This window comes from Methylovirgula sp., assembly GCF_037200945.1.
Classification (GTDB): domain Bacteria; phylum Pseudomonadota; class Alphaproteobacteria; order Rhizobiales; family Beijerinckiaceae; genus Methylovirgula.
This window is the reverse complement of record NZ_JBBCGP010000001.1, coordinates 628,494-686,164: the sequence shown is the minus strand read 5'-3', so window position 1 is coordinate 686,164 and position 57,671 is coordinate 628,494. Positions and strand designations below refer to the sequence as shown.

Annotated in this window: 55 protein-coding genes and 3 pseudogenes (1 of these 58 only partly in view); 34 read left to right on the top strand and 24 right to left on the bottom strand. The window is 56.5% G+C overall.

The window, feature by feature from the left end:
• The 4 genes from WDN02_RS03220 to WDN02_RS03205 all read left to right on the top strand — a co-directional run.
• A protein-coding gene (locus tag WDN02_RS03220) for a TonB-dependent receptor (RefSeq protein ID WP_337292130.1) crosses the window boundary here: on the top strand, nt 1-458 show its final stretch. 1,696 nt of this gene lie to the left of the window's left edge; the window shows 458 of its 2,154 coding nt (coding positions 1,697-2,154); its start codon lies off the left edge, out of view; the stop codon is at nt 456-458.
• A gap of 89 nt (nt 459-547) precedes the next feature.
• Nucleotides 548-1,060 (top strand): hypothetical protein, encoded by a 513-nt coding sequence (locus WDN02_RS03215; RefSeq protein ID WP_337292129.1) that lies wholly within the window; start codon nt 548-550, stop codon nt 1,058-1,060.
• A gap of 15 nt (nt 1,061-1,075) precedes the next feature.
• Nucleotides 1,076-1,684: a hypothetical protein gene (locus tag WDN02_RS03210; RefSeq protein ID WP_337292128.1), complete on the top strand. Its 609-nt coding sequence runs from the start codon at nt 1,076-1,078 to the stop codon at nt 1,682-1,684.
• The gene (locus tag WDN02_RS03205) at nt 1,681-2,304 is read left to right on the top strand and encodes a hypothetical protein (RefSeq protein ID WP_337292127.1); all 624 of its coding nucleotides are present in this window, start codon (nt 1,681-1,683) and stop codon (nt 2,302-2,304) included. Before WDN02_RS03210 ends, WDN02_RS03205 begins: the two co-directional genes overlap by 4 nt.
• A 213-nt stretch (nt 2,305-2,517) precedes the next feature.
• Here the strand turns inward: WDN02_RS03205 and WDN02_RS03200 are convergent.
• Both WDN02_RS03200 and WDN02_RS03195 read right to left on the bottom strand, forming a co-directional pair.
• A pseudogene (locus WDN02_RS03200) lies at nt 2,518-3,577 on the bottom strand (IS630 family transposase).
• 33 nt (nt 3,578-3,610) lie between these two features.
• The gene (locus WDN02_RS03195) at nt 3,611-3,826 is read right to left on the bottom strand and encodes a hypothetical protein (RefSeq protein WP_337292126.1); all 216 of its coding nucleotides are present in this window, start codon (nt 3,824-3,826) and stop codon (nt 3,611-3,613) included.
• A gap of 323 nt (nt 3,827-4,149) precedes the next feature.
• Here WDN02_RS03195 and WDN02_RS03190 point away from each other — a divergent pair, with 323 nt between their 5' ends.
• The 3 genes from WDN02_RS03190 to WDN02_RS03180 all read left to right on the top strand — a co-directional run bounded on the left by WDN02_RS03190 (nt 4,150) and on the right by WDN02_RS03180 (nt 7,036).
• A complete protein-coding gene (locus WDN02_RS03190; protein WP_337294850.1) occupies nt 4,150-4,620 on the top strand; it encodes a helix-turn-helix domain-containing protein in 471 nt (156 codons plus the stop codon).
• A gap of 101 nt (nt 4,621-4,721) precedes the next feature.
• Nucleotides 4,722-5,333, top strand: a complete 612-nt coding sequence (locus tag WDN02_RS03185; protein ID WP_337292125.1) for a LysR substrate-binding domain-containing protein — start codon at nt 4,722-4,724, stop codon at nt 5,331-5,333.
• 269 nt (nt 5,334-5,602) lie between these two features.
• On the top strand, nt 5,603-7,036 hold the full coding sequence (locus WDN02_RS03180; RefSeq protein ID WP_337292124.1) for an IS4 family transposase: 1,434 nt from the start codon (nt 5,603-5,605) through the stop codon (nt 7,034-7,036).
• Nucleotides 7,037-7,043: 7 nt separating this feature from the next.
• On the opposite strand, the pseudogene WDN02_RS03175 reads toward WDN02_RS03180, so the two are convergent.
• Nucleotides 7,044-7,319, bottom strand: a pseudogene (locus WDN02_RS03175) (helix-turn-helix domain-containing protein); the annotation flags it as partial.
• A gap of 85 nt (nt 7,320-7,404) precedes the next feature.
• Here WDN02_RS03175 and WDN02_RS03170 point away from each other — a divergent pair.
• The 3 genes from WDN02_RS03170 (at nt 7,405) to WDN02_RS03160 (ending at nt 9,458) form a co-directional block, all read left to right on the top strand.
• Nucleotides 7,405-8,256, top strand: coding sequence for an NAD(P)-binding domain-containing protein (locus WDN02_RS03170; protein ID WP_337292123.1), 852 nt, complete (start codon nt 7,405-7,407; stop codon nt 8,254-8,256).
• Nucleotides 8,257-8,716: 460 nt separating this feature from the next.
• Complete coding sequence (locus tag WDN02_RS03165) at nt 8,717-9,019, top strand: PadR family transcriptional regulator (RefSeq protein ID WP_337292122.1); 303 nt, start codon at nt 8,717-8,719, stop codon at nt 9,017-9,019.
• A 4-nt stretch (nt 9,020-9,023) separates the two neighbouring features.
• The gene (locus WDN02_RS03160; protein WP_337292121.1) at nt 9,024-9,458 is read left to right on the top strand and encodes a hypothetical protein; all 435 of its coding nucleotides are present in this window, start codon (nt 9,024-9,026) and stop codon (nt 9,456-9,458) included.
• A gap of 46 nt (nt 9,459-9,504) precedes the next feature.
• On the opposite strand, the gene WDN02_RS03155 is transcribed toward WDN02_RS03160, so the two are convergent.
• Both WDN02_RS03155 and WDN02_RS03150 read right to left on the bottom strand, forming a co-directional pair.
• Nucleotides 9,505-9,867, bottom strand: coding sequence for a hypothetical protein (locus tag WDN02_RS03155; RefSeq protein WP_337292120.1), 363 nt, complete (start codon nt 9,865-9,867; stop codon nt 9,505-9,507).
• Nucleotides 9,868-10,240: 373 nt separating this feature from the next.
• Nucleotides 10,241-11,953 carry an MFS transporter gene (locus WDN02_RS03150; protein ID WP_337292119.1) on the bottom strand — a complete coding sequence of 571 codons (1,713 nt, stop codon included), beginning with the start codon at nt 11,951-11,953 and terminating at the stop codon, nt 10,241-10,243.
• A gap of 106 nt (nt 11,954-12,059) precedes the next feature.
• On the opposite strand from WDN02_RS03150, the gene WDN02_RS03145 reads away from it, so the two are divergent.
• The gene (locus tag WDN02_RS03145; RefSeq protein ID WP_337292118.1) at nt 12,060-12,638 is read left to right on the top strand and encodes a TetR/AcrR family transcriptional regulator; all 579 of its coding nucleotides are present in this window, start codon (nt 12,060-12,062) and stop codon (nt 12,636-12,638) included.
• A gap of 202 nt (nt 12,639-12,840) precedes the next feature.
• Here WDN02_RS03145 and WDN02_RS03140 read toward each other — a convergent pair whose 3' ends face one another.
• The gene (locus WDN02_RS03140; protein WP_337292117.1) at nt 12,841-13,035 is read right to left on the bottom strand and encodes a general stress protein; all 195 of its coding nucleotides are present in this window, start codon (nt 13,033-13,035) and stop codon (nt 12,841-12,843) included.
• Between the two features lie 191 nt (nt 13,036-13,226).
• Between WDN02_RS03140 and WDN02_RS03135 the strand changes: the two genes are divergently transcribed.
• Nucleotides 13,227-13,454 (top strand): hypothetical protein, encoded by a 228-nt coding sequence (locus WDN02_RS03135; RefSeq protein ID WP_337292116.1) that lies wholly within the window; start codon nt 13,227-13,229, stop codon nt 13,452-13,454.
• Nucleotides 13,455-13,815: 361 nt separating this feature from the next.
• Here the strand turns inward: WDN02_RS03135 and WDN02_RS03130 are convergent, their stop codons facing one another.
• Nucleotides 13,816-14,955: a glutathione-independent formaldehyde dehydrogenase gene (locus WDN02_RS03130; RefSeq protein WP_337292115.1), complete on the bottom strand. Its 1,140-nt coding sequence runs from the start codon at nt 14,953-14,955 to the stop codon at nt 13,816-13,818.
• A 947-nt stretch (nt 14,956-15,902) separates the two neighbouring features.
• On the opposite strand from WDN02_RS03130, the gene WDN02_RS03125 reads away from it, so the two are divergent.
• On the top strand, nt 15,903-16,424 hold the full coding sequence (locus tag WDN02_RS03125) for a DUF892 family protein (RefSeq protein ID WP_337292114.1): 522 nt from the start codon (nt 15,903-15,905) through the stop codon (nt 16,422-16,424).
• 109 nt (nt 16,425-16,533) lie between these two features.
• Here the strand turns inward: WDN02_RS03125 and WDN02_RS03120 are convergent, their stop codons facing one another.
• The 5 genes from WDN02_RS03120 to WDN02_RS03100 form a co-directional block, all read right to left on the bottom strand.
• Nucleotides 16,534-16,743, bottom strand: a complete 210-nt coding sequence (locus WDN02_RS03120; RefSeq protein WP_337294849.1) for a hypothetical protein — start codon at nt 16,741-16,743, stop codon at nt 16,534-16,536.
• A 766-nt stretch (nt 16,744-17,509) separates the two neighbouring features.
• Entirely contained in the window at nt 17,510-17,749 is a 240-nt protein-coding gene (locus tag WDN02_RS03115; RefSeq protein WP_337292113.1) for a hypothetical protein, read from the bottom strand.
• 911 nt (nt 17,750-18,660) lie between these two features.
• Entirely contained in the window at nt 18,661-19,527 is an 867-nt protein-coding gene (locus WDN02_RS03110; RefSeq protein WP_337292112.1) for an oxidoreductase, read from the bottom strand.
• An 88-nt stretch (nt 19,528-19,615) separates the two neighbouring features.
• The gene (locus tag WDN02_RS03105) at nt 19,616-20,104 is read right to left on the bottom strand and encodes a phosphate-starvation-inducible PsiE family protein (RefSeq protein WP_337292111.1); all 489 of its coding nucleotides are present in this window, start codon (nt 20,102-20,104) and stop codon (nt 19,616-19,618) included.
• A gap of 476 nt (nt 20,105-20,580) precedes the next feature.
• The gene (locus tag WDN02_RS03100; RefSeq protein ID WP_337292110.1) at nt 20,581-21,063 is read right to left on the bottom strand and encodes an Hsp20 family protein; all 483 of its coding nucleotides are present in this window, start codon (nt 21,061-21,063) and stop codon (nt 20,581-20,583) included.
• Between the two features lie 399 nt (nt 21,064-21,462).
• Between WDN02_RS03100 and WDN02_RS03095 the strand changes: the two genes are divergently transcribed.
• Nucleotides 21,463-22,668, top strand: coding sequence for a DUF2252 family protein (locus WDN02_RS03095; RefSeq protein WP_337294848.1), 1,206 nt, complete (start codon nt 21,463-21,465; stop codon nt 22,666-22,668).
• Nucleotides 22,669-22,705: 37 nt separating this feature from the next.
• A complete protein-coding gene (locus WDN02_RS03090; protein ID WP_337292109.1) occupies nt 22,706-23,032 on the top strand; it encodes a hypothetical protein in 327 nt (108 codons plus the stop codon).
• A 410-nt stretch (nt 23,033-23,442) separates the two neighbouring features.
• Here the strand turns inward: WDN02_RS03090 and WDN02_RS03085 are convergent.
• Nucleotides 23,443-24,794 (bottom strand): IS3 family transposase gene (locus WDN02_RS03085; RefSeq protein WP_337291674.1). Its coding sequence is split into 2 segments (ribosomal slippage): nt 23,443-24,458 and nt 24,458-24,794, totalling 1,353 coding nucleotides; the frame shifts between segments, so codons are not numbered across the junction.
• 221 nt (nt 24,795-25,015) lie between these two features.
• Nucleotides 25,016-25,225, bottom strand: a complete 210-nt coding sequence (locus WDN02_RS03080; RefSeq protein WP_337292108.1) for a cold-shock protein — start codon at nt 25,223-25,225, stop codon at nt 25,016-25,018.
• A 390-nt stretch (nt 25,226-25,615) separates the two neighbouring features.
• On the opposite strand from WDN02_RS03080, the gene WDN02_RS03075 reads away from it, so the two are divergent.
• On the top strand, nt 25,616-25,843 hold the full coding sequence (locus WDN02_RS03075) for a hypothetical protein (RefSeq protein ID WP_337291914.1): 228 nt from the start codon (nt 25,616-25,618) through the stop codon (nt 25,841-25,843).
• 301 nt (nt 25,844-26,144) lie between these two features.
• Here WDN02_RS03075 and WDN02_RS03070 read toward each other — a convergent pair whose 3' ends face one another.
• Complete coding sequence (locus tag WDN02_RS03070) at nt 26,145-26,315, bottom strand: hypothetical protein (protein WP_337292107.1); 171 nt, start codon at nt 26,313-26,315, stop codon at nt 26,145-26,147.
• 220 nt (nt 26,316-26,535) lie between these two features.
• Here WDN02_RS03070 and WDN02_RS03065 point away from each other — a divergent pair, with 220 nt between their 5' ends.
• A complete protein-coding gene (locus WDN02_RS03065; protein WP_337292106.1) occupies nt 26,536-27,312 on the top strand; it encodes a DUF4239 domain-containing protein in 777 nt (258 codons plus the stop codon).
• 11 nt (nt 27,313-27,323) lie between these two features.
• On the opposite strand, the gene WDN02_RS03060 is transcribed toward WDN02_RS03065, so the two are convergent.
• The gene (locus tag WDN02_RS03060) at nt 27,324-27,527 is read right to left on the bottom strand and encodes a hypothetical protein (RefSeq protein WP_337292105.1); all 204 of its coding nucleotides are present in this window, start codon (nt 27,525-27,527) and stop codon (nt 27,324-27,326) included.
• A 366-nt stretch (nt 27,528-27,893) separates the two neighbouring features.
• Nucleotides 27,894-29,291, bottom strand: coding sequence for an IS701 family transposase (locus WDN02_RS03055; RefSeq protein ID WP_337292104.1), 1,398 nt, complete (start codon nt 29,289-29,291; stop codon nt 27,894-27,896).
• Nucleotides 29,292-29,736: 445 nt separating this feature from the next.
• On the opposite strand from WDN02_RS03055, the gene WDN02_RS03050 reads away from it, so the two are divergent.
• From WDN02_RS03050 to WDN02_RS03040, 3 genes are read left to right on the top strand one after another with little or no spacing between them, the layout of a single operon-like run.
• Nucleotides 29,737-30,201, top strand: coding sequence for a mobile mystery protein A (locus WDN02_RS03050; protein ID WP_337292103.1), 465 nt, complete (start codon nt 29,737-29,739; stop codon nt 30,199-30,201).
• Entirely contained in the window at nt 30,198-30,794 is a 597-nt protein-coding gene (locus WDN02_RS03045; protein ID WP_337292102.1) for a mobile mystery protein B, read from the top strand. The genes WDN02_RS03050 and WDN02_RS03045 overlap by 4 nt, the downstream gene beginning before the upstream one ends.
• A 23-nt stretch (nt 30,795-30,817) precedes the next feature.
• Complete coding sequence (locus WDN02_RS03040) at nt 30,818-31,360, top strand: hypothetical protein (RefSeq protein WP_337292101.1); 543 nt, start codon at nt 30,818-30,820, stop codon at nt 31,358-31,360.
• A 481-nt stretch (nt 31,361-31,841) separates the two neighbouring features.
• On the opposite strand, the gene WDN02_RS03035 is transcribed toward WDN02_RS03040, so the two are convergent.
• The 5 genes from WDN02_RS03035 to WDN02_RS03015 form a co-directional block, all read right to left on the bottom strand.
• Entirely contained in the window at nt 31,842-32,435 is a 594-nt protein-coding gene (locus WDN02_RS03035; protein ID WP_337292100.1) for a hypothetical protein, read from the bottom strand.
• A gap of 292 nt (nt 32,436-32,727) precedes the next feature.
• Nucleotides 32,728-33,519 (bottom strand): hypothetical protein, encoded by a 792-nt coding sequence (locus WDN02_RS03030; RefSeq protein WP_337292099.1) that lies wholly within the window; start codon nt 33,517-33,519, stop codon nt 32,728-32,730.
• Nucleotides 33,520-33,535: 16 nt separating this feature from the next.
• Complete coding sequence (locus WDN02_RS03025) at nt 33,536-33,907, bottom strand: hypothetical protein (protein WP_337292098.1); 372 nt, start codon at nt 33,905-33,907, stop codon at nt 33,536-33,538.
• 380 nt (nt 33,908-34,287) lie between these two features.
• Nucleotides 34,288-34,437 carry a hypothetical protein gene (locus WDN02_RS03020; protein WP_337292097.1) on the bottom strand — a complete coding sequence of 50 codons (150 nt, stop codon included), beginning with the start codon at nt 34,435-34,437 and terminating at the stop codon, nt 34,288-34,290.
• Between the two features lie 896 nt (nt 34,438-35,333).
• Nucleotides 35,334-36,047 carry an FkbM family methyltransferase gene (locus WDN02_RS03015; RefSeq protein ID WP_337292096.1) on the bottom strand — a complete coding sequence of 238 codons (714 nt, stop codon included), beginning with the start codon at nt 36,045-36,047 and terminating at the stop codon, nt 35,334-35,336.
• 428 nt (nt 36,048-36,475) lie between these two features.
• On the opposite strand from WDN02_RS03015, the gene WDN02_RS03010 reads away from it, so the two are divergent.
• The 12 genes and pseudogenes from WDN02_RS03010 (at nt 36,476) to WDN02_RS02955 (ending at nt 54,036) form a co-directional block, all read left to right on the top strand.
• Entirely contained in the window at nt 36,476-37,429 is a 954-nt protein-coding gene (locus WDN02_RS03010) for a glycosyltransferase (RefSeq protein WP_337292095.1), read from the top strand.
• A gap of 409 nt (nt 37,430-37,838) precedes the next feature.
• The gene (locus tag WDN02_RS03005; protein WP_337292094.1) at nt 37,839-39,380 is read left to right on the top strand and encodes a tail fiber domain-containing protein; all 1,542 of its coding nucleotides are present in this window, start codon (nt 37,839-37,841) and stop codon (nt 39,378-39,380) included.
• A 239-nt stretch (nt 39,381-39,619) separates the two neighbouring features.
• The gene (locus tag WDN02_RS03000) at nt 39,620-40,909 is read left to right on the top strand and encodes an acyltransferase (RefSeq protein ID WP_337292093.1); all 1,290 of its coding nucleotides are present in this window, start codon (nt 39,620-39,622) and stop codon (nt 40,907-40,909) included.
• A 411-nt stretch (nt 40,910-41,320) separates the two neighbouring features.
• Nucleotides 41,321-42,847: an IS21 family transposase gene (gene istA, locus WDN02_RS02995; protein WP_337292092.1), complete on the top strand. Its 1,527-nt coding sequence runs from the start codon at nt 41,321-41,323 to the stop codon at nt 42,845-42,847.
• A gap of 10 nt (nt 42,848-42,857) precedes the next feature.
• Nucleotides 42,858-43,079: pseudogene (locus tag WDN02_RS02990) on the top strand (ATP-binding protein); the annotation flags it as partial.
• Nucleotides 43,080-43,189: 110 nt separating this feature from the next.
• On the top strand, nt 43,190-44,719 hold the full coding sequence (gene istA, locus WDN02_RS02985; protein ID WP_337294846.1) for an IS21 family transposase: 1,530 nt from the start codon (nt 43,190-43,192) through the stop codon (nt 44,717-44,719).
• Nucleotides 44,709-45,521, top strand: a complete 813-nt coding sequence (istB, locus tag WDN02_RS02980; RefSeq protein ID WP_337292047.1) for an IS21-like element helper ATPase IstB — start codon at nt 44,709-44,711, stop codon at nt 45,519-45,521. Before istA (WDN02_RS02985) ends, istB begins: the two co-directional genes overlap by 11 nt.
• A 327-nt stretch (nt 45,522-45,848) precedes the next feature.
• On the top strand, nt 45,849-46,256 hold the full coding sequence (locus WDN02_RS02975; protein WP_337292091.1) for a hypothetical protein: 408 nt from the start codon (nt 45,849-45,851) through the stop codon (nt 46,254-46,256).
• Between the two features lie 283 nt (nt 46,257-46,539).
• Entirely contained in the window at nt 46,540-46,911 is a 372-nt protein-coding gene (locus WDN02_RS02970) for a hypothetical protein (protein ID WP_337292090.1), read from the top strand.
• Nucleotides 46,908-47,612 carry a hypothetical protein gene (locus WDN02_RS02965; RefSeq protein ID WP_337292089.1) on the top strand — a complete coding sequence of 235 codons (705 nt, stop codon included), beginning with the start codon at nt 46,908-46,910 and terminating at the stop codon, nt 47,610-47,612. The genes WDN02_RS02970 and WDN02_RS02965 overlap by 4 nt, the downstream gene beginning before the upstream one ends.
• An 11-nt stretch (nt 47,613-47,623) precedes the next feature.
• Nucleotides 47,624-47,938, top strand: a complete 315-nt coding sequence (locus tag WDN02_RS02960; RefSeq protein WP_337292088.1) for a hypothetical protein — start codon at nt 47,624-47,626, stop codon at nt 47,936-47,938.
• 1,805 nt (nt 47,939-49,743) lie between these two features.
• Nucleotides 49,744-54,036: a DUF3060 domain-containing protein gene (locus tag WDN02_RS02955; RefSeq protein ID WP_337292087.1), complete on the top strand. Its 4,293-nt coding sequence runs from the start codon at nt 49,744-49,746 to the stop codon at nt 54,034-54,036.
• On the opposite strand, the gene WDN02_RS02950 is transcribed toward WDN02_RS02955, so the two are convergent.
• Together WDN02_RS02950 and WDN02_RS02945 are read right to left on the bottom strand one after the other, a co-directional pair.
• A protein-coding gene (locus WDN02_RS02950; RefSeq protein WP_337291674.1) for an IS3 family transposase occupies nt 54,033-55,384 on the bottom strand; the annotation gives its coding sequence in 2 pieces (ribosomal slippage) (nt 54,033-55,048 and nt 55,048-55,384; 1,353 coding nt in all). The two genes, WDN02_RS02955 and WDN02_RS02950, sit on opposite strands and share 4 nt — an antisense overlap.
• Nucleotides 55,385-55,446: 62 nt before the next feature.
• Nucleotides 55,447-55,968, bottom strand: coding sequence for an AAA family ATPase (locus WDN02_RS02945; protein WP_337292086.1), 522 nt, complete (start codon nt 55,966-55,968; stop codon nt 55,447-55,449).
• Between the two features lie 122 nt (nt 55,969-56,090).
• Between WDN02_RS02945 and WDN02_RS02940 the strand changes: the two genes are divergently transcribed.
• On the top strand, nt 56,091-56,414 hold the full coding sequence (locus WDN02_RS02940; protein ID WP_337292085.1) for a hypothetical protein: 324 nt from the start codon (nt 56,091-56,093) through the stop codon (nt 56,412-56,414).
• A 33-nt stretch (nt 56,415-56,447) separates the two neighbouring features.
• On the top strand, nt 56,448-57,536 hold the full coding sequence (locus WDN02_RS02935) for a HigA family addiction module antitoxin (protein WP_337292084.1): 1,089 nt from the start codon (nt 56,448-56,450) through the stop codon (nt 57,534-57,536).
• Nucleotides 57,537-57,671: the final 135 nt, after the last annotated feature.

Here is a 57,671-nt window from a genome sequence, read left to right as displayed (position 1 = left end):
ACGGAGTTGAGATCGAGGAACGTTGGCAAGCTACCTCGTCGATCAATTTGTTCACCAATATCACGGCATTGCGAGGGACGGTCACGAGCACAGGCGTCCCGCTGCCTTATATCGCACCGCTCAGGGGCCGGTCTGGCATTCAATATGCCCCGCCGGACTCAGGTTATTCGATCGAGGGTGTGATGGACTGGGCTGCCGGCAAGACCAGGATCGATCCGAGTCAGGAAGTGCCGACGGCGGGCTATGCGGTCGCGAACCTCTACGCAACATTACAGCTTGATAAGCTGCTGACGCCAAAACTCGGCGATACCCGGCTCTCTCTCGGTGTCGAGAATATCCTCAACGCTGCTTACGCCGATGCCGCGACCTTCGCGAATGCCTCTTTCGACAAGAGCCTGACCAATCCGCTACAGGAGCCGGGGCGTAACTTCACCATCAAGATCACGCACACGTTCTGATGCTCGGAATTGGTTGAAATTACTGCCGCGGGACGGCACGGATAGAATCCTGTGCAGTCCCTGTTCAATAACTCACGGAATATAATCCTATGTCATCTGCGCCAACAATTACGGTCGCGGGCGAGGAAGAACCGATTTCGATCGGCTTCGACGCCGTGGCCGCCTACCATGGGCAGGCCGCGCTCGCGATGCTCGCAATTACCTTTCAAGGGCTGCGGGCGACCTTGCCAATTTTGTCCCCCGACCGGCCGGCGCAGCGCACGGCTCTTTCCGTTATCAGCGGCCATCCAGGACCGGGCGTGCGGGATGCCTTCGAGTTTGTGACACGCGTCGTAACGCGCGACGCCTATGTAATCGATCGCTCCCTACCGCTCGCTCGCTTCAACCCTACCGCGGACATCTCCTATAGCTTCGTGATTTCGCTGGGCGACCGCAAGGTTCGCGCCGCTTTGAACCCGGGTGTCCTGCCGCCGCAGTTTTTCGAGTTTCTCGCCATGAAAGACAAGACCGCGGACGATCTCGCGGACTTCAGCCGGCTCAGATCCGCCATCGCGAAACACGCTCTCGCGCAGGATCCCGCAAGCTTGTTCTCTCTCGATTGAGGTAGGCGTACCCTCGTGGCACAGCTTTTATATCTTTCAACCGGCGCACAAGAGGCCGTGGAGAGGATCAGACCGTGGATATCGGAATCTAGTCCTATCAAGATTGGCGAAATCTATGGCGACGATCTTTATAACCTCGCCGGCTATGATGGGTTGTTGATCGGATCACATGTCGATCAGCGTCGGCTTGCCGCCCATAGCGATCGACTTGCGACCTATCTCGAAAACGGCGGCACCATTGTCGCCAATGGTCATATTGCTTATCCGTTTCTGCCGCGGATGACGCCGTTCCGTCCGATTCCTAATTATCGAGTCGAAGATCTTATCGTGCGCCGCCACATTGCTCATCCAATCTGGGAGGGCGTCACGGTAGAGGATCTTTCGCGAAGACGCGGCGTCACCGGATTTTACGCACGCGGCTGGCATACGCCCCCGGACGGCGCTGAGGTTGTTCACACGCTCGGCGATGATACGCGCCCGATAGATTTCATCTATCGGGTCGGAGCCGGTCGAGTTTTGTTTCACGGCGGCAACGACTTCTGGTCTTTCGACGACGGCACCACTTCGGCGAGGCGTATAATGCCGCAGTTACTGGCATGGGTGTTGTCGAAAGGTGGCGCATGAATCTCGCGATTCTAGATGGCGGAACGCATTACCACCGCGAAGCAATTTATGGCGACCGCTACCGCTCTCGATTCGATCGCGCCATTTACGCGCCCGATCTCGTGCTCGCTGATCTCGAAGATGTAGGACTTCTGATCGTCCCGGATCGGATCGATCCGGTTCTCCTACGGCGGCATAGGGCGCTGTTAGACGACTTTCTCAGGCGTGGGCGCACATTGGTGGTGCTGGGCGGAAATGAGGCCGAGACATGGGTGCCGGGTGTCGATTGGGCGTTTCGGCCGCTGAACTATTGGTGGTGGCTGGATAAGGATGCCGTACCCGTCCAGCAACTGGTCACGCCCGAGCACGAGCTTTTTCGTCATCTGCCGTTCGCGGATACGATATGGCACTTTCACGGTATACTTTTGCCGCCTACTGGTGCCAAAGCGCTAATCACGGTGCCGGGCGATCCTGGAAATGGTGATCTGGGAGGCGCGCTTATTTATGAGGACTGCGTGACCACGCCGGGACGGCTCATCATTTCAACGCTTGACCCTTTTTATCACCACGGTAGCCATTTCATGCCCGCGGCGACTCGCTTTCTCGACGGGTTTTTGAACTGGGCCCGCCACATAAGCTGAGAACATCGGTCGTGCCTCTGAAGTTTTGGCCGTTTAGTCTTAAGTCGGCTCTTATCGCGCCTTTATCGGGCGCGCCGGACCTAGTCAAAAATACCGCCTAGCTGGGTCTGGTCGGCAAATCGACTTCACCTTCCATCACCTTGTCGAGATTGAGCAGTGCGCTTACCAGGGCGAGCCGCGCCCTGCGGACGTTGACGCCTATTACCAACGGCCCTAGGTTTTGACCGTTGCCCATGACCGGGTGGTTATCGAGGCCACCCGTTCGTGATCGTTGGCAAAGAAGTTCCAGGCGTCGCAGCACGTAGATACGCTCTCGTCGTAGGTTTCGTACACCGTATTCGAAAGCTTGTTGCCGCGCAGATATTCCCAGACATTTTCAATCGGGTTCAATTCGGGCGAATAGGCTGGAAGCTTCATCAGCGTCATATTTGCCGGAACATTCAAATCTTTTGCGATGTGAAATCCGGCCCCGTCGAGAACCAGGACCGCGTGGGCGTCGTCCGCAACTTTGCGACCAATAAGATCGAGGTGGACCGAGACAGACCGAGCGTTGAGAAAGGCACCACGCCCACCGCCTCTCGCTTCGCCGGACACGCCGCACCCAGGATATAGGCCCAGATCCTGCGCTGATCGCGTGGTGCAGGCGGACGGCTGCCGCGCTTTGCCCAGACCCGCGTCAGTGTGCCTTGTTGTCCGACCCGCGCTTCGTCCTGCATCCAGATCTCGATCGGCTTACCGCGCGCGTGTTCGGGTAAAGCCGCGGCTACATTGGCTGCGAACTCTTTTTAAAAACCTCCTGCGCGGCCGGGTCCGCCTTGGGGTTGAATGGACGTACCGAAAGCCGGCGATAGCCAAGTGCGTCGAGAAGCTTTCCAACCGTGCGTTCGTGCAAGACGAGCCCGAAATCCTGCTTAAGCCGATCCCGCAAATCAGCGCGCCGCCACCGCACGACTTTGTCTTTGCCGGCCTGCGGACCCGCCTCCACCAACGCGATCAAGCCTTGCTTCTGCTCAGCCGTCAGCCTCGATGAGCGGCCCGGCGGGATCTTGTTTTCCAGGCCGGCAAGTCCGTCCGAATTATACCGATGAACCCAATCGCGCAGCGTCTGCCGATCCATCCCACAATTGCGCGCTGCTGTCGTTCGATCCGCCCCTTCCATCACCAGCACCAGCGCCAGCATCCGCCGTGCGGCCGCCGCGTTCTTCGATCGCGCTGACGCCTGCCGCAGCTCAGACGCTGACAAATCCAGACGAGTCACTGCAATCCCAGCCATCACACGCCTCCAATTCCACCGTCGCCGATCGAATCAGAATTTCGCACCCTTGGGAATCCCCACCCGAGTCATCCCCTCGGGCCGCTGGTATGAGAGCCGTTCGGTTTGGCCGGCAGCCGCCAGGAACTCATCCAGCATATCCGGGCAGTTTCGAACCAATTCGAGAAAATAATCGCCCGAGGGCGCGTTGTGGCCCGAAAACCAGTTCTTGACGGTTCTCTCTGTCGCGCCGGTCCAGCGCGCGACCACTTTGATTGCTGACGACCGCTCTCCTACGGATCTGCGCAGGACACGCGCCACAAGGAGGGCGAAGCGCCCATCCTCCTGGGGCTTTTACAACCGACGCAATGGTGAGCGCCGCACTCGGTTTCCAAGAGTTGGCTACGGTCCGTGCTGCTTTGAAGACCCTTGCGAAAGTCTGAATTCCGTTCGCAGCAACCGGGTTTCTAGATCTGCAAGACCCTGAAGACGCCGCAGCCTCGGTGCATTTAGTTCGCAATTTGCTCATCAGAAAGGGGGCGCTGGTGAAATTGACACTCATAGGCGATCTCCACTGTGAGAGGGCTGTCGAGATGAATACAAAAATGTCGGCCCGTCGGGGGCGGCCTCGCAAATTTGATCCTGATGTCGCCGTCGCGCAGGCGTTATTCCATCGCCATGGCTATGATGCGGTAAGCCTTAAAGACTTGACCCGAGCGATGGGGATCAACTCACCAAGCCTATATGCGGTGTTCGGAAGTAAGTCCGCGCTCTTCGTGCGAGCATTGGAGCTATATACCCGAAGGGACGCCATTCCAGTGCAGAGGATATTGGTTCCCCACAGGTCAACCGAGCAGGGCATTCGGACGCTTTCGAGGAGGCTGCGCGGCGGTACACGTCACATCACGAGAAGCGCGGATGCCTCGCATTTGAAAACACGCATTGCGGGGATCCAATTGTACAAAAGGCTGCGGAAGCCTCGGGAGCCGCTACGAAAGGGCTTATTTGTGCATTTGCTACTCTCTGCATTCAGCTGGCCTCCTAGCGAGAAGCTATATGCGTGAGCTTTTATCGAATAGACTGACTATATTCACCGATTTCGTCAGCTTTTCTCACGGATTCTCATGCGACGAATGCCTCACTCAACGCTCTACGTGTCTTTGAGGTGGCCTGCCGGACGCGCAGTTATGCGGAAGCGGGCGCCGAACTCGGCCTCACGCATGGTGCGGTCAGCCGTCAAATCGCGCTGTTAGAAATCCAGCTTGGTCAGCGCCTATTTGTGCGGACCGGTCGCCGCATGACGCCGACGCCCGCAGCGCGCGTCTTCGCCGCTGAGGTCAGCCTATCGTTCGACCGCATAATCGCTGCTGCCGAGGCATGCGGATATCCTCCCGCGCGCTCCGTTGTGCGTGTCAACGCACCGACGACGTTTGCCATGCGTTGGCTCATTCCACGGCTTGAGCGGTTTCATGCTGAACAGTCGGATGTTGAAGTCGCTGTCACCACGGCGACGACCCTTCGCGACGAACTGCGTGGCGGCTTCGATGTCGCTATCCGGCGCGGGGTGGCGGAGCAATCCATGTGGCCGCAGTATCGCGCGTTACATTTCCTTGATGAGACCGACACACTCATTATCAGCCCAGCTCTTTATGAACAGGCTCCGCTTCGTCAGCCCGCTGACATCGCGGGCCATGTCCTGCTGGGAAGCGAGACCAGGCCTGGCGATTGGGCTGACCAGCCTCAGCGGCCGGGATCATATCGCGAGCGGTCATCGTGAATGGTTGTGATGGTTGCGCGTGTCTTACGCGCTCCTGTCAAAATCTTCTCTTGCCCGTTCCATCGATGGCCAGTTTTCCGTGATCCAGCCGGTGAACACCTCGAGCGGATGCAGCATACTTTCTCCCATGTCGGTAAGCGCATATTCGACCTTTCAATTACCCACATTTGACGTCGGATTTGAACGAGGCGCCGGGGGCGGGATCTTGTATTGGCGGAATCTGTTGTGATTCGTTGTTGAGCACCTGATTCGAAATCACGGGGTGCTCAATGGGTTTGAAGTTGAAGGAGCGCGGGGCGGCGTCTATTCAACGACTGACATCCGATATCGAGACGTGGATTGATCGGGAAGTTGCGGGATGCGAGTTTAAGGACGAGCGTCTTGGGCGACGGTTTTGCAAATTGCTCGGGCAGATCGGGAGCGACATGGGTCAAAGCATCCCGCAGATTTGCCGGGATTGGGCCAACACGAAGGCTGCCTATCGCTTTTTCTCCAACGAACGGGTCAACGAGGCGGATATTCTTCGCGGCCATTTCGAGGCGACGCGTGGGCGCGTGACCGAGGCAGAGGGACCGATCCTCGTCCTCCATGACACGACGGAATTCAGTTTCAAGCGCGAGAAGCCGGATTTGATTGGCTTTACGGGTAAGACGGCAGGGCGCACGCAGTGCGGTGTTCTCATGCATTCGAGCCTGGCCGTGACGACCGAGGGGCTTCCGTTCGGCCTGACTGCCATCAAGTTCTGGACGCGCAAGAAGTTCAAAGGGACGACGGCGCTGAAGCGAAAGGTCAATCCGACGCGGGTTCCGATCGAGCATAAGGAGAGCATCCGCTGGTTGGAGAATTTGCGGCAATCGACCGACCTTCTCGCTGCCCCCGGACGATGTGTTCATATTGGTGATCGCGAGAGCGACATTTATGAGCTGTTTTGCTTGGCTGAGGAGGTTGGAACGCATTTTCTTGTGCGAACCTGTGTTGATCGGCTTGCCGGGGACGGCAATCATACAATTGCCGACGAAGTGGACGAGATTACGATCAAAGGCCTACATCGGATCGAAGTCAAAGACAGCAATGGTGATTCAGATGAAGCACTTCTCGAAATCCGTTTCTGCAAACTTCGAGTCCTCCCACCAATTGGCAAGCAGAAGAAATATCCAGCGCTTAATCTAACCGTGATCCATGCTCAAGAGCGAGGAATGCCAAAGCGACGAAAGAAGATCGAGTGGAAACTTCTCACCAATCTCCCAGTTAAATCGCGTAAGGACACCATCGAGAAGCTCGAATGGTACGCGATGCGGTGGAAAATCGAGGTCTTCCATAAAATCCTCAAATCAGGCTGCAAGGCGGAGGAGTCGAAACTGCGGACCGCTGAGCGTCTAGTGAATCTGATCGCGGTTTTCTGTATTGTGAGTTGGCGCGTCTTCTGGATGACGATGCTCAATCGTTCCACGCCGAATGCGCCGCCGCAAATGGCGATGACCGAGATCGAAATTAAGCTTCTCGATCATCTAGTGAAAGATCGGAATGGTGATAGTACTCGGCGAAAAACGCTCTCGCACTACGTCGTTAAAGTAGCGCGGCTTGGAGGATACTTAGCGAGAGCCAGCGATCCACCTCCGGGAAATATCGTGATATGGCGCGGTCTATCCAAGCTAACGGATATCGAATTGGGTGCTGCGATCGGGACAAAAATTTATGCGTAATTGAAAGATATTCGACTCGGGGTGGAACTTCTGGAAAATAATGCCGTGAGACCAGGCCATTACGTTGGAGCATTCGCAAGGTCAGCGTCAGCATCCGCTGAGATATTCCTTGAACACCATATTTGATTTCTGAAAATCTGGCGCGGTGCCCCGGCACCCCCGCCAACATCGATATGACAAGAATCGTCCACTTGTCACCGAGATGGGTAAGTACTTCGTGTGGAGCGCATGACAACACTTGTGCGTCACGCGGTTGAGGCTCCTCTTTCAACGCCGACGACATGGGTTATCTTCCCATAACCGACGCACAAAATCGTGCCGTCTTGTGCATGACCCTTAGCAGTATATCTTCGTAACCTTCAAGGGTTATGAAAGAGAACTACATGAGGCGAATCGGGATCATTGGCGCCGGCCATGTCGGAGGCGCGTTGGCCAAACAGCTTGTCGGACTTGGATATGCGGTCCAGATCGCGAACTCGAAGGGCCGGCATAGCCTTCAGGAGTTCGCGACGGCCACAGGCGCCAGGCCCATTGACATTGCAGATGTTTCCGCGGGGGTTGATGTTCTCATCATTGCCATCCCGCTCGCCCGGGTTCGTGATTTGCCAAAATCGGTCTTCAACACGCTTGCTGAAGGCGCGATCATTGTTGACGCGGGCAATTATTATCCCCTGCGCGATGGCGTGACCCCGGAAATCGATCAGGGCCTCCCAGAATCCCAATGGGTCTCTCAGCAGCTCGGCGTTCCGGTCGTCAAAGCGTTCAACAACATCATTGCGTCCAGACTTGTCACTGAGGGCAAACCTGAAGGCGACCGGCACCGTATTGCCTTGCCGGTAGCTGGTGACGATTTGCCATCCCGAAGTGCCATCATGGAGCTTGTCGAGGCGCTCGGGTTCAGCGCGTTCGACGCCGGCCCAATAGCTGAGTCCTGGCGCCAGCAGCCGGGACAGCCGGCTTACTGTACGGACCCTACCTCCGCGGAATTATCGTCGCTGCTTGCGCGCGCTGACCGGAGAAAAGCAGCGAGCAACCGGGATAAGGCGGCGAAGATACTCGCCAAGCTGCCGTCGAATTATCCGGTAGATCAACTTGTCAGGGCCTCAAGATTTTCGTCGGGCTTGGATAGGCTGAGGCCAACAAGCTGGCTTGTGATGCTGCGCCTGGGTCTGACGATTCTTCGAGCTAGAGCATTTTCGATAAACGCAGAGTCGGTTTGAGGATTTACGGGGTAGACTTTGTTTGGCTCCCTGTTCCTGTTGATTGGGGGTGATGATGACGAGGAGCTTGAGCGCCGACCTTTGGACGCGTGTGATCGCCGCGATTGGAGATGGGTTTCGACGCGGGATGCGGCACCCTGCTTCCGGATCGGGATCTCTACGGCTGAGGCCTGGTATCGCCGCTCCGACGCGGAAGATGGGCGCCGACTGCTCGCATAAGTTCCTTGAAGAACATCCGAAAGTTGTTGCGTAGCGGACTGCCGCAGCCATGGGGAGGCGCGGGAGGTGATGATATCGAATAAAGATCTGAGAAAATAATAAAGTTCTGACATTCCGAAAGACCTGACATTCGCGCGCGCGGGCAGCGTGAATTAAAGACCTGACATTTTCATTTTGCTCTTTTCGGCTTGTTAGCTTTCGGCAAAGCGAGTCATCCGAGCTAGGCAAATTCGAGGTCTCAGTGCTCGCGGCGGTCGCGCGGCTGCAAGACAATGCTTACGGCGTTTCCGTCATGGATGAGGTCAGCAAGCGAGAAGGCCGCGAGATCGGTTATGGAACGGTCCATGTTACGCTCGATCGCTTGCAAGCGAAGGGCTTTCTAAGCTCGAAAATGGGCGAGCCATCGGCGGAACGGGGCGGCCGTCGCAAACGCTATTTCAAGGTCACGGGTGAAGGTCGGAAGGCCCTTGCTGAATCTTGGAACAGGCATCGCGAGACCTTTGCTGATCTAGGCGCGATGCTCCCGAGCCCGGCGGAGGGCTAAACGTATGTCATTCGAAATCTGGGTTAAAAATTTCACTGATCGCCAGGAAGCTGAATTGAAGGTCCTCCACGCTCCAGCTGAAGAGACGCACCTGCGATTTCGGGAACTTTTCGATACCCAAGCGGATGCTATTCGCGCCGCCAAAAAAGCGGACGCTATCCGGGCCGCCAAAAGAATTGCGCGAATCAGCGATCACTTGGAAGCGGAGATCATCCGCACGCCAGTCAAGCAAAACCCGTCCGCAATTGGATTCTATCTCGTTGATCTGCTTCTCTCGCCCGAAGATGCAGAAAGCGCATTGGCAAATCTGGATGAAATATTCCAGCGCCGGGTCGGTTCGAAACCGATCTACGCCCGATTATGGTTCTGTGCGCAGGCAATTCGCATCGTCACAACAAGCCTAATTCAAATTATGCGCCCCTCGCGCGAAAAGGCTTAAGCGTCGGGCTCAGGCCACAATGCCAATTCTAGGCGCTGCGGCACACTCAGCGCACTTGGAAGCGCATCGGTAAAGCGCGCCGATAGGCGGCGGGAATTTTATGCGGTGGCGCGTCCTCGAATCGCAGATAAAGGCTAAGATCGGCGCATTGCAGAACGGCGGCCCGCATCTTCTCGGCTATGTCGCGTACTTCTTCCAGTGTCAATTTGACGTAACCGAACTTTGAAGACCCTTTGTTGACGCGCTTCGTCAGATACATTGTGTCTTTGGGTGCGAAAAGCCCCGGATACCTTTGTGCATGAAGCAATTGGTTGTGACAGTGTTGGCACCAATCAAAGTAGTCGAGAAGGTTGTTCATTGAAGCAATCACATTCGCCCGCGTATGATGCGCGGCGAAGAAGTCCTTCATTACTTGGATTTTTTCTTTTCAGGGATACCCGAAAGATTGGGCAGGCTCGCGTCGGGGTTCTGGCGTCTAGCAACTATGCCAAGCAGACCCTCCACGTAGGTATCAAGAGACGCAAAAGTAACTGCGATCACCCCCAGAGCGTGCAGGGAAGATTTTTGTCCGGGATTAAGTTTGCCGCATACATAGGAAGATTCCGATCGGAGAAGTCGGACGTAGAAAATTTCTGAGCGGCCGCTTTGTCGTCTCTATAACCAAAGAGCGTCGGATTGGAATCGACCCGAAGCTGTCATTCCAATGATGCTTAAAAGTGGACATCCCTCACTCCAGGGAACGATCAACTCCTGGAAATTTATTGTAGCGTGCTCAAAATATTTCATTCGTTTGCGGGCAGAATCGGCCTTCGCTCGGTAAGTGTGGCTTCGCTCAGACCCGCACCGCCACGCCATGTCGCGACTGCGGCGATCAGATAAAGGATCGCCGAGAAGCTGAAGGCGAAGATGAGGCCGTGTTTGAACGGTTCTGACATGAGGCCGGGAAAGAACGTATTGCCGGTGAGCGTCGCGACGCTCGCCGGCGGCAACGCATGAAGCACGTCGGCGGGGATCAACTCGCCCATCGGATTATAGCCGAGAAAGGCCGTGAACAGGCTCGCGACCGGCGGCAAATTCGCCACCTGATGTGCCACGCCATAGGGCACATGTTGGGCGAGAAGCCCTGTTTCCATGCTCTGCGGCAGTGTCGCGGCGAGCCCAATCAGCATCAAGCTGAAGAACACGCCGATCGATAGCACTTGCCCGACATTGGTGGTCGTGGCCCGCATACCCGATGCTTGGCCGCGCTCGAGCGCGGGCACGGAGTTCATGATCTGCGTCGCGTTCGGCGCCACAAAGAGGCCGGAGCCAAGACCATTGAGAAACAGGAACGCGGCAAACATCGTGTAAGAAAAATCGGCCGGCAGCGTCATCAAAGCGATAAAGCTTGCCGAGCCGATGAGCATGCCGCCGACCGCGAACGGCACGCCGCCCAGGCGATCCGACAAATAACCTGAGGCCGGTCCGGCAAGCAGAAAGCCGATCGTCAACGGCAGCATAAAGATCGCCGACCAGAGCGGCGTTTCCTCAAAGGAATAGCCGTGCAGCGGCAACCAGATACCCTGTAGCCAGACGATGAGCATGAACTGCAGGCCGCCGCGCGCGATGCCGGAGGCGAGATTGGCGAGGTTACCATAGGCGAACCCCGGAATCCGAAACAGCCGCAAATCCAGCATCGGCTTCGTCGCGTGGCGTTCGATGAACACGAAGGCGACCAGCGACAGGCTGCCGATGGCAAACAGCACGAGGACCTTGGGGCTGGTCCACGCCATAACCTGATCGCCGTAGGGCTGCAGACCATAGGTGACCGCTGCGAGGATCGCGACGAGACCGATCCCGAAACTGATATTGCCGCCCCAATCGATCTTGTGACTGACCCGCGCCGGTGTGTCGCGCAGTTTCCAATAGGCCCAGATGGTCCCAACAAGGCTGAACGGCACGTTGATCCAAAAGACGAGACGCCAATCCTTATCGGCCAGCAGCCCGCCGATCAAAAGACCGGCGAACTGACCGCCGATGGCCGCCACGACATTGATGCCGAGCGCGAACCCGCGTTCATGCGCCGGAAAAGCGTCCGTCAGCAGCGCGGTGGAATTGGCCATGATCAGCGCGCCACCGACGCCCTGGACGATGCGCACCACAATGAGATAGATCGCCGCGAAATCGCCGTGCTCTGGCAAAAGGCTGAGCGCGATCGACGCTGCCGTGAAAATCGCGAAGCCGAGATTATACATACGTGCGCGGCCGAACTGATCGCCGAGACGCCCGAACGCAACAACCAAAACCGCTGTCGCGATCATGTAACCGATGATCGTCCAGAGGAGATAATTGATGTTGGCAGGGTCAAGCGCCTTAAGGCCGATGCCGCGAAAGACTGCCGGCAGGCTGATGAGGAGAATCGAACCGTTGATGGCGGCGGCCAGCATGCCAAGGGTGGTATTGCTGAGCACCATCCATTTATAGCGTGCGGATCGCTCGGGCTCTGGCTTCGTCATAATGGGTTGTTTGGGTCGTGTTTCGTCCGGCGGGAGAATTACATTATATGAGGATGGGCTCAGATATCGGTATATGAGGATGTCCTCAGGAAAGACAAGACCAAACTTGACGCAGCCCCGCGCCCCCGCGCGGGAGAAGGGCCGCGCGCGCGTCGCCGCCTTGATGAGCGCGGCGGTAGCGACGCTTGTGGAAAGGGGCTTCGAGGCGACGACGATGACGGAGATAGCCGCGCGGGCCGGCGCCTCGATTGGCACGCTCTATCTCTTCTTCGCGACCAAGGACGTGCTGGCGCAGGCGATCCTCGCCGAAACCGCCGGGGATCTATCTGCCCGGCTCGATGGGCTAAGCGAGCGGGCTGCCGGTTTAACCCCTGCTCAGATCGCAGACGCGTTATTTGCCGAGCTCGCGGCCTTTTTGGACGAGCATCCGGTTTATTCCATTCTGCTTGACGTGCCAGGCGATGAAGGATGGCGGCGCCCGGTGCGCGCTCGACGCCGGCAGCAAATATCGGCTCTGTTTGCGCAAGCCAAACCGGCTTTGCCGGCGAAACAGGTTGAGCGGCTTGCCGTGATCGTGCCCCAGCTCATGCGCATTGCGTTTACGCTCGACGCCAAGCAGCGCATCGGAGTTTTGGAAGAGTTGCGCTTGATGCTGAGCCACCATTTGACGGCAGCCGTGACCTAATTTCCCAAAAAATCGACTTTAATCGCATGGTTCTTGGCCATCCGCAGATCCGCGGCAAGGGTGGGCTAGAACTTTGCCCACATCCATCATGTCCCCGTAGTCAAAGACGAACTACGGAGAACATCAGTGACGAAAAAGCGTATTGGTTATCGTGGAATAGTTCGGGCGGGGGTGACGGAAACGATCATTCTGTAGGGAGGCGTCACCGTGACCCCGTTGAATGTCTGCAGGCCGCAGCCGTCCTGACCACCCCCCGCACGGCTTCGGAAGCGCGCTGCGGATCTTTCGCGAAGTTGCCTCCGGATTCATGGCCGCCCTTGCTCGCAATATCGCGTTGCTTGTCCTCGTCCATCGAAGCGAAGCCACGATTGGAAGTGTTCGAATGCTGATTGGCCATTCTCTTCTCCTTTCGTTTACGATGCTGCCTAAACGAGGTGTCTGGATAGGCGTTCCACCAAACGGGATTGCTTTTCTTTCACGTTCGGTACGGCTCGCTCAACGTTTCGATCGATACTCAACAACCGCTTCGTTAGCTTGATACTAACGTTTTGTGACGATATACACGGCTGTCAAATGGAGAACTGTAAATTGGTCAAGAAAGCAACTACAAAGAAAACCATTGCAAAGAAAGCCGCGCCCGCGAAATCAGCGCGTCGCGTCATCAAGCCGTGGACGAAGGATGATGTCCGTAGTCTCAAGGCGCATTCCAAGGCCCGCACCCCGGTCGAGAAGATCTCGAAGGAAATGAAGCGTACGGTTGGCGCGCTGCGACGCCGGGCCGGCATTTTGGGAATTGGACTAGGCGAGCGTCACTAACAGCGATTGCTGATGTTTTATAAGAAGCCGCCTGCGGGCGGCTTTTTTATTGGGCACACGCATCGACGGCATAACGAAGGCGGCGCTAGCCATCCGTAGGCAGCAAGAGACGACATCGACAGCTTCATACCGCGCTCTCAGATCGATGATCTGTATTCAACACCAGTTATTACGTTGTTCCGGACGCCGAAGTCGGGCAGGAAGCCTTCAGCGTCATTCGCGAGGCGATTGGGAGCAAGAAGATGGCGGCGACCGCTCGCGTCGCCCTTGACACATCATGATGTTGACGAAGCATATTTGCCGGCGGCGGAATAGGGTTGTTGGGTGCGATCGGTCCGCTTCGATTCCCACATCTCTCGGATCAGGCCGCCGGCCGCAGCACCACTTTGGTCCAGCCGTGCTCCCGGCAGTCGAAATGCTTGTAAGCGTCCGGCGCCTTATCCAGCGACAATTCGTGCGAGACGAGAAACGAGGGCTTCGCCTTTCCCTTTTCGATGAGCGCGCCAAGCCGTCGATTATAGGCTTTGACCGGCGTTTGCCCCGATCCCATCCGCAGGCCCTTCTCGAAGAAGAGACCGAAATCGAACGCAATCTGCCCGTGCTGCATGAGCTTATCTTTCGATTTCGGGTCCTGCGGCACGAAGACGCCCACGACGCCGAGCGCGCCGGTCGCACGGACGGATTTGACCAGCTTGTTCATCGTATCGTTGGGCACCTCGTGCCCCGCCGGGTCGTGACATTGCCAGCCGACACATTCGCAGCCCTTGTCGGCGCCTTCGCCTTTGGTGTGTTTCATGACCGCGTCAACCGGATCTTCCTTGGAATCGTCGATCGGGATGGCGCCGATTTGTTCGGCCAACCGCAACCGATCGGGATGACGGTCGACGATCATCACCTGGCTCGCGCCTTTGATCATCGCCGAATAGGCTGCAAACAGCCCAACCGGGCCCGCGCCGTAAATAACGACGGATTCACCGCTCTTCAGGCCGGCCAGCTCCGTCGCATGCCAGCCCGTGGGCCAGATGTCGGTCAGCATCACGTAATCGGTTTGCTTTTCCTGCGCGTCGGGCGGCAACACGAAACAATTGAAGTCGGCGTAAGGCACGCGCAGCAATTCCGCCTGACCGCCGGAGAACGGGCCCATCTCCGCATAGCCATAGGCAGCGCCGGCCTGGCCCGGATTGACGGTAAGGCAGGCCCAGGTCATGCCGCTTTCGCAATTCTTGCAGAAGCCGCAGCCGATATTAAACGGCAGGCAAACCCAGTCACCGACCTTCACCCGATCGACGGCCTTGCCGACGGCAATGACCTGGCCAAGATTTTCATGGCCGAGAATCTTGCCTTTTTCGACGCTGGTTCGGCCCTCAAACATGTGAAGATCGGAGCCGCAGATGTTGGTCGCGGTGATTTTCACCAACGCGTCGGTTTCTTTCTCGATCTTTGCGTCGGGAACATCCATGACGCGCACGTCCCGTGGGCCGTTATAAACCAAGCCTTTCATGCCAAGCTCCTGCCGTGTTTGGTGGTTCTGCGCCCCAACGAAAGGGGGAATGGCAGGTTCCGAGATTCTGGAAAAACCCGCTTCTACTCCAGCCGCGCCGTCGACGTCCGGCCTGAGGGCAGAAAGGGCTGGCGCTGATGGAGACGCAAAAAAAGCCCCGACGACTCTCGCCGGGGCTTTTCAATTATCAATGCCCGAATTATTGGTGCTGCGCTCCAGCAGGGGCGTTCCCATTGGGATTAGAAGAACCTGGCGCGGTCTCTTGATAGCCGCCGGACGATGAATTCGTCGATCCGGGAGCGGCTGCGCCGCCGTTTGCGCCAGAGCCGGTGCCTCCTGATCCACTGCTGGCTCCGGTCGCACCGCTGGACGCTCCACTTTGATCAGCGGGGGGAGCGCCAGCGCCACCAGCATTTTGGGCCATCGCGCTGGAGGCCAGACCCAATGTCAGAACCGCCGCAACAGCGGTGACTTTGCTTATACGCATCGCATTCTCTCCTCTTATTGTTAGCAAGCACCAATTCGAGAGAGCACGAGCAGTTCCTTCTTTTGGAATGTCGATGGACTGGCGTGGACTACATCTCAGAAATGCAGAACTTGGCGTGGACCGGCGCGTCCATGCTGAAGAAGCAGCCGTGCATCCCGCGTCCTTTAGGGTCCGGTGTATCGGTTCCGGACTGCGTCCAAGTGTACGCGCTGTTCGTCGCATGTTGCGTGGGTGCGGACTCGCGATGGTTGTCCAATACCGCAAGCGCGGCAGTCATAATGACGCCTAAAACGATTATCGCCGTATGCTTTATGGCAGTACTCGTCATCGCAAATTTTGACCCTGACCAGAGCTTCACAGGCCGAGGCAAAATCCGTGCCTATCTGTTTCTAACTGCCGGGAACTGCCTCGTCTGCTTGGGATTTATAGCGCGTCACGCTCAACGCCCAAGGAGACGCCAATGGCCAACTTTCAGGACATCTCGCGGGAGCTGCTCGCCAACGAAGCTCGCAACCTCCACGCCATTCAGAAAAATGCCAAAGCAATGATGAAACGAGTAATCGACAGGCTCGACGATTATCCTGAGGCCAAGCAACGCTTGATTGCCCACCTCTCTGACAAGAACAATGAGATGCTACGGCTGGAGCATATCCTCGCCGATCTGGGGCAGGACGCGTCTTCCTTCAAAGATTCTGCCATGTCGATGATGGGCGGGATGGCCGGCGCCATAGCGGGCGGATTGGAGGATGATATCCTTAAGTCGAGCATGGTGACTTACGGCCTCGCCAGCTACGAAATCTGCGCTTACGAAGGGATGATCTTGCTGGCCGGGAAAGCTGACCAGCCGACCGCCATTCCATTGCTCAAAGCCTGTCTGTCGGAAGAAAAAGCAATGGCCGAGTGGTTACACGAGCACTTGGCGCCAACGCTGGAGCGTTATCTCAAATTGCGTAACGAGAAGGGCCACGAAGCCGCGCATTAGCGGACCCTCTGCTAGGTTCACGATTTGAGTGTCCAGAGGACCCTCCGGCGAAAGGGGCACAAAAAACCGGCGGCCGGAGCCGCCGGAAGTGTGCTCAAGGGATTTCCCATTACCTTGAGGATCTAAGTATTTCGCGACCACCGGTGGCGCGGGCGGCCGGCGCCTCATCGAATTTGTAGCTAAAGCCAGCCTGCACCCGATTGTCGGTATCGTGGTTGCGGAGAGGAAAACCCACTGGAAGCACCGTGCTATAGCCGACGTCGTAATGGCCGTAATCGGTGTAACGATATTCGGCCCGAACCGACCAATTGTTGTCGATGGCGTATTCGATGCCACAGCTGTCCAGCCGACACGGCCAGTCTCATGGCCTTCTTCGAGCCTTGCGAGGATGAAGATGCTGTTGCGGATCGAGCCGAAGGCGGCGCCGCCTGTGCCATAGATCGAAGGCCACGCCGAGACGGCAGGGATTGAGGCATCGACCTCCGTACGGTCGCGTAGTCCAAGAAGCCCAGCAAACACTTCGGAGCCGGTACAGCTTGCGGCGCTCACATCGGCGAAGCGATCCTGCTGGACTTTACGCGACGGCCTAATTGCGACGCTATCGAGCTATTGCGGATTCGTCGGTGATGGCGACCCATTCGGAGACGCGGGCTGCACGCGCTGGCTTGGCGTAGGAGCCATTTGGTTCGGCGTGCCAGACGGAGCCACCAACCCACTATTTGCCGCACCGCCGACTGAATTCTGCGAGGCCGCGCCGCCGTCGGTTGGGCCCGCTCCGGATGTTCCGGCAGCGCCCCCGGCTGCCCCGCCCGCAGCAGCGCCGCCAGCGGCTCCGCCCGTCTGCGCAAACGCATTGCCATAGGCCACAAACGAAAGCGCAGTGATCAATAACACGATCTTTGGAAGTCGCATCAAATTCTCCTACCGGTTCGTAGAGCGCTTAATGCGAAGCGGAACGGCATGTTCCATCACGGATATTTGCCGTCATTATACCCCGGCGTTCCCAGCGCGGTTAAAAGGCTCGGCGCCCCGTAGCGGGGGTAGGGTAGCCCCCTATTGAGCGAGGCGATTGGCCGAAGTGATCCTCACGCGGCAGGCCCGCTTAAGTTTTGCCCAAGAGCCCGACAGGCGAATTCCGCGAGACGGTTGGGATCTGTCTCTCCGTCACGCAATAGATGAAGGATAGCAAGCGCAATCCTTTCCGTTTGCGGATCGTTTCTGTCGCTGATGCCAAAAATAACCAAGGCGCGTTCGTAGGCTTCCGTCATTGCCGATGCCTCAAGCGGCGTAAACGTCGAACTTTGAATCAGTCGATAAATGGCCATCCGCCCTCCTGCGAAAGTACTGACGACTAAGGGTTGTCCCTCAGAAGCTAGAGCGTGTCTTTAATAAAAGACATAGGCTTCAGAAGGAATATCAAACGGGCGGCACGGATGCGCTGCCAGCAGGCCGTCCCTACCGGGCGATACCAATTGAACTTTCCTCGACCTTTCGGTGTTCGACTGCAATTATTGCGAGCCACGGCAATGCCCAGACCGGATGTCGACATGCGGCGAATGAGCGACCTTTTTGCGGAAGCAAGATTGATCGCGAATCGGCGTGATTGGCCATTAATCGGGCGCGCCTTAGACCAAGCTGAGACGGCATTACTGCGCGTGGAACCGAATGACGGGGAAAGGGGCCGGGTTGAGTACCGCCCGACGTTTGAAGTTTGCGAGCCAGAGTCTGGCGAATGAGCGCAGCGTTTTTGGCCCGAATTATCAACGTAGTTGAGGTCGAGGCCAAGCTCGCGGACCTTGGCCCGCCCGGTGCGACATGACTCAGCCGCGCAGAGTTAAAGTTGCCTATGGCGACGGCCACTGGCTTGCCGAGATTGCGCCGGAGTTTGACGAGCCGTTCGATTGCGCCCGTTTAGCGGATCTGGTCGCGGTCGTGCAGCGTCAGTGGGGCAGCGAGACGCTACTGTTCGTTGTCGATTGGGTGGCGGTCGACGGACTCCTGAACGCGGAGTTGCAGTTCCCAGAAGCGCAAGAAGAGCGGGGCGCTCATTGTTTCGTCGGAGGAATACGGGTAGCCGAGCCAAAGCCCGTGTGCTCGCTCAGCTTCGTGGCTGGCGAGGCATTAAGGCGTGGCGGCCGTTCATCGGAAGAGGTCCGCGCATCCGCGTGCGGACCTCATTTGCGTCGAACACACCCGCGTTCCCCGGATCCCGCGAGGCAAAGCCCTGGTGTCCTGCCTAGCTATCGAAGCCGGTCGACGTTGCCTCTGGCTCCCACGTCGACATGTCTTGTTCAAAAGCGGCAAACTTGGCGCGCGCCCGCTCGTAGGCGTCCTTGCCAAGCAAAAGATGAAGCGGGGGAGACTCGGAATCGATTGCTTTCAAGAGCACAGCAATCGCCTTGTGCGGATCGCCAGCCTGGTTGCCGTTGTTGCTAGCGCTGAAGTGGCGCGTTTGCCCCACGGTGTCAGCGTATTCCGGCAACTCGCGCTTTGCAGTGGCAATCGACCGACCGAGAAAGTCCGTTCGGAACGCGCCGGGCTCAACAATAATCACCTTGATGCCGCACGGGGCGACCTCTTGGGCGAGGGCTTCTGAAAGACCTTCGACAGCGAATTTGGTACCGTTATAGAATCCGAACCCCGCGCGACCGGCGATGCCGCCAATCGATGACACGTTGACGATCCTTCCATGGCCTGACGCGCGAAGGGTGGGCAACGCGGCTCGGGTCGTCTCGATCAGGCCGAAAACGTTCGTCTCGTACATTGGCCGATATTCTTCGGGAGTAGCCTCTTCGATGCCTCCGACGAAGCCGAATCCGGCATTATTGACCAGGATGTCCAGGCCGCCGAAGTCGGCATGCGCTAGATCAACCGCCGCTGCGGCATCGCCATCTTTTCTCACATCCAAGGCTATTCCGCGAGCTGACCTCGAATACCTCGATACCAAATCGTTGAGTGTCTTTGGGTCGCGAGCCGTGGCAACGACATTGTCGCCGCGTTCAAGAGCGGCTTCTGCAAGGATTCTACCAAAACCGCTTGAGCAGCCTGTGATCAACCAAGTCTTCGTCAAGACCATCTCCTTTGAAGGGCGCAGCGTGCTCATCGGATTTTTATCAGGTAATCCCGCTACCATCGCTTGTATCGAAATACAGAGCCGGCTCCAGGCGGCGGCTGACAACCCGTCAGAGCGGCTAAGGTTCAGAAACCGGTTCGCTGACCGACTTATGACCATCGGAGCGCGTCACCAACCAATATACAGTGCCCAGCGCCAAAATAGTCGCTGCCAATGCAAAGAGGCGCATTGCATCGGCTTCACCCATGTCAAAGATAATGAGCTTCCTGCATATCGCGAGGATCGCGATTATTATGATCGAGCGCATCTGCACCACCGTATCCTGACGCTGGGCGACCACGAGCAGGGATTTCTTGAATTCGAGTGCGATGAGAACTGTAAAGATCATCCCGAAGACGATTTGGAATGTACTATAGTTCGATGGATCGAGTCCGCCGGTCATCACCAGACCGAACAAAATCTTCAAGACCAGCTTCCACATCGCGGCGCCGACGACGATCGCGATGAGTCCGATCAGTATGAGAATGATGAGATGCTCGTAACGCTGGTAGAGTGACAGCGAGCGAAACTCGTCAGCAATCTTCTGAAGACTTCCCTTGATCGACACGGCACTTCCTCACCGTAGTTGCATTGCCCTTGATGGGCGGCGGCCGACCGGACGCCGGCCGCCGCGCTTGATCCTACCACCAGCCGCAGGCGCGCGGATGCCAATAGCACCGGTTGCGGCGCCAGCCCCAGCCATATCCGTAATATCCTGGCCCCCAGCCGGGTCCCCAAGCCCGATAGACGCCCCAACCGGGTCCCCAACCTCGATGCCAGCCCCAGCCCGGCCCCCAACCGCCGCGCCAAAACACGGGTGTGGTCGCGCGCCCGGCATGCTGGGGGCCGTCCGGCTGAGCAACCGGCATCCGCGGATGCCGCATTTGAAGACATCACTCCCAGAGCGATCGCCCCGGCCAGAAAAGGTCCGATCGCCTTCGATTTGCTCGTCATTTCCGGTCCTTTCTCTTTCCTTGTTTGGCTAGGTTCGGATATGGCCGCCGGCGCCGCCACGACGGCGATGCCGGCGAACCGCTTATGAAATCAGGCTGCCTGTCGCGGTGCTTCGGCGTTGAGTGCGGTAAGCTGCTCATTACCGGTGTTGCCGCCGCCAATCTCGATCTTGCGGGGCTTCATTGCCTCCGGGACGACGCGCTTCAGTTCGATGCTGAGCAGACCGTTTTCGAAGCTCGCATGGCCGACCTCAATAAAGTCAGCGAGCTGGAAGCGACGCTCGAACGCACGGGTCGCAATGCCACGATGCAGGTACTCGCCCTTGTCATTATCGTCGGCGCGCCGGCCAGTGACCGTAAGCTGGTTCTGCTGAGCAACCACCTCAATGTCCTGCGGTGCGAAGCCGGCGGCTGCGAGTTGGATGCGGTAATGGTCTTCGCCTTCCCGAACGATATCGAAGGGCGGATAGCCGTCAGCCACGTCGGGCCGCGTGCCAGTCTCAAGCAGATCGAAAAGACGGTCGAAGCCGACGGTGGAACGCCGATATGGCGTGAAGTCAAACATGGTCCTCATTTCCAAATCCTCCGTGTGAAGCGATCTGGGCATGAGGAGCGCCGGTGAGGGAGACCGACGCCCCTCTATGTCCCACCGGACCCGAACACGGCGCCCGGCGGTGTTCGAGGTAGGAAATGGACAATGCGCGTCAAGAGGCCGAACTTAAAAAAATCGCTGCCATCGAACACGCGAGCCATGACGATGCAGAGGCCTGGTATCGAGGCGCGCCAAACTTATTAACGCGTGCCCACAGGATCTGAATCCCCGTGCCTAAAGGGTTCTCCCCAAAAGGGGACCATTCCAATCCTGCAAGGGGGGAAGAGCGGCGCAATGACCTCAGCAGAGACTGCAACGGAACTTAGCTGCGGCTAGACGGTTAGCTGGTCCGCAAAACCTAGCCCGAACTGGACGACGAAAATCGCGCAAAATATTGTTTCCCCCGAGGCACGTGCGGCCGGCCTCATTCACACGAGAAACCTCAAGATGGCGCGCTCGGCGCATGCTTACGTGCGTGGCAATACACTCAAATTCTACGAGTGGTTAGAAGGTTTAAAGCACGGCACACTTCCTGACGGCCCCCCGATTTGGATTTGCGGTGATTGCCATGTTGGCAACCTCGGGCCGGTCGCAAATGCAAACGGCCGGATAGAGGTCCAGATTCGTGATCTCGACCAAACCGTCATTGGAAATCCCGCGCATGATCTCATCCGCTTGGGACTGTCGCTTGCATCCGCCGCCCGCGGCTCGGACCTACCAGGCGTGACGACCGCGAAAATGATTGAACAGCTCATCGAAGGCTATGAAAAAGCTTTCGAGCCGGATTTCCAAGACGACGTCGATGTCCCTGAGCCTGAGACCGTGCGCCTTGTTACCAAGCGGGCGTCCGCAGCTTCTTGGAAGACGCTGGCGCAGGACCGCATCGAGGATGTTGATCCAACTATTCCGCTGGGAAAAAAATTCTGGCCCATCACCGATGATGAAAGGCTCGAGCTTGAAAAGCTTTTTGACAACGAGGAAATCAAAAGGTTAGCGACAATATTACGCTCGCGCGATGACAGTGCCCGCGTAAAACTCCGTGATGCGGCCTATTGGATGAAGGGATGCAGTTCGTTGGGCCGCTTAAGATACGCCGTCCTCCTCGAAGTTGGTGCAAAGAAGGGCAGCAACTCAGATTATTGCCTCATGGATATTAAGGAAGCGACGCTATCAGCCGCGCCGCACACGCAAAATGCGAAAATGCCTGCGGATCAAGGTGAGCGCGTGGTCGCCGGCGCCCGACACTTGTCTCCTTTCTTGGGCAAACGCATGAGAGCGATACACTTGAGGGGAAAATCCGCCTTCGTGAGAGAACTTCTGCCACAGGATCTCAAGATCGAAATTGAGCGATTAACTCGACAAGAAGCTGTCTCGGTGGCTCGATACCTCGCAGCTGTCGTTGGAAAGGCGCACAGCCGCCAGATGGACGCCAAGACGCGCCAAAAGTGGCTTGACGACCTCCGCGGTAACAGATCGCAAAATCTGGACGCTCCAAGTTGGCTTTGGAGCAGTATCGTTGATCTCCTAGCGGATCATGAAAAAGCTTATCTCGAACATTGTCGAAAGTACGCGCTGGAAGACGCTTGATGCTTGATTCTATTTTCACGGCTGAGAGGAATCGAACATGAAGAGCGTTTTGAAGAAAGCCCTTTTTCTCTGCACGCTGACGCTGACAATCGCGATAGGCTCGCCATCAGTCGCAGCATTCGCCTTCGGCGGCGGACATGTCGGTGGTTATAGGATGCGCCATGGAGGCGGTCCGGGCTTCCGCATTCGGCATGCTGGTCACGCACACGGGTATGGAAGCGACTGGCGCTGGTTCGGCTGGGGCTGCGGACCCTTCGGGGACAATGAAGATGGATGGGACATCGGCTGGGGCAGCGCCTTTATAGACAAGACGTTGGATTATCGAGACGGCCGCTTTCACCTCGATTTGTTGAGCAACGCATGAACTGGCCTTATCAACTGCCGCCACCGAAGGAAATGATCGGCATCGCCTTGGCATTAGTCGCGCTAGTCGGACTAATCCTATTCGCTGGGCCGCGATTCTTTAATTTAGATCCAAACTTTGGTTCAGCGCGAATTGGAAGTGCTTTTATCTGCCTCAAAGCGAGCCTGTTTGTTTGAAAAATCAGCGCGTGAACTAAGCGTTAATCGAATGTCGCTCGCACTCAAGATACGACCGTTCCGTTTTGATAAATTCAGCCTGTAAGTAGGACGAAGCGGGCACGAATCAGAGATCTAGGCGAAATCTTATTCTGTTCTCTCACCGCGAACGATGCAGAACTGTCCGTCGTCAGATAATTTGAGACTGATCAGGCGTTTCGAGAAGAGAGTCGCTGGCTCATCAGGGGTTAGAGTTTAAGCGGCCTGCAGTCGGTGCTGCAAGCGGCGGTTTGCGATGGTAGCAAGCTTGATGCGTTTGCGTTCTGCGATGATCGTCTCTGCTCTGCCGAAGTAGACGTCGGCCGGTGTGACGTTTTCGATGCTCTCATGATAACGGACGTGATTGTAGTGCTCGACGAAGGCGCCGATCTGCCGCTCGAGATCGCCGGGTAGATAATAATTGTCGAGTAGAATGCGGTTCTTCAAGGTTTGGTGCCAGCGCTCGATCTTGCCCTGGGTTTGAGGATGATATGGTGCGCCGCGCACATGTTGCATGCCCTTGCCTTCGAGCCACCTGGCCAGGTCGTCTGCCACGTAACTCGCCCCATTGTCGCTGAGAAGCCTCGGCCGGTGTACAACGGTGATGTGATCAAGGCCCGATGCCGCCAGTGCCTGGTCGAGCGTGGCCGTGACGTCGGAAGCGCACATTGTGGGACCAAGCCTCCAGGCCACGATGTAGCGCGAGAAGTCATCCAGCACCGTGGAGAGGTAGTACCAGCCCCAGCCAGTGATCTTAAGGTAGGTGAAGTCGGTCTGCCAGAGCTGGTTGATAGTGGTGGTCTTGTCCTTGAACTCGTTCGCCGCCTTGATCACCACGTAGGCCGGGCTGGTGATGAGGTCGTGTGCCTTCAACAACCGATAGACCGAGGCCTCGGAGACAAAGTACTTTCTCTCGTCGGTGAATCGCACGGCCAGCTCTCGCGGCGATAGCTCAGGGACCTCCAGCGCCAGATCGATGATCTGGCTGCGGACGTCGTCCGGGATACGGTTCCAGACGCGATCCGGTCGTGAGCGATGATCGGCCAACGCCTCAGGCCCTCCCGCACGATAGCGATCGTACCATCGGTAGAAGGTAGCGCGGGGAATGCCGAGCTTTTCCAGCGTGCGCTTGGCAGGCAGATGCGACTGCTCAACCAACTCGATGATCTCGGCCTTCTCGGATGCAGGATATCTCATGCCTCGTCCTCCCCATCCCCGTTCATGCTTTTTTTGAGCAGGCGGTTCTCCAGGGTCAGATCGGCCACGACCTCCTTCAATGCGGTGGCTTCGCGACGGAGATCCTTCACCTCGCCGGACGTCGCGGCACGAGCTGTGTCGCCCGCCAGCCGGCGCTTACCGGCTTCGAGGAACTCTTTCGACCAGCCGTAATACATCGAGGCCGCAATGCCTTCCCGCCGGCACAGCTCGGAGATGTTCTCTTCGCCACGCAGTCCCTCCAGCACGATGCGGATCTTCTCTTCCGCAGAGTATTGCCGACGCGTCTGGCGCCGGATGTCCTTCAGTACTTGTTCTGCCGGCGCTTTGCCCGGTCCGGATTTCTGCTTCATCTTCGCTCCTTACGGCTACGATGAACCAGAAATCCTCCCTTCGTGAAGACCCTCAATTTGTCTCAGGGGTGCTGACGGCGAACAGTGGTCAATGAAGAGTCGGCCACGTGGAAACACGACAGCGCCCCGCAAAAAAAGGCCGGGACAAACCCGACCTTCCTCACAAGTGTCTTAACAGTCATCGCTGGCTTATCGCCGACAACGATGCGAACGCTATTCGATTAAGCGGCTTGCAGATTTACCGCAGCCAGCTTGCCCGAACGGCGATCTGTCTCAGTCTCGAAGCTCACCTTCTGACCTTCTACAAGGCCGCGAAGGCCGGAACGCTCTACAGCGCTCACATGCACGAAAACGTCCGCACCACCGTCGTCTGGCTGAATAAAGCCGAAACCTTTTTGATCGTTGAAAAACTTTACTGTGCCGATGGTCATGACGATTCCTTTCAATCAGTCACGGGATTTCAACTCAGCGCGCCACCCGGCGCGACAAGCGGTTCAGATCACGATTTTGAAAGAGGAAGACCGTCGATGGCGCGCGTAGCGCGATAACAAGGTTCGACAACAAGATCGGATGTCGCGGCGTATAAGAGAAAAATCCACCATAGGCAAGATGCAATTACGGTTACGCAGACCTAGGGTTGACAAGCCTTGGCCAAACGAGAGCGGACGCCGAATTACGATGACGCGCCTGATACTCGGCCTCGTGACGATGTCGCGGCATACTAAAATGTAACGTCAGGGCAGCATCGCGAGCCGCTTACGCTGTTAGCTTGATACTAACGATTTGATGACTATATGCCGACTTTCCAAAGGAGGATCCGAATGGTCAAGAAGGCAGCAACGAAGAAAACCGTGGCGAAGAAAGCCGCGCCCTCGAAATCAGCGCGCCGCGTCATCAAGCCGTGGACGAAGGATGATGTCCGTAGTCTCAAGGCACATTCAAAGGCCCGCACCCCGGTCGAGAAGGTTTCAAAGCAAATGAAGCGCACGGTTGGCGCGTTGCGTCGCCGGGCGGGGATCCTTGGTATTGGCTTGGGCCAATATCACTAACAGCGACTGCCGTTGTTTGTAAGAAGCCGCCTCCGGGCGGCTTTTTGTTTCTGCATTATTTGAAGGCACGTGTACGAATGGCGGCCCGACACATATTGGCAAGGAGTGCGATCGAAGGTGTAAGCTTCCCTGTGGGACCAAACTGATTCCAGGTCAGTGAGGAAGCGAATCGATCATAATGGGGGGCATGCTGTTGATTCGGAAGACTATCAGGCTTGCAATGCTGGTGGCGATTAGCGCTTTAGTGAGCTCTTCTGTTCTGGCCATGAAGGATGAAAGGCTCAACCGCGAATTGCTTCAACTAGACCCCAAAACTCGGATCGAGCAGACCTGCGATGCAGAGGTCATGTTCCAGATACATCGCAATCAGATGCCTGACGTCGATAAGGTCATCGCTTATACATTTGGAGACCCAGTCTTCGGCGAAAACTTCATAGCGGCGCCCGGCGCGGTATTTCGCAGCCGAGAACATTGGTATCACCTTTCATACACTTGCCAGACAGGTCCGAAGCATCTTGACGCACACTCCTTGCATTATGAAATCGGACCGATGATCCCTAGAGCGGAATGGGGAAGGTATTCTTTATACGATTAAGCGCCAGGCGGGGCGGTAGCCTCCAGCTAAACCTTATGCTAACGGCTTGCCGGCTACAATATGCTGACGGGATTTATCTCACGCGAGAGACCGATAGATGCTGTTCCTGACTCGTGAACCGCTTTGGCTGTCCGGACTTTTTCTCGTTGGCCTGACAAGCGTTCTTGCCTGTTTTGGGCCTCTCATCGTCCGCCGCTTTGTCGCTCTCGAAAAGCTGACGACAAACAATGAGGTGGCCGGCTTCAAGTTCGCCACAGTTGGTGTACTTTACGCAGTGCTTCTTGCCTTTGCGATCATTCTAGTGTGGGAAAAGTACGCGGACGCCGACGACACTGTTGAGAAGGAGGCCGGCGCCGCTGCCGCATTGTATCACATCTCTTCCGGGTTAGAGTCGAACGAAGCTTCGGCCCTGAAGATCGCTTTGACGGCATATCTGCGCTCGGCTGTTTCCAATGAATGGCCCGCGATGGAAGGCGGTGGAGAAAGCAAGAAGACGCATACTGCGTTGGAGGCCCTCTACAACACGGTTTCTATGTCGGCAAAATCCCAGGGCGGCAGCCCCGTTGCCTCTGAAGTATTCCGCCAGATCGACGATCTAACGCAGGCGCGGCGCGCAAGACTTGAAGCGGCTGAGGGAGCGGTGCCAGGCGTAGTTTGGGCGGTTCTTCTCGTTGGCGCAGTCTTGACGATCAGCTTCACATTTTTCTTTGGCACTATCAATTTGCGGGCGCAGATGCTTATGACCGCGCTACTTTCGGTACTGATATTTTCCGAGCTTTTGGTCGTCGTAGCCTTGGACCGCCCATTTTCGGGAACCGTGAAAGTCACGCCGGACGCCATCGTGGAGGTCGTTCGGGACCATGCGGGATCTTGAGATTGATCGCCTTATCCCATGCCCACTAACGAAGGCGGCGCGAGCCACGCAACGATAATAATAGCTGCGATCACCACGGCGGTGATCGCCATCGCCAAATCATCCCTCTGCGTATGGACGTGGAACCGATCACGTATGCCGGCCTGGCGGCGCAACTGCTTCACATCGCGAATTTCCTCGCCAGCGGCAATGATGTTGACCACGCTGCCATTCATAAAACGCATCCTTCTCGCCGATTAAAACCTCAAGGTCGGTCAAGTGTGCCTTCACCGCCAAACTCTCGGATTTGAGTGTAGTGATGATCAGAGCACGGCGCGGATGGGCGCGAAACGCCTCTATTACGCCTGTCGGGGTCCGGAATGGCATCGTGATCCCAGAGAGTCAGTCGGTTGTGTGAGTCAGAAAGTCGGTGTGCAATAGACCAATACTGTTCTGTTTGTGACAGCTATTCTCGTGGCCGCAATGAAAACTAATTTTGCTAAACAACATCCTTGCCGCGCGACCCGCGAAAGTCGCACTCCAGATCGACCAGAATTCTTGCAGATATTGCCCTTCGCGTAGTCGCCTTTCGGGCTCTAGTCTTACTGCGTCATAAATTTCGTAGCCTGACTTTCTTGATCGGTCGTGCACAGCAGGGACATCGCGCGAGTTGTCTGGCGAGCGCGACCGTTAATCGTCGTCGCATGGTCGCGATGGAGTTTGGGATGTGACGTTCTGTGCGCAGCGGCAGAGCCGCGGGGTCGCTGATTGGCGGAAAGACAAGGCGTTTGGAAGACCCCGCCGGGACGCATGCCCGAGGGGGGAATCGTCTGCCTTTCGCAGATCAGGAATCCATAGGAGGCAATGCACAGCGTCGCGTGATGATGGAAGCCGCGCCAGCCGCGGCCTTCGAAGTGCCCCAGGCCGATCTCCTGCTTGAGATCCTGATAATCGCGCTCGATGCGCCAACGCAGCTTTGTAAGGTCAACCAGACGCGTGAATGCGATTTTCTCCGGCAGCGTCGAGAACCAGTATTTTATCGGTTCAGCTTCGCCCTTGGGCCACTCGATCAATAGCCATTCTTCAAGCCGCGCCTCGGACAGATTGTAATCGCGATGGGCGGCACGAACGCGCAGGCGTGCGAAACGCGAGGTGAGCGGCTCGGCGGTTCCTTCGCGCCATGTGACCGTGCGCCAGGCTTTGGCCGGCAGGCTCTGCGCCAGCGCCTTCACCGAGATCGGTTGGTGGTGGCTGTCGCGGCGCATCAGGCTGGGTGGGCGGCCGCGGCCTGACCACGCCTTGGGACGAGCCGGTGCGGTGCCCGGCGCCCCCACTGTGGTGTTGGGCAGAATGCCGGCGACATAGGTCAAGCCCAAGGCGGCAATGGCCCGGCGCAGCTCCGTGTTGGCGCCATAGCCAGCGTCCATCAGGACGACGCCGCGAGGCAGTCCCGCGTCATAGGCCGCGCGGATTTGCGCGAGCGCGATCTCGGGCTTGGTCTTGAAGCCGATCTCCTGAGGCACATGGGCTTTGCACCGCCGCAGTTCGTCGTCGGCCCAGTCGTGCGGAAGATAGAGCTGATAAGCTACCGGCAGGCTGGCGTGCCTGTTGGCCAGCGACAGCGAGACGGCGACCTGACAATTATCCTGCTTGCCCAGCTGGCCGCAATATTGCCGCGCCACGCCGACCGAATGCCGGCCTTTCTTGGGGAACCCTGTGTCATCGATGATCCACGCCTGGATTGGTCCATGGTCCTCGATCTTCGGCAGGACCATCTCCTGCACCTTGGCCAAAACCGCCTCATCGGACCAGCGTCCCTCACCCACGAAGTGCAACAGGGATTGGTGCTGTGCCGCCGTCCGTTCCGGCGCTGTCACCGCCGCCATCGGCTCAACGCTCTTGCGTTCGACCGGCATCAGAAGCCCGGTGCAATAATCGCGTAGCGGACGAGCTCGGTCCACATGACCGAGCACGCTCACCAGCCCTGCAACGTAACCCAAAACCGTTCCGCACAGCCATCCGTTCGAAGATCCATCATGGCCTCCGTGCCGAAATGAATCTCCCAAGCCTACGTGAGTCGCCTCCGCAAACCGCCGCGGCTTTCTGACTCAGTAAGACTAGGCGGTCTTGGCCAGGTGGTAGTTGATGGCGTGCTTGTAGGGCTTGGCCTGCGGGCGCCGGCGGGCCGCGTTTCGCCGCGGCCGCGGCCTTCCTTCAGCGGGTGGCTGGGGTCTTTGTCGTCGCGGCCGTCTTCGCCACGCTCTTAAGGTGAATTGGCATCATCCCCTCCTGTTGTTGGCACTCAGGGCGCGGGGACTCAATCATGTATGTACCCTAGGCTATAAAATTAGCCCATCGGCATATGGTTTGATGTATATTGAGGTCGCAATTTATAGTGCACACACTATATAGATTGCCGATGTTTATAGACCACAGGGTATAGTCATGGACCGGCGACAAACCTCGGCTGCAGCTCGGCGATCTCTCGATCGCACCCTCGCGCTATTCCGCCCCGCGCCGCGCCATCCCCCGGCCAAGGGCTGGATCCGCGCCCTGCGCGATGCGCTCGGCATGACGGCCGAGCAGCTGGGCGACCGCATGGGCATCTCCCAGCCCTCGGTCCAGCGCCTCGAGCAGTCGGAGGCCAGCGGCACGATCCAGCTCGGCAGCCTGCGCAAGGCCGCCGCCGCCCTCGACTGTGAGGTCGTCTACGCCCTCGTGCCCCGCCGCTCGCTGCAGGAGACCTATCAGGCAGCGGCCTTGCGAGTGGCGCGCCGCGAGCTCGGCCTGATCGACCACACCATGGCGCTGGAGGACCAAGCAGTTGGCGATGAGGACGACGACGAGCGCCTGAAGCAATTCATCGCTGAAGAGCTGGATCCGCGCGAGCTGTGGGGGCGCCGGTCTTGACCGACGACGAGGACCTCTACCGCGCCGACGACGGGGCCATGGTGCTTAGCGCCGGGGATCGCGAGGCGCTGATCCCGACCTGGGTCGTCACCCGCGACGACCTCAATCGAGCTGAGCGCGATAACATCGCCGCCGGCCGCCGTTGGGCCCGGCGGCGAGCGTTCGATGTCCTCGATCCCGATGAGCTGATGGCCCTGCACAAGCGGATGTTCGGCGCGGTGTGGCGCTGGGCCGGAGAGCCGCGTCGGGTCGAGACCAACATTGGCCGGCCAGACTGGTGGAGGCTGCGAGAGTATCTGCAACAGCTGCTGGGCAACATCCACGCCCAGGTCGAGGCCGGCGGCCGCGATGCGGACGAGGTGGCAATCGACTTCCACCATCAGCTGGTGGCGATCCACGTCTTCCCTAACGGCAACGGCCGCCACGGCCGCCTGGCCGCGGACATTCTGGCCGTGCGGCTGGGGCGCGAGCCCTTCAGCTGGGGGCGCTCAGACCTGGTGGCCGTGGGCGACGCGCGGATCTCCTACAGGGCCGCCCTGAAGGCGGCTGATGCCGGCGATTTGGCGCCGCTGTTCGCCTTCGCGCGCTCCTGAGCGCGATGGGGTAGGGAGAGGTTATGGATTATCGAGGGCAAGTGGCGCACCACGAAGCGCCCCATGCCGTGATAGCGTTGATGACCCGGCTTGGGCTGTCGCAGGACGGGATGGACATCGATGCGCCAACGTCGGTTCCCGGCGCCTTCGGCAAAACCGGCGTGATGACCCATGGGGCCGAGCTCGAGCAGCCCGAATCGGATCAGTTCAACGACCTTGGTCGCCTGCTCGCCGTCACCCTCGCCGGCGCTGTCTCAGACGCGAAGCTCAAAGGCCTTTCGCCGTCAGACGCCCTCCAGGCCCAGCCCGGAGACCTCGCGGTGGCGAAGCGCTTTTGCACGGAATACCCGTTCGCCCAAGACGAGGGCGAGGCGGTCGCGCTTGATAGGGGACTGCAGATCGCCGCCAAACGGCTGGCGGAGCCCGGCGCTTGGGACGCCGTCTGCGCCGTGGCGAAGGCGTGCTTGGCTCGGGGCGGCAAGCTGTCGAAGCTGGAGATCGAGGACATCGCCTTGCCGATCCTGGGCATCGAAGGGCCGGTCGGGCTCGTCGCCACGCCGGACTAGGCGGCCGTGTGGGTCGGGTTCAGAGTGGGAAGCGCTCGTCGAATTGCATGAACGGGGCCGTGTTTACCCGCTCGCCTCGCGATAAGGCCGCCAAGCCCTCGATCGCGCGATGCTTACCAGGAACAAGACATTGAGCAGTGGTTGAAGGTGTTCGACGACAGCACACCCAAAACCACCGCGGAGTGGCGAGAGCTCAACAACAAGGTTCAAGAGCTTAACCGGTTGAAAGCTTCGCGTTCGCTCAAAGAAGGCGACTACGAAAGCTATCTATTTCGGGTAGAGAGGCCCCATCGCACTCTGGCGCTGCAACGATGCATTAAGCGAGGGCTTGCAAATGACGAACCGAGGTACAGGGCGCTCATAAGAAACGTTTGGATGGACTGTGAAAACGCCCGGCAACATCCGCATGAAGCCAGCGCAAAGGATGGCGAGCCTGATCCCAGTTTAAGAGAAGAAATAGTATGACTGATTCCTTTTTCAATCAATACTCGTCCTGGAGATCATCGTGTTCGGGCGGAACAGATGCTTGTGGAGGAATAGGGATATCGGCAAGCGTCCGCATGGCTTGCCGACCGGTCAGAAAAAGCGGTATCGGCCTGTTATGGCCGGCCATGTGTTCGAGCTGCTTTGCGTTGTCGTCACTTGATGCAGCAGACAGGATGTCGCGCCAGACTCCGCGCGGATGCACGGTGTGGAAGATGTTGTCGAACACATCCTTGTATTCAAGAACGATCTCATATGTGTCGTTTACGACGCACGGCACCGACTCGACCGGTCGCCAGCCCGACGCGTCTCTGACTTGCATAACGTCTTGCTCGGTAATCGAAATATCGATCCCGAGAGCCTCTTCGGCACCGATCAGGCCGGAGACGACGACCGGCCGGGTCAGGCGGTAAACGTGGTCCTCTCGGCTCCCGAGCCGCCTGTTGAGATAGACGACAACATCCTTCGCTAGACCCTTTCCTTTGTTTTGAAGTTCACCGCGAACGGCAATCGTGCCCGCGGGAGGCGGACTTTCTTCCCCCCGGCATCCTGCTTTCGGCGAGCCGTCTGTTGCTGTTCCAATCGACTCCAAAAGGATCCTGACTTGTCGAGTACTTGAAGTCGATCACGCAGAAGGGACGCAAATCTTCCCGATGATGGCGCTCGGTCTGTTTAATTCCTTCTGCCGTGTCCTTAGCAAGATTGCGGCTATACCACGCGAGCGAGAAAGTGGCCGCAGCCATCAAAGTAGTAACTAACGTCAAAGCTACATTGATCCAATCCGCTGTTGTCATTCGGCTTCCATCATCTCTAAGTGGATCCGTCAAAATAGCGAACGGATACGGTCCGCTTTCAATATGTCTTTCGGCTCACGTACTAGATACTTACCGCGCGGACAGTTCTGAATGCCGGACCGGAATTTGAAGACCGCCCTTGCTCGCCAGAATTTCGACCTTTGCGCGGTCATTATCGCTCGCGCCCGGAGCCGTACGCAATTCACTTATCAGGGTAGCGAAATTCGCGCGGACATAAATTCCTGGTCCGTTCGACACGTCGATGAAGCCCCTGCGCTGCTTCTCACTTTGAGGCGTTCCATCAGGGATTAAGCAGCCGGGGGCAACGAAGTTCATTGTCGCCACGCGCAATTCGTTTTCGCGTGCGTATTTCATACCCTTCACGAAAGCTCGAAGATGCGCCTGGTGGCCTTCGTGTATATTCATTCCTTCATAGGTGGAATGATCGACGTAACGCACCTTGCCAATCCACCATTTGCTTTTGAGTGATTGATCGAGCGAGTACATAAGAGCCCGCGCCGTGCTCTTAACGGCAACGCTTTCGCTATCCTTGGCATACTTGGCCCACATCTCTTCCGACTCGTGGTTGCCGATAAACCAACGGCTTGCGACAATAAGGTCGCGCCCATACCGCTCATTGTCTTCTACGAATCGCCGTACTTGGCTCTTTCTTTCCTCGTCGGGAAACCACGTCTCTATTTCGCGGTGCTGGCTTTTGATTGCCTGCCGGGTCAGCGCGGGCGTCATGCCCTCTTCGATATCCTCGAAAATTCCGAGTTTTGCGAACCACGCCGCGCGCAGATCGATGAGCGCGGCGAATTTCTTGAATGTCAGATAGCGCCAGATCACCGCATCGAGATCGAGTTCCCCAACTTGATTCATCGCACAGACCTCGCAATCACGTTGCGCCTGATGCCATGGCTATCTCGGCTAACTCGGAAAGCGTCACAAAGCGGACACCGTGCGTTTCGCTGAGCCATTTGCGGTTCGCAGCATCTAGAATAGAAGCACCGGATGCGTTCTTGCCGGTGTCATGCGTGCAAAATAGGTCGAGCCCATAGCCGTAATGGGCAGCGACACTATCACCGTCAGCCCACTCCGCGATGGCTAACCTTATCTGTCGCGCACTCGCCTTCGGAAGGCCCTTGAACCACAACTCGGGATTCGACGGATTATCGCAGTGGGCATATTTCCGGCCGAGTTCCACCGCCTTCGCATGACCTAGGCCGCGAGCGTCGATTGTCGTGGCCAACTCATTCACCTTGTCCATTCGGGCTATATGGTCTTCCCCCTGAAAAGTGATCCTCCTTGAAGTATGGGTTTTGATCCTGAGGAGGAATCAACATGGCGCGGAAGAGGTTCAAGCCGGAGGAGAGGTCAGCCGCAAGATTCATAATGTCTGCGGCGAATTGAGGATGACGCTCTCGCCACTCCGCGATCTGCGCCGGGGAAGGCTCCGGGCAACCTGTAGCTCACCTCAAAAGGCAAACATGCGAGTCGCCGTAAGTCGTTGATATTCGGTTTGCGTCCACCCCAATGAATTGTCACGCCCACCCCAAAAGAGGGTCAAATGAGGGGTCTTCCACCCCAAAAGATTGTATCGCAATGCAGGGTCTTTTTCGGCCGCGCCGGACCTAGTCAAAATACCGCCTAGCTGGGTCTCGTCGGCAAATCGACCTCACCTTCCATCGCCTTGTCGAGATTGAGCAGTGCGCTTACCAGCGCGAGCCGCGCCCGGCGGACGTTGACGCCTGAGAGCCGTTCGGTCTGGCCGGCAGCCGCTAGGAACTCATCCAGCATATCCGGGCAATTTCGAACCAATTCGAGAAAATAATCGCCCGAGGGCGTGTTCTGGCCCGAAAACCAGTTCTTGACGGTTCTTTCTGTCGCTCCAGGCAGGCCTTGGCGGCGTCACGCTCAACGCCTACGGCATAAGTCAACCAAGAGCCGAGCGAGATTTCCGAGACACTGAGATCGCCGGCGCCGAGTTTGCGGTACTTCATGGCGGCAAATTTCCTGAGGTTGAGGCGGGGTAGGGGACGAACAGGCTATCACCCAACATATAGGATCAGCATCGGCTATCCCCCATTGTCGCCGCTTGGTCGACGATCAGCTTGGCGAACCGGTCAAATCCTCTGCGCAGAAATATTCACGTGCGCTAATCCCGTCGAGGACGGTCCGCGCGAGGAAGTCGAAGAACGCAGCGTCGTTCTTTGCATGGCCGCTCCGACGAGCGCGAGTTCAACGCAGTGCGCTGCCTATTGGCGAGGCTTTATCCAGGCTAGGAGGAGTCCGTTCAAGCGCCACGCGCCACGTGCCGCGCGCCTTAACTGGAGGTCCACCCCTGTCATCCGCACCCGCCATTCGCATAGCTGCTCGCTTGTTCCGAACGCGTCCGCGATTGCGGCGATCGCTTCGCCACGCCGCCGGCGAACGATAAGCGCGTCGCGCGGGATCAACATCGCCGCAGCCAGCCAATCCGCCTCAGCTTTGGCCTCATCCGAGTATCTGCGGTTTTTAACGCTGTCACTGGGGTCTTTACGAACTGCTAACCAATCCTTCGTGATGCGTCATTACGCGTTAGCGCCGCTTTGAGCGAATGCGCTGAAGCCGGTTCCGGCTCTTCCTCGAAGTAAGGGAAAACAGATCGCAATGTCAGACTCAACGTACCTAGCGCCGAACGCTCGAATAGCAACTCAATCGATGGCTGGGTCGTGGCGGCGAAATATGCAGTCGACCTCTACCATGGCGACGGGATCGGCGCCGTGAAAATTCAAGGGTGCAAAGACGCAAGGCACAAAGCCTAACAGCTTCATGAACGAGACGGCGTCGCCCATATCCCAAGTGTCTTGATACAGTTTGCTGATAGGAAGTTCCAGCTGAACCGCTTGCACACGATTTAACAAATGGCGGGCACCTTCGAGGCAAGCTCTTTCATGGCCTTGCGTGTCAATCTTTAGAAAAAGCCGCCCCCCTGGGATTTTAGAAAACATCTCGTCCAGTGTGATCAGTTGGACGTTTATCTTACGTAGCACTTTCGACTGTTTATGAAAGCGCTCGGCAGCGGGATTTTGAGCGTGAAGAGAGCTGAAAACGCTGTATTCGGTCACCCCTATCTCGGCAGTGCCCGAGGCAGAGGAAATTCCGACATTGAAGCCCTTCCACTTAGAGTCATGGGCGAACCGCTGGCTCAAAATTTCAAACACCTCCGGGATCGGTTCGAAGGATACGATCTGGCCCCGGTAGCCGGTGCTACGTATTTCATCGGCGAAGCCGCCTTCATTGGCCCCGACATCGATCACGGTGTCGATTGATCGACTCCTCAAAATGTCTTCTCGGTTTGGTTTGGCGCGAAGAACATCGACGCCGAGATGCCTGATGAGCGCCTTAATGCGGTGAGCGGTCGTCATAATAGATCCTGGTTTAAAACAATGCCCGGAATGTGAAGCGTCTATCTAGACCCCTTATGCGTAAAATCTTCTTTCGGGAGCAGCGCGCGATGTTCCCCCATTAAACATTCTGGCGAACGATCACCGCTTACTTGATGTTCGGCGCCCGAGGGATGTCGTCGTGATTTCACGATTTTGTTACGCAAATGCGTCTCATGACGCAAAATTGACCTCATGCTTTTCATAACGGCGTAACCTTATAAGAACAGCATTTAGGTGCGGTCAAAAGTCCGCGCGATTTTTTTGGTAGCAAAGATTACATTTGATTTTTGCTGCATGTGCTTTGCCGTCTGGCATATTGCCAAAAGACGGTTGGCCCGCCGCGCCTTCTTGTTGAGGGATGACCCAGAATCGGGTGCCGCCGACGCGAACGGAAAAGGTCCTCCGGAATGACCGTCGTTGACTTCCTGGTGATCATCCCAGCCTTCAGACGTCCGGATCATCTTCGCGACGCCATCGAGGGTGCGTTAAATCAGCCCGGCGTCACAAAAATAATACTCGTGATCGACGATAGCCCTGAAGGCTCTTCGGAATCGGCGGCCTCGCAGTTCGGAACCGGCGTGAGTTATGTCAAGATGCCCAATGCGACTGGCGGGTGGCCTGGGTTGGTACGGAATTACGGCCTCGAACATGCGGCGCGATTGAACATAGACGCGTTCTTTGTGCATTTTCTGGATGACGATGACATCCCAGCTCCGGGAATTTATTCCGATGCCAAGATGGCCTTTCAAAAAGAGCCGGTCGGGGTCGTATTTGGCGCGATGAAACCTTTCTGCGATTTTTCATCGGACTCTCAAACGCGCGACCGCCAGAAAGACCAGCTTCTGAAGGTAAGCCAGTGGCAAAGCCACATCCGGGCGCTCTCGACGATCTACGCGAAAATAACCTCCTTCTCGCGGCCATTGGGTCAATGGCTTTTTCGTAGCCAGTACCTCTATAGTCACGAGCTGTTCTTATGCAGCGCCGCGATGATACGATATTCACGCGTCGGGGAATTGAGCGGGTTTGACACGCAGACCCGCATCACGGAAGACTATGAGTTTTATACGCGGGCTATCAATTCATTCGGTGTGTTTTACCTGAATAAAGTGAGCGTGTTCTATCGGACGGGAAGCACCGGGGCTTTGTGGAATCCGCTTGCATTAGAAGCAGCTGCGGAAAGGGAGCACAAATCCGAAGTCGCTGAGACTTTGAGAAAAAGAAAGGAACGCCTTCGCGCTCAGTTGGGTATGTTTCGGTTTCTTAGCGAGAAACTATTGTTCAGATTAGCGTTGTTTCTTCTGAACCGAACCGTCGTCAAGAGTGTTCGAAAGCAACTGAATAGCGACATGACGCCCCGCTAAAAGACCCAGACATCCTTCTCTTGAGCCAATCAAAGCTCTGGACTCATGAACACTCGCACTGCTTCTGCTTAGGTACTTTGACACACCCAGCACGAGCCGTCGGCCCCACTCTCTCAATGGACCTCGGCTATGTCTGTCTCCTATTTATAAGAAAATTCTGACGATTCGGAACAAACCGCTACTTGAATCGAGTCCCCTTTCTGCCGGAAGACCCACTCACAGCTTTGTTACACGCTTTATCGGCTAAGCATTAAATGCATCGCGCTTCATTCATCTGCGTGTAGCTTTTCGCATTCACCGTTTATCCGCGGTCGCACCGCTGCGCCCAGATTGAATATCAAATACTTAAACACAGCCGACAAGCTGCTCAAGCAGCGCGATGCGGCTCTGCTCGAAATGGGAGATTGTCATGAGATGCCTGTCGGCATTTTTAGTCATGATTGGAGCTACGGTTAGCGGTGCGGCGGTTGCGCAAACCGTGCCCGGCGGCTCGAATACCGATGTTCAATATAACGCCAGCGGCTCATTTGGAGGCAGCAACTCGTTCACATGGAATGGTACGCAAGCAACTGCAACCGGCTTTGTCGCCACGACCCCAACGGGAACTTCCGATATGGGGATTAAAACCAATCAGACCGGCCCAACGACCGGGACGCAGACAACCGAGACGGATTTCAACCAGTTTAATGTCAATAGCGACGCTATAGATCTCACGGCGGGCGGTGTAACGATCAACGGTTTGGAGTTGAACTATAATTTCGGGGGCGCAAATCTAGCCGGTGCCCGCAGCGGCGAACAAATTAACATGACATTGGCGGGAACAAGCACGCAGTCAGGCGATGCCAATCCGTTTTACACGGGTATCGTTTCAAATATGGAGATCAACGGCAAGGCCGGAAATTCCGCCGCCGAAGCGATTGACGGCGTCAACGCGTTCGTACATCTGACAAATACGGCGGCGGCAATAAACACACTGGCTGGATTTGAAGCCGATCTTGTGATGGAACCAGGAACCTCTGCATCGGGACGCTCCGGATATTCCGCAGTTGCTTACGGAAACGTGCAGGGAACAAGTGGCGACTCAGCCTATACTCTCTCGTCCAACACAACGACATCTCACGGCTGGAAAACCGCGCTCGCCCTCGGCAACTACGCTGGCGGAGCCGCCCTCGATAGCACAGTAGGGTGCGTTATTTGCACGGACGGAAGCGCAGACACGATAGCAAACGGAATTAACCTGAGTTCTTACACAATTACAGGATACCCGTTCTACTTCACAATGACCAACGGCCAAAAGATCATCGCTGAATCCGATCCGGAGATTTACTTGGATAACGGCACGGCATCTTCCTCACCAAATCTTTCGCTCGGTCTCAACGGCGTTGGAAAAGGCCAATTGGTCGCGAACAGCGGCTACAATCTTGAACTTTACGACATAGGTCATGGTAAGAATTTGATCGGTGCATACAATACGGGTGACGTTGCGGTCGGCGATACATCCGACACGGAGACTTTAAGGCTCTATGGAAAGACGATGACCGCGAGCGGCTATCTCTGCCTCACCTCGGGTGTGGCCAGCACCGGGTCTTCATGTTCGAGTTCTGACGCGAGGTTGAAGAACGTCAAGTCCGAGATCAGCCCTGCCAATGCACTCAAAGAGGTAAGCGAACTCAAGCCTGTGGTCTACACCTGGAAAGATGAGAAACGGGGCAAAGAAGATCAGATCGGACTTATCGCTCAGGATGTTGAGAAAGTGTTTCCCAGCGTGGTCGCAAAAGGCTCTGACGGTTACAAAACATTAGATTATGCAAGACTCGTCGCCCCCCTGATCGCTGCAGTGCAAGAGCTGAAATCCGAGAATGACGCCCTCAGAAAGTGTCAGCGTAGCATTCTCGCGGAATTTTCCGGAGAGCGCGATTTGCACAAAGTTAAAATGCTTGGTTGCGAGTAATTTCCAAACGCGTTTTTTCCACAACGGCGACCTCGGAAAACCCTTCACTTTATGAGGAGGCCACGCCTAGGAATACGCTCACGCGCTTTTGAAGAGCGTTGAGCAAAACGCCGCGGCGGCCTCCGCCGCACCAACCGGCGAACCCATTGAGCTGGCGCATTGTCGATCAGTCCGGTTAGGGGCCGCCGTTTACCCTGCGAGCAATTTGCCTACGCCTGCGGGAAGAAGCCGGGATATATGTGCTGTTGGATCGCGGAACGACGCTCGGCAAAAATGTCGGAAGCGCCTCCGATCGATTTCAGATTACTAACAGCTGCCAATGGCCAGAGCCTGATATGCAGACATTGCAATCTACCCGAGAGGCGCCGCATTTCGTAGCTCTCGATTCCATTCGAGGCATCGCAGCTCTCTCTGTTGTCCTTTGTCACATGACCTGGACAAGCGTTGTGCAATCACAGAGTTACGTACAGAACAGTTACCTGATGGTTGATATGTTTTTTGTGCTTTCGGGCTTCGTCATATTTTACGCATACGGAAAAAGAATAAGCTCCGGTCTCGATTTTTCCAAATTCATGTGGCTCAGATTCTGGAGGCTATACCCCCTCCATTTTTGCCTTTTGATTGTATCGCTCGGTATTGAGTGCCTTAAGGCACTCGCTCAGTGGCGCTTTGGCATTGTCGCCAATAATCCCGCATTTTCCTCGAACAACCTTAGCTCGTTCATAGGAAATCTTTTTTTAGTCCAGTCATTACATTTGTTTAACAAGGGCACTTTCAACGAACCAGCATGGAGCATCAGTGTCGAATTCTACACTTATATTCTGTTCGGCATCCTAGTCCTTCTGTCCGGCAGCAAGAGAGTCGTTCTGATTGCGGCTGCGTGTATTTTCGGCCTTAGCCTCGCGGCGCTTGTACCGCTCAGCCAAAAAGGTCTGGCTCACTACACATATGATTTCGGAATAGTTCGTTGCCTCGCAGGCTTCTTCCTCGGTGTCCTGACGTTCGCGTTCTATGAACGTCTGCGATCTTCTAACATCACAAATTCCCGTCCAAGGTTGATAGGCTGTTTTCCGCTTGTAGCCATTACGACGTTCGTTCTTTTCCTTCAACTTAAGTCGCCGGGGTATTCAGATCTGGCGATATATTTTCTGTCTGCCGCCGTTATCTTGTCTCTTGCCTTGACCCCGAGCAGCGGCCCGACGCGGCTCCTCAGCACGGCACCATTTGCGTGGCTCGGAGCGATTTCATATTCCATTTATATGGTCCACGACTCTGTCGTGTGGGCGGTCAACCAAACTCTTCGAATCGTGGTGCATGCGAAGGTAATTCACCTACCACTCTATGAAACGCCGGTTTTAGAGCCGCACGCCGCGGTAGGACTTGGTGCGGTCGTCATCACGCTGATCCTTGTTTTGATCATTTCTCATTTCACCTTCGTTTGCATCGAAAAGCCGTTCCGCGATTGGTCAAAGTCCGCCTGGCCTATTGTTCGAGCCCGACTGCTGCCGAAAACCGCGACGCCTAACTAGCTCGATCTTCATTTCGACATCGCGAGGTTCACTCCAGCGACCTCAAGTCAATACCTTGAGCGCAGTCGCGAGCCGACGCTCCGTAGTCGTCGAATAATTGTCGGCGTATTTCCCTCTGTTTTGTCACCTGTCCCGCGCCCTTCTTCCGGCCAGAGAGCACCATCCTCGCCTCATGGCCGCAAGCGCTTCGCGATTCTCCACTGCGTTGCGTGCTGATTCCGACGCAAATCGCCATCGATTCCGAGAATTAATCGCCGCCGATTCCGATTTGAATTCGCCGCCCATTCCGAGATGATCTCGCCGTTGATTCCGAGATGATTTCGCTCGGGGGGAAGCGCCTCTTCCGGTCCTTTAGGGTCTGCTCTTTCGGCTTTGCCAAGGGGGACCTCGATGCCGATGGGGAGGATGTCGATGCGCCGTGTGCGCGATTGCATCAGATTGAAGAATGCCGGGATTTCGACGCAGGAGATCGCGCGGCGTGTCGGTGTCGCGCCGTCGACGGTGCGACTGACGCTTCGCCGCTGTGAAGCGGCGGGGCTGACCTGGCCGTTCGATGTGGGTCTGACCGACGCGGTGTTGGAGCAAAAGCTTTTCACCAACTGCGGGACAAAACAGGGCCATCGGCGTCACGAGGAGCCAGATTGGGCCGCGGTGCATCGGGAGATGAAACGCAAGCACGTCACGCTGTCGATCCTCTGGAACGAATATATCGAGCGTCATCCCGGTGGTTATCGCTACTCGCGGTTCTGCGATCTCTATCGTCAATGGGAGGCCTGCCTGCCGGTGACGATGCGGCAAACGCATGCGGCGGGCGAGCGGCTGTTCGTTGATTACGCGGGTGACGGTGTGCCGGTTGTCATCGATCGTCTGACGGGCGAGATCCGCAAGGCGCAAATCTTTGTCGCTGTGCTCGGCGCTTCCAGCTTCACTTTTGCCCAGGCCGGCTGGACCCAGACGCTTGCCGATTGGATCGACGCCCATGTCCAAGCTTTGGAGATGATCGGCGGCGTGCCGCATCTGCTGGTGCCGGACAATACCAAGACCGCGGTCATCAAGGCCAGCCTCTACGATCCGCTGGTCAATCGCACCTATGCGGAGATGGCGGCGCATTATGATACCGCTATTTTGCCGGCGCGGCCGCGGCGGCCGCGCGATAAGGCCAAAGTCGAGCAGGCGGTGCTGATCGTCGAAAGATGGCTTCTCGGCAGATTACGCCATCGGACCTTTTACAGCCTGGCCGAGGTCAACGCAGCGATCGCAGAGCTGTTGAAGGTTCTCAACGAGGAAGCGCCGATCCGCCGGCTTGGGGTGACCCGCCGGCAGCTCCTCGAAGACATCGACCGCCCGGCGCTGAAGCCTTTGCCCACCGAGCCTTACGAGTTCTGCGAATGGCGCGTCTGCCGCGTCGGCATCGATTATCACGTCGAGGCCGGGGCCCACTATTACAGCGTGCCCTATCGCTTCGCCCGCGTGGAAGTCGATGTGCGGCTGACCGTGCGGACGGTCGAGATCTTTTTGAAGGGTGAGCGGATTGCGGCGCATTCGCGCGTGAGCGGCAATCACAAGCACACGACCATCCCGGAACATATGCCATCCAGTCATCGGCGTTACGCCGGCTGGACGATTGATCGCATCCGCGAAGATGCGCGCCTGATCGGACCCGCGACGGCGGCGCTCTGCGAACAGATTCTTGAGGATCGGCCGCATCCGGAACAGGGCTTTCGCGCCTGCCTTGGCATCGTCCGGCTCGTGCGTCCTTATGGTGCCGAACGTGTCGAAGTCGCCGCCGAGCGCGCCATCGAGATCGGCGCCCTGACGTATGGCTCGGTCAAATCCATCCTCGTCAACAATCTCGATCGGCGCCCGGCGCAGAAGCGGGCCACGGACAGCACGCCGATTCTGCATGTCAACATCCGTGGTCCCCGCTACTACAATTAGGAGAGACGTTTTGCTCAATCATCCGACCCTCGAGCAACTTCATGCTTTGGGCCTTTACGGCATGGCCAAGGCCTTCGTCGAAGCCGCAGCCGCCGATGAAAACGCCCTCAGCCATCGCGAATGGCTGGGGCTTTTGCTTGATCGCGAAAAATCATGGCGCCAGGACAAGCGGCTCGCTGCGCGGCTGCGTTACGCCAAACTGCGTCAGCAGGCCTGCGTCGAGGATATCGATGTTGATTTGCACTGAAAGCTGACCCGGCGAAGAGGGATATTTCCATCGAGAATTGACCCATGTTCGAACCACCCCTGCTTGATTTTGGCGGGGGCAATGGAGTGATCGACATGGCGTTATTGAGCGTGATTAGACGCTGGCATTTTCGAGAGCATCTATCGATCCGGGAGATCTCGCGCAGGACTGGCTTGTCGCGGAATACGGTCCGCAAATATCTGCGGTCCGGCGATGTGGAGCCGAAGTTTAAGGTTCCGGAGCGGCCAAGCAAGCTTGACGCCTTCGCCGACCGATTGTCGGCGTGGCTAAAAACGGAGGCGAACAAGCCGCGCAAGCAGAAGCGCACACTGGGGCAGTTGCATGCCGACCTGATCGGCCTCGGTTATAACGGCTCGTACAGTCGGGTTGCGGCCTTCGCCCGGGATTGGCGAGAGGCTCGGCAAAGGGAGTTGCAAACGTCGGGGCGTGGGATTTTTGTGCCGCTGGCGTTTGAACCCGGCGAAGCCTTCCAGTTCGACTGGTCCGAGGACTGGGCGATCATCGGCAATGAACGCACCAAGCTGCAGGTAGCCCATACGAAGCTGAGCTACAGCCGGGCCTTCGTCGTGCGGGCCTATCTTCTGCAGACACACGAGATGCTGTTCGACGCCCACAACCACGCCTTCCAGGTCTTCGGCGGCGTGCCCCGACGCGGCATCTATGACAACATGAAGACTGCCATCGACAAGGTCGGGCGTGGAAAGGCGCGCGATATCAATGCGCGCTTCCTGGCGATGGCTAGTCACTATCTCTTCGAACCGGAGTTCTGCAACCCGGCGTCGGGTTGGGAGAAGGGACAGGTCGAAAAGAACGTCCAGGATGCCCGTCATCGGCTCTGGCAGCCTATCCCGCGCTTTGCCTCCCTGGATACGCTGAACGAATGGCTGGAGGCGCGCTGCAAGGAGCTTTGGGGACAGACATCGCACGGGAGAATGCATGGAACGATCGCCGATATCTGGGCCGAGGAAGCCTCGGCTCTCATGCCGGCCTCACGCCCGTTCGACGGCTTTGTGGAATATACCAAACGGGTCTCCCCGACCTGCCTCGTCCATCTGGAGCGCAACCGCTACAGCGTTCCCGCCTCCTTCGCCAACCGCCCCGTGAGCGTGCGGGTTTACCCGGAGAAGATTGTCGTCGCCGCCGAAGGTCAACTGATCTGCGAGCATCGCCGCATCATCGACCGTTCTCACGATGGGCCAGGCCAGACGGTCTACGACTGGCGCCATTATCTGGCTGTCCTTCAGCGCAAACCCGGCGCGCTTCGCAACGGCGCTCCCTTCGTCGAACTCCCGGATGCCTTCAGGACATTGCAACAGCAGCTTCTCAGGAAGCCAGGCGGTGATCGTGAGATGGTCGACATCCTGGCGCTTGTCCTCCAGCACGACGAACAGGCTGTGCTCTCGGCCGTCGAGCTGGCATTGGAAGCAGGTGTTCCGACGAAGACGCATGTGCTGAATCTGCTTCACAGGCTGATCGACGGCAAACCTGTCGTTCCCCCGAGCGTCGATGCGCCTCAGGCTTTGAGGCTTACCAATGAGCCGAGGGCCGATGTCGAACGCTACGACGCCTTGCGGGAAACAGCGGAGGCGCGCCATGCCTCATAATCCTGCCAGTGGCGCCATCATCATCATGCTCCGGAGCCTCAAGATGCACGGCATGGCCCACGCCGTCGGCGAGCTGACCGAACAGGGATCGCCGGCTTTTGAGGCCGCCATCCCGATCTTGTCTCAGCTCGTGAAGGCCGAAACAGCTGAACGGGAGGTGAGATCGGTGGCCTATCAGCTCAAGGCGGCGCGGTTCCCAGCTTACCGCGACCTGAATGGCTTCGACTTCTCAAGCAGCGAGATCAACGAGGCGCTGGTGCGCCAGCTTCATCGCTGCGAGTTCATTGATGAAGCCAACAACGTCGTTCTGGTCGGCGGCCCTGGTACAGGGAAAACCCATCTCGCAACCGCCATCGGTGTGCAAGCCATCGAGCACCACCGCAAACGTGTTCGGTTCTTCTCGACCGTTGAACTGGTCAATGCGCTCGATCAGGAAAAGGCACAGGGCAGATCCGGACAGATCGCAAATCGTCTCATCCACTCCGACCTCGTCATCCTGGACGAGTTGGGCTACCTGCCGTTCAGTGCATCCGGCGGCGCGCTGCTCTTCCATCTCTTGAGCAAGCTCCACGAGCGCACCAGCGTTATCATCACCACCAATCTCAGCTTCAGTGAATGGGCGAGCGTGTTCGGCGACCCCAAGATGACGACCGCATTACTCGATCGCCTGACCCACCATTGTCACATCCTTGAAACCGGAAACGACAGCTTCCGGTTCAAAAACAGCTCGGCACATGCGGCCAAAACAAAGAAGGAGAAAAATAGAAACTTGACCATCGCACCTGATCCGAAAAATACATAACAGGCGGGTCAGTTCTCAGTGGAAACGCCGGGTCAACTCTCAGTGCAAATCAACAGGCAGGTCTCCGGGCGCAATCAACTTGGCGATTTCGGCGGCGAAAACTCACATTTTTGTCATCAATAGCGCGACCATCGGACGTGCTTTCGAGTACCCAACACTGACACTGTCATTTCGTAAAATAATTCCAGTGAGCATCGTAAAACCATTGTCATAGTCGGAGTGGACGATGAAAAGCACCGAATGATAATTAAGTCGCTACTTCCGACAAGTACCACTGGCTCTTCGGAGAATTTAATTATGACGGCAGTTGGGGAGCCCCAAGCGGAGTTGAACACGATCTACCCGTTCGGCTGTCTTTCTCTTTCCGAAGGTAAGATTTCATTTCAAAATATGGTTCGCCTCGATCCCGGCGGCGCTTTGATATTTCGTGTCGATCTCCCAGCTCGACCGCCGATGTACGGTTTATGGAATCAAATACCGTCAACCGACGACACCGGTTGGAATGCCGAAATCGTGAGGTTTGGGTATTTCTCCAAAAACGCCGTAGGTGACCAGCGCCCCGGGGCAAGGCTGACCCTATCCGTACTTGAGGGTCGGGTGGTCGAGGCGCTCGTTAGAGTTTTGTTCGCAACGCCAGAGATGCGCAACAGAACATTCCCGTTCATGCGCAGGCCCAGTGCTTTCTTTGGCGTCGTGACGTTCGCGCTCGATTGGGTCGTGCTCGCAGCGAAGTAGTCTGCGACGTTTTGAATTCCAAATATCGATAGTTTGGGGGGGCGCCGATGAATTATGCCGATGTCATTGCGCAAATTCAGCAACAGACGACGGTTCAGGGGATTACCCAAGCCAAGCAGAGATGCGAGCTCCGCGTTCTCGGGTCATCCGTCGATGGTACGGTTCAACAGCTCTCGATTCACACGATTGGTGGCGTGGTCACGCCAGCCGAACAGCTCATGGTCGTCCGAAAGACACTGATCTTGAAGACGAAGCGAGTCTTGCGAACAGGCACGTTGGCTTCGTGCATAAAGGGCAGGAAGCAGCGATCAAAATCGAAGCATTCACATTCACCCGTTACGGCCTCCTTCATGGCACGGTCGTGAGCTTAAGCCATGATGCAGTCGCGTCCCAAGTGGCAGACGATGTCAATGACCAAGAACAGGTTGATCGAGCTGACGAAGCATCGAAGGGGAATGACGAGAGTCAGGCGCGCCAACCAACTTACGTCGTGCGTGTCGCACTAAGGGAGCGCGGCGTCACGACGGAACAGGGTTTCATGCCGCTCGAGCCAGGTATGGCAGTGACGGCGGAAATCAAGACCGGTAGCCGAAGTGTGATCAGCTATCTCCTATCTCCACTTGTTCGCTATCAATACGAGGGGCTACGAGAGTGATGAAGGCAATAAACATCGCGCTTATGGGTATGTTGTGTTTGCGGCTGCTATACCCGACAGACACCCGTGCTGCCAATACTGCGAGTCTCGGTTCGTCAACAGATGCGTCGTCATTTGGTACAACCGTATTGCCTGATACGCACGCTGTTAAAGTCCGATTCGGGAACAAGATTTACGCGGTGCCACGTAATTATCTTCTCGGGGCGAGCCAACCAGCAACTCCAAACGAATATGCATCGATTTATATCCAAGCAGAGTGGCCTCGCCTCTCTCCTCTTCCCGCACAGGTTGCCGGAAAATCAGCTCAGCTCGACCGAGCGGGGTTAGGTGACCGATTACGTGCACTTTTTGAGTATGGGAGACATCCTCGCGCGCCAGAGGAGTTGCTGCGCTTTTACCTTCAGACCGCAAACAAATCGACCGGCGATTTCAAGCTAATTGGTTCCGGTTACAAATTATACGAATTCAAAAACGTCGGCCCGAGTGAAATATATACGAAAGAAACATCTAGCGGCACCTTATTGTTCACCTGCGAGAATCAAAAACAGTTCTCTTCAATTAAGTACCCGTCGTGCACAGTCAACGAATACCTGGGCGACAACGCCGGTGTTATCTACCACTTCTCAAAAACATACCTGGACAAGGCTTCCGAAATAGACTCGCGGCTCCGCGAGCTAATGCGTTCGTTTTTGCTCGAATAAGGGGATGACCGATGACTGGATATACACAACTGCAAGTACAGACGCTGCAAGGTTATATCACCGGTGCCGAAAAAGCCCTTGCTAACGGCGATACGCAGAACGCACTAAAATACGTCGAGCTATACTACAATTCACAGACGAGCATGCGAGGCTACGCTACTGACACCCCTCAAGTAGTTAGCGACATGGGGGCGTTGGGACAAACAGCTAACAACGAACTAGCTAATGCGGTTGGTGCAACTGAGTTGAGATCCATTTACGGATCGCCGCCTTTCATCATTCAAAAACACCGCGAATTCGCTGACACCACTCGTTTTGTGCATTAGTGACGCTGCTAACGAAACAACGGGACTGGTCATTGCCGCGAAAAATAATGGAGTTTGATTTGAGCAATGCGCAAAGAAGCGTCGATCTGGATCGCGGCAAGCCAGAAATAAAATGAAAATTACGCCCGTCGTCATTTGCTCGTCTCCGTTTGAGCGCCCGATGAATCGATATCCATAGTACATCATAAAATCGAGCATGACAGTTTGTCTTGTTCATTGTGACACTGTCATTACTTGCGACGATTCGTAATCTCTCACATCCAAGTGAATTGACGATATGCGGTGGCGACACGCACAATTGCAGCACATCTGGGATTGATACGAATGAAGATAGCAAGCATTCACCGAACAGATATGCAGATGTGCTGTAACGCTGCACGAGGGGCAGGCGATGGCAAACGCGGAAGCACAGGACTCGGGTCTTGCAAGTCTTACATTATTACTTCGGTTCTATGGCGCTGCCGTGGATGCTCAACAGATAAGCATCGTTTTAATAATGCGTCGTTTGAAACTTCTGGGATCCTTCGTTGCGCAAATGGCTACGGCCTAAAGGCGCGGGCGATTACAAGCTCTTGGGCGAAACTCGAGAGGCTACCGCTGCCGGCGGTTGCTCAACTCTCTGAAGGCTTGCGCGTAAGATGACCTTAAGATCGCTCTTTGCGAGAAATCGAATTGACGGACTTGGAAGCGGCTGCTTTCCACGCCGAATTTTATGGCAAGTCACTGGGTGGAGAGTGAAACGCGGAAAATCACCCTCAATCCCTACGATAGTTAGCATTGTGCTGGCGGGGTTGATTGCTTGCTCGTCGCCAAAACTCCAAGCTGGTGAGGAAAAACCCCGGAATGGAGGAACAATCATAAGATCGATATCACGCGTAACTTCACTTCCTCTGATACTGGATCGCTTCTCCTTTGGAGACTCGGTATTTGCCTCCCACGCAACTTTCCCGCATCGAGTTGTGTTTCCGCAACCGACTGACTATCCAGAAGTCAAATATATATCGGTCAGAGGAGGTAAGGGTGCTGCTGACCTAATAGTTATAGCGTTGCGAGATGGTGCCGATCGGAATGAGTATTTTTCCGTGACCGGAAATAGTCCGGTCATTGTACCGTCCTCCTCAATTTCTCAGTCTGACCCAGCGATTGCATATTTTCTGAAACGATCTCTGCTAAGAGCCTCCGTAATTGACGATAACCGAATAATCCTGCCTATCGCGCGTAGTCTCAATGTGATCGCCAACGATGCTTACGCTAGTCATCATATTGAAGTCACTCAGCAGGTAGCACGCAGTTACATATCCGGACTATTAGATCGAGCGAGCAGAGATCTCAGCGTGCACTTGGAAGCTGGATGTATATTGTATCCGCAGGTATTCGAAATTCGTTGGGACAAGTCAATTGAACAAGGCATCCTTGTACTTCGATCGTCTGCTTATAATGGCAAGGAAATATATAGCTACACGGAAGATAGGTCGTGTTCTGACGACTTGAAGAAAGTGCATAACTCGCGATTGGATGATTTTCACAATTCTGGGTTATTCATTCCGACCAAATATCTCATATACGCATCAAATCACCACGATGTGTTTTCATTCCCAATAACATGGCTTGATCCGAGTGACGCTAATCACAGGCGAATAATTGTTGACGTCGACAAGATCGCTCCCGCACTCGATAAACGGCTGTCAGAAGTCTTGGCCACCATTCCCGCTGAAAACAGCTGCAAGCAGCATTTGTATGATTGCATACAAAATATAGTTGATGAGGCAATACTGTCCCTAACGCGGTAAATGTAGGAGGGTGAGATGGCATCAACGACTTCGCTTACACAAGCCCAAATCAATGCCCTGTCAGCTTATGCAGTTGGGCTCGGCTCGGAAGGTCGGGCGGCGGTCCCGAGCATAACTCTATCAACGGAGAATTCAGGCTACACCGTCGGGATAATGCAATGGGATTTCGGAGAGCGGAACGCGGGTCAATTTCAGGCCGACTACCAAAACTTTTTAGCTACGTTTTTGGCGTCTGATCAAGCGCAGACCTTATCTGAACAACAGCTAAATCAGATACAAGCAATACTGCCCCAAACTGGAAGCCAGATGGCGGACGACGGGCAATCTTTAAGCACGGCGGAGCTAAATGCTCTCAACGCCTTCGTAAGTGGCCCGGACGGCTTGACTGCTGTAAATCAGCTGGACCAAGCCTCAATAAACCTCCTCACCTCTCCCGCCACGGCCGCAGCGAATTTAGTGGCTACTTCAGGAGGCAATCAGGACACACAGGCATTGGCAGCGGCTATCGCCGCCAAACTTACGAATCAAACGGGGAATGACAGTCAATTCTCGGCTTATCTCCAGCAGCTGGCCGATAATGATACCGCGATCACGAGCGATAGTATCCAAAGTTACATCACTAACAACCTTTCGGGCGCAGCTCAGTCGGGAAGCCAAGCTGCATTCAACGCGGCGACTATAGTCAATGAGATGGCTGATAGCAGTAATCCAGTGCTCCAAGCGACTTACAGCGACTTGGTGGACAATACCGTTAATGAGCCCGCTACCTTGGTATCACAAGATGGCTTATACGATCTGGGAGAGCGATTACTCACGGCCAATTTCGATCCAGCACAAAGCATTATCGCTGCACTCAATTCTGGTCAAAATTATACAGCTAGCGTTGATGGATCGGCAATAGATTCAGACGGATTTGTCGCCTGGGACAGTCAGGCTCAGGTTTACAAACAGGGGACTTTTGTTGGCACCGACGGTTCCGTTGTTATCTGGAATAAAGATGGAACTTCTTACGTCATACAAAACGGTACCGCGACACAGTTGGATGACATCTCCGACATTCAATATGATAGTCAAACCCAGCAGATGACCGTGACGATGCCTGACGGTTCAACGGTCGTCGTCGCCATGAAGTCCCAAGACGACTCTCAGTATGCGTTTAATCAATCTGGCAAACCCGAGAATAACGCACTTGCCGCCATCAACGCAGCTCTTGGCGTAGATAATGAGAGCTATAGTACGCTAGCGGGCGGAGCCGGGCTGGGGTACGCTGAAACAGAGGAGACTAGTCCATCTGGCAATTCAGCTGTGGAGATATCTGGCCAGGGGGATTCATCTAATCTCAGCAACGTTTCAGTGTCCGTCGCTTCGGGGTCTGATGCGACTATAAACGGAAGTGCAGACTCAATTTCTTGGATCAGCGGTAGTAATTCCGTGTTAACCCTGAACGGAACCTCTGACGTTGTCGCTGGATCTGGTGGCAACAGTAGTGCTCCAAATACACTTGACCTCAACGGCGATGGGTCTTCGGCGACTGTCGACGATAACGCCGACGTGGTCCTAGCTGGTCAAGGACAATCGCTTACGATTGGATCTGGATGGGAAGCCCAGGTCGGTTTTGCTGGCGCTGACAATACCGTAACTTTTGCGGATGGCAGCACTCTAGCCGACACAAGCTATTCAAGTTCATCGGGTGCTACGCTCCAGTTCACACCCGTCGACCAACTCGCATTCACGATTGGCGCAATCACAAACGCTGCCGGTGATCCGGAGTATACTCTCGATAATGGAACCGACGTCAATTTGCCGGATCAGACGTCCGGCGGGATCGAGTATGATGGCAGCGGCATATGGACGATCGACAGCTGGACGAATTCCAACGGTTCGGCAGGCCAAATCAATCTGGATGAATCAGGAAGCACCCAGCTCCCGACTATCGATGTAGTGGCGCCGAACAATGATGCGGGGACTTCGACTTTCGAAGTGCCAGATGGCGACGATTTTTATGCGCTGGCCGACGGCACCGTCCAAAACGATATTAGCAACTCACCGATAAATTTGGGATCTGGGTTCAGTCAGGAAGTCGACGGCAGCTATAATCAGATTACAGCTGGTGCTGTCTCAAATGTCACGGTGGACGGAACGGGCAACTCGATCTCGGCCTCTTCGGGCGACTCGATCTCTCTGAATAGCGGGAACTACAACAGTGTCACCGGCGGGGGCCTCACTATTAACGTGGCCGACGGCCTCAACGAGACGATTGGCGGCGATGGCGCTACGGATTCGTACGATTCTATAATCGGCTCGGACTTCACACTCCAGCTTACATCGGGCTCCCTCGTGAATCTGACGGGGTCGGGCGACACGATAGAATCGGATGGCGCTTCCACCTACGCCCTTGATGGCTCGAACGATATGGTCGAAGCGGGCCTGGCCGATGTGATTACGTTAAACAGTGGAACCGGAAATGAGGTCGAGGGATTCGATGGATCCTTCGCCGTCAACCTCGCGGCCAACGTCTCCGCGACAATCGAGGGCGAAAACGGCAACATTACTTTGACCAGCGGCGATACTGTTAACGCCGAATCCGGCGGCGCCGTGAGTATTACCGGGACCGGCGATACTCTCACCGGTGATGAGCTCTCCGTCAGTGTGGCGAGTGGCGTTGTCGCGACAATAGACGGCGGGGAAACCACGATTGCGGTAGCGGACTCTGGAAGTTCAACGTTGAATTTGTCCGGTTTCGAATACACCACGACCGCAGTTGGCGACACGTTCAATCTCGCCGCCGGCTCCAGTATGACCGACGATGGCGGCAATAATACAATCGCTATGATCGCAGACAGTCGCGCGGAGCTCGACATTTTCGGGGCGGGGGACGTCGTGTCTTCAACCGACAACACGATCACGATCGGCGGCGCCGGTTCTAGCGCCACTGTCCAAGGGTCCAATAACTTCGTCACCGCGGGCGCAAGCGCAGCAGTCGGCGTCGATGGGTCCAATAACAACATTACCGCAGGCACGAGCGCGACGCTCGACATCGACGGGTCGGAAAACTCGATCTCGGCGGGCTCCGGCTCCACTCTATGGCTAAACGCCGGCACCGGCAATAATATCTCGGATTCGGGCGGCCTCACCATCAACGGCGCCGCGGGTGCGAGCGCCATCCTCGAGGGCGACGGCGCCGCTGGTTCCCCGGATTACGTGTTCGGCTCAAATCTAGCCCTAACGATTGAGACCAGCTCTGTCGTGAACCTGGCAGGTTCAGGCGATACTATCACGGCGGAAGGCAATGGCCCGGTCCTAATAAACAGCGGTACTGGCGATACAATCAACGGATTAAGCGCCACTATAGACTTCGCTGCAGGCATCAGCGCAACTGTCGAGGGTGAAAGCAACAGTATCACCCTCGGCAGTGACGACAATATTTCGTTCTCCAGCACCTATAATAGCGTCGCGATCGATGGAACCGGCGATACGATTTCGGGTGCGGACAATACAATTAGTGCAGGCGGCGGGGCTGCTGGAACAATCGACGGAAACGGAAACACAATTACGCTCACCAATGCTGGCGATGCCACCCTGACTCTATCAGGAACAGGCGACGCCATCACTTCCGACGGTAACACGCTTGTTCTCACCGGCGATTCCGGGGCCACCGTCACCGGTGCTGATAATACAATAAACCTCGGCGACAATAGCGGTGCGCAGATCGCAGTTTCGGGGACCGGAGACGTCGTTTCTTCGATAGGCAATACAATCACGCTTGGCGGATCTGGCTCCGACGTCACCGTTGATGGGTCTGGCAACACCTTCGTTAGCGATGGCAGCGACGCAACGGTTACTGTCGATCAGTCGACGTTGGGGACCGGCGTTGCGCGGGAACTCGACACTTACTCAGTCGGTTACAGCGGCTCCACAGAGATAGGCACCAACGTCACTCTCACGGATGGCACGTCGCAGATCACGTCTTACGATACGAGCAACGGCGATACCCAAAGCATTACGGAATATAACGCGTCGGGAGCTGAAACGTCGCAGGCGCTTTATAACACGAGCGGCCAAGAAACGAACTATATGACGTATGCCGGCACGACAACAAACGACTATCTGACTTCAAACACTCAATTTGACACGGCTGAGAACGATGTCCAGGAGGTCGATTATTATAACGGAGGTCAATACGCTTATGAGCAAGTCGCCTACGACACAACGAATAGTATCTTCGGGGACTGTCCGTCGTCAGATAATTTGAGACTGATCAGGCGTTTCGAGAAGAGAGGCGCTGGCTCATCAGGGGTTAGAGTTTAAGCGGCCTGCAGTCGGTGCTGCAAGCGGCGGTTTGCGATGGTAGCAAGCTTGATGCGTTTGCGTTCTGCGATGATCGTCTCTGCTCTGCCGAAGTAGACGTCGGCCGGTGTGACGTTTTCGATGCTCTCATGATAACGGACGTGATTGTAGTGCTCGACGAAGGCGCCGATCTGCCGCTCGAGATCGCCGGGTAGATAATAATTGTCGAGTAGAATGCGGTTCTTCAAGGTTTGGTGCCAGCGCTCGATCTTGCCCTGGGTTTGAGGATGATATGGTGCGCCGCGCACATGTTGCATGCCCTTGCCTTCGAGCCACCTGGCCAGGTCGTCTGCCACGTAACTCGCCCCATTGTCGCTGAGAAGCCTCGGCCGGTGTACAACGGTGATGTGATCAAGGCCCGATGCCGCCAGTGCCTGGTCGAGCGTGGCCGTGACGTCGGAAGCGCACATTGTGGGACCAAGCCTCCAGGCCACGATGTAGCGCGAGAAGTCATCCAGCACCGTGGAGAGGTAGTACCAGCCCCAGCCAGTGATCTTAAGGTAGGTGAAGTCGGTCTGCCAGAGCTGGTTGATAGTGGTGGTCTTGTCCTTGAACTCGTTCGCCGCCTTGATCACCACGTAGGCCGGGCTGGTGATGAGGTCGTGTGCCTTCAACAACCGATAGACCGAGGCCTCGGAGACAAAGTACTTTCTCTCGTCGGTGAATCGCACGGCCAGCTCTCGCGGCGATAGCTCAGGGACCTCCAGCGCCAGATCGATGATCTGGCTGCGGACGTCGTCCGGGATACGGTTCCAGACGCGATCCGGTCGTGAGCGATGATCGGCCAACGCCTCAGGCCCTCCCGCACGATAGCGATCGTACCATCGGTAGAAGGTAGCGCGGGGAATGCCGAGCTTTTCCAGCGTGCGCTTGGCAGGCAGATGCGACTGCTCAACCAACTCGATGATCTCGGCCTTCTCGGATGCAGGATATCTCATGCCTCGTCCTCCCCATCCCCGTTCATGCTTTTTTTGAGCAGGCGGTTCTCCAGGGTCAGATCGGCCACGACCTCCTTCAATGCGGTGGCTTCGCGACGGAGATCCTTCACCTCGCCGGACGTCGCGGCACGAGCTGTGTCGCCCGCCAGCCGGCGCTTACCGGCTTCGAGGAACTCTTTCGACCAGCCGTAATACATCGAGGCCGCAATGCCTTCCCGCCGGCACAGCTCGGAGATGTTCTCTTCGCCACGCAGTCCCTCCAGCACGATGCGGATCTTCTCTTCCGCAGAGTATTGCCGACGCGTCTGGCGCCGGATGTCCTTCAGTACTTGTTCTGCCGGCGCTTTGCCCGGTCCGGATTTCTGCTTCATCTTCGCTCCTTACGGCTACGATGAACCAGAAATCCTCCCTTCGTGAAGACCCTCAATTTGTCTCAGGGGTGCTGACGGCGAACAAGCTGGTCAATGCCGGAGAGCACCGCGTCAGTTGCCCGATGTACGTCAACGGGATTCGCCTCAAGACTCATCCGCCGCCGGTCCGCTGCCAAGGTCTCGACCTCGTCCAACAGGATGATAGCCGGTCCCTTGATGCCGGCTTCGGGAATGGTACGGCTGAAGAGAGTGGCAACCTGCTGCTGGCTTTTGCCGTGCGCAGCACTGGCAAGACCGTGCGGATCGATTTGCAGAAAGGTGACCATCTCGCCCCGGAGAGCGCCGGCGATCTTGCTCGCAAGTCCCCTCGCGATCGTCGTCTTGCCGGTACCTGGAGGGCCGGCAAGCGCAATAATGCCGTGCAATGGTGCAATCTCGAAGGGGATCTTGCGACGCATCGTGAGGCTGAGGACGGCCTGCGCCACCAGCCGCTGCTTGACCGCGGCCGGCATTTTGATGCTTTCCCACGCCAAATCGAACGACGAGTCGGGCAGCGTTGTCTTGAAGGCGATGCCGTTGCTCATTTCGTCTGGAACTCACGGTTGGCGCCCGCGCCGATAGGACGGGCTAGCTTTCCATCGTCGATGAGGACTTGCGAAGAGTCAACCGTTTGTGTTACCCATTTGGTAACAATTTTCGAGCGCCGATGAAGATCGGGTTCCTGGACATCCGCATCCAGCGGCTGTTCAATGACCACGCTCGGCTGGAGGGACACTATGGCTCGGATGTCGCGGATAAAATCGCGTCCCGCATGGCCTTGCTAAGCGTCTCCGCGAATCTTGCGAAATTGCCGACGCGACCGCCGATTCACTTTCGTCCCGTCGAAGGGACGCCAGGCCTATTTACCGTCGACGTCGGCGCGGCGCATCGTTTGCAGTTCCTCAGCGTTGATGACAAGCCGGCCCATAGACGGGCGTCGGACCTGGGGACCATCGAGGAGATTCATGTGATTGGTATCGAGGATGTCTAGCCAGCGCTTTTCTGCTCGTGCTGCTAAACGCTGATGGCAAACCTTGCTTACAGTCCGAGTCGCGGAATTCGACCCGGCAAGCTCCTCGAGGAGTTTCTCGAGGCCCGTGACATGTCTGCTCGCGAGCTGGCGCGGCGATGCGGCCGGTCTGCAAAGCTTATTGTGGAGATCATTGCGGGCAGGGCCCCGATCGAACCTGAGACCGCTCTGCAACTTGAGCGCGTGCTCGAAATGGACGCCGACCTTTGGCTCGCGCTTGAGGCCAATTATCGGCTTCAGCTCGCAAAAGCTAAGGAGGTCGAGCTTCTTGCTAAAGAAGCCGAGTGGGCCGCACGTTTTCCAATCAAGGAACTGGAGAAATACGGTCTGCTCAAGCCCGCACATGGGGGCGACCGCGTTCGCCAATTGCTCGCCTTCTTTGGCGCGGGGAGCGTTGAAGCCTGTCGCGAAGGCTTTGCTCAGCTCGCCGCGGTTTCTTACCGGCATTCGCCGTCCTTCAACAGCAATGAAGAAGCGCTCCTCGTCTGGCTGCGGCTGGGAGAGCGGGAGGCCGAGGCGCTAGATTGTGCCGATTATAGCAAGACGCAGTTCATGCAAGAACTGCGTGGAATTCGGAAACTGACGGTCCAATCGGTTGAGGAATTTCTGCCGGAACTTCAGAAAAGCTGCGCGCGTTGCGGGGTTGTCTTCGCTCTCGTCAAGCCATTGAAGGGGCTGGCCTTAAGTGGAATATCGCGCTGGCTAAGTCCACGGAAGGCCTTAATCCAGCAGTCGCTTCGGCACAAGACTAACGATCATTTCTGGTTCACATTTTTCCACGAAGCTGCCCATCTCCTGCTTCATACCCGTAAGGCAGTTTTTCTCGATGGCAACGGTTACAGCAATGCCGACCCGGTCCATGAAGAAGAGGCCAATGAATGGGCGGCTAACTTTCTTGTGCCGCAGAGCCAGCTGCACGCATTCGTCGCGCAGTTTGATGGGACGGTCGAGGAGGTGACGGCTTTTGCCGCGGAGCAGGGTATTGCACCGGGAATTGTTGTCGGCCAGCTGCAGAAGCGCGGAATCCTCGCCTATAGCCAGATGAACGGTTTGAAGGATCATTACAAATGGTCCGACGATTGAATTGCGGATCGGGAGCCGTAATTCACGTTGATGGCGGATCGGTGGGCGCGCGGTTCGCGAGATTTGTCGCTAAAGTCCCTCATCAAAGGACGTCAGGATTGGTCGTGGCGTATGGCGTATTGCCGGAGCTATGCA

Bases quoted from the DNA above. Each gene is read 5' to 3' on its own strand.
- WDN02_RS03205 (WP_337292127.1), top strand. From the start codon at position 1,681: ATGAATCTCGCGATTCTAGATGGCGGAACGCATTACCACCGCGAAGCA.
- WDN02_RS03050 (WP_337292103.1), top strand. From the start codon at position 29,737: ATGGACCGGCGACAAACCTCGGCTGCAGCTCGGCGATCTCTCGATCGC.
- WDN02_RS03130 (WP_337292115.1), bottom strand. From the start codon at position 14,955: ATGAAAGGCTTGGTTTATAACGGCCCACGGGACGTGCGCGTCATGGAT.
- WDN02_RS03190 (WP_337294850.1), top strand. From the start codon at position 4,150: ATGAATACAAAAATGTCGGCCCGTCGGGGGCGGCCTCGCAAATTTGAT.
- WDN02_RS03075 (WP_337291914.1), top strand. From the start codon at position 25,616: ATGGTCAAGAAGGCAGCAACGAAGAAAACCGTGGCGAAGAAAGCCGCG.
- WDN02_RS03100 (WP_337292110.1), bottom strand. From the start codon at position 21,063: ATGAGGACCATGTTTGACTTCACGCCATATCGGCGTTCCACCGTCGGC.
- WDN02_RS03115 (WP_337292113.1), bottom strand. From the start codon at position 17,749: ATGGCCATTTATCGACTGATTCAAAGTTCGACGTTTACGCCGCTTGAG.
- istB (WP_337292047.1), top strand. From the start codon at position 44,709: ATGCCTCATAATCCTGCCAGTGGCGCCATCATCATCATGCTCCGGAGC.
- WDN02_RS03150 (WP_337292119.1), bottom strand. From the start codon at position 11,953: ATGACGAAGCCAGAGCCCGAGCGATCCGCACGCTATAAATGGATGGTG.
- WDN02_RS03110 (WP_337292112.1), bottom strand. From the start codon at position 19,527: ATGAGCACGCTGCGCCCTTCAAAGGAGATGGTCTTGACGAAGACTTGG.
- WDN02_RS03015 (WP_337292096.1), bottom strand. From the start codon at position 36,047: ATGACGACCGCTCACCGCATTAAGGCGCTCATCAGGCATCTCGGCGTC.
- WDN02_RS03215 (WP_337292129.1), top strand. From the start codon at position 548: ATGTCATCTGCGCCAACAATTACGGTCGCGGGCGAGGAAGAACCGATT.
- WDN02_RS03125 (WP_337292114.1), top strand. From the start codon at position 15,903: ATGGCCAACTTTCAGGACATCTCGCGGGAGCTGCTCGCCAACGAAGCT.
- WDN02_RS03170 (WP_337292123.1), top strand. From the start codon at position 7,405: ATGAAAGAGAACTACATGAGGCGAATCGGGATCATTGGCGCCGGCCAT.
- WDN02_RS03160 (WP_337292121.1), top strand. From the start codon at position 9,024: ATGTCATTCGAAATCTGGGTTAAAAATTTCACTGATCGCCAGGAAGCT.
- WDN02_RS02955 (WP_337292087.1), top strand. From the start codon at position 49,744: ATGGCATCAACGACTTCGCTTACACAAGCCCAAATCAATGCCCTGTCA.
- WDN02_RS03025 (WP_337292098.1), bottom strand. From the start codon at position 33,907: ATGGACAAGGTGAATGAGTTGGCCACGACAATCGACGCTCGCGGCCTA.
- WDN02_RS03065 (WP_337292106.1), top strand. From the start codon at position 26,536: ATGCTGTTCCTGACTCGTGAACCGCTTTGGCTGTCCGGACTTTTTCTC.
- WDN02_RS03010 (WP_337292095.1), top strand. From the start codon at position 36,476: ATGACCGTCGTTGACTTCCTGGTGATCATCCCAGCCTTCAGACGTCCG.
- WDN02_RS02945 (WP_337292086.1), bottom strand. From the start codon at position 55,968: ATGAGCAACGGCATCGCCTTCAAGACAACGCTGCCCGACTCGTCGTTC.
- WDN02_RS03140 (WP_337292117.1), bottom strand. From the start codon at position 13,035: ATGGCCAATCAGCATTCGAACACTTCCAATCGTGGCTTCGCTTCGATG.
- WDN02_RS02935 (WP_337292084.1), top strand. From the start codon at position 56,448: ATGGCAAACCTTGCTTACAGTCCGAGTCGCGGAATTCGACCCGGCAAG.
- istA (WP_337292092.1), top strand. From the start codon at position 41,321: ATGCGCCGTGTGCGCGATTGCATCAGATTGAAGAATGCCGGGATTTCG.
- WDN02_RS03020 (WP_337292097.1), bottom strand. From the start codon at position 34,437: ATGCTGGATGAGTTCCTAGCGGCTGCCGGCCAGACCGAACGGCTCTCA.
- WDN02_RS03080 (WP_337292108.1), bottom strand. From the start codon at position 25,225: ATGACCATCGGCACAGTAAAGTTTTTCAACGATCAAAAAGGTTTCGGC.
- WDN02_RS03030 (WP_337292099.1), bottom strand. From the start codon at position 33,519: ATGAATCAAGTTGGGGAACTCGATCTCGATGCGGTGATCTGGCGCTAT.
- WDN02_RS03155 (WP_337292120.1), bottom strand. From the start codon at position 9,867: ATGAAGGACTTCTTCGCCGCGCATCATACGCGGGCGAATGTGATTGCT.
- WDN02_RS03005 (WP_337292094.1), top strand. From the start codon at position 37,839: ATGAGATGCCTGTCGGCATTTTTAGTCATGATTGGAGCTACGGTTAGC.
- WDN02_RS02940 (WP_337292085.1), top strand. From the start codon at position 56,091: ATGAAGATCGGGTTCCTGGACATCCGCATCCAGCGGCTGTTCAATGAC.
- WDN02_RS03040 (WP_337292101.1), top strand. From the start codon at position 30,818: ATGGATTATCGAGGGCAAGTGGCGCACCACGAAGCGCCCCATGCCGTG.
- WDN02_RS02960 (WP_337292088.1), top strand. From the start codon at position 47,624: ATGACTGGATATACACAACTGCAAGTACAGACGCTGCAAGGTTATATC.
- WDN02_RS03090 (WP_337292109.1), top strand. From the start codon at position 22,706: ATGAAGAGCGTTTTGAAGAAAGCCCTTTTTCTCTGCACGCTGACGCTG.
- WDN02_RS03060 (WP_337292105.1), bottom strand. From the start codon at position 27,527: ATGAATGGCAGCGTGGTCAACATCATTGCCGCTGGCGAGGAAATTCGC.
- WDN02_RS03070 (WP_337292107.1), bottom strand. From the start codon at position 26,315: ATGTTCTCGGCTGCGAAATACCGCGCCGGGCGCCGCTATGAAGTTTTC.
- WDN02_RS03180 (WP_337292124.1), top strand. From the start codon at position 5,603: ATGGGTTTGAAGTTGAAGGAGCGCGGGGCGGCGTCTATTCAACGACTG.
- istA (WP_337294846.1), top strand. From the start codon at position 43,190: ATGGCGTTATTGAGCGTGATTAGACGCTGGCATTTTCGAGAGCATCTA.